This is a genomic window from Pseudolactococcus piscium (genome assembly GCF_002441695.1).
Lineage (GTDB): Bacteria > Bacillota > Bacilli > Lactobacillales > Streptococcaceae > Pseudolactococcus > Pseudolactococcus piscium.
In genome coordinates, this window is record NZ_JXJW01000014.1 from 1 (window position 1) to 57,671 (window position 57,671).

Below are 57,671 nucleotides of genomic sequence, written 5' to 3' on the forward strand. Positions count from 1 at the left end.
CTAATTTTTCAGGACTTGGTAGCTGAAAGGCAAGCACTTCCTTCTCCTGCTTGTAAGGTCTTGTGATTTCCCCGACAGCCGTAACGAGGTAGTGCAAATCATTTTCTTTTTCCTCAATAGCGCTTAGCTTATTTGCCTTCTTCTCAGTAAAAAATTGAGAGACGGTAAATGTCGTCGTAAGTAAACTCGCACCTCCCATGCCTAACATCATCAAGGCATCTCGACCACTTAAGAGTGTCGTGACCCCTGTCATCCCAATCATCATAAGCGGTGGCAGTATCATCTTTAAAAGACTATGCCCTTTATTTTCTTGATGTTTGCTTGACCCTTGTAATTTGAATTTATCTGTTGGGACTTCTAGATTCAGTCTAGGACTTCGCCGATAGTCTGGAAAGTCTTTTGGAAACTCACTTTTTCTTTTTTGTAGTAAAACATGACTCGGCTCAAAGGTAAAATCATCTGAGAAAACCGTTATTTTCCATTGACTTGGGCATTTTTCAAGTAGATAATGGGGTGTTAAAAAACTTGCCCCTTCAAAAACCGAGAAAACATGGTGTCCAACGATTTTTTGATTATTATAGTAGACATCTGGTTCTTTTACATCAACGATCAATCGATCTCGATCTAAGATGAGTCGCGTCTTACCTGGTGATTTTATACCCGCAAACGCATCTGAACTGATCACCAATTTTTTATAGGTATTGAAAATAAAAAAATAAGTCTGGGCATTGTCTCTTGATAGGATTAAAAAACGCGTCCCCTTTATTTCCTGATAGCCTAGCTCAGTTGACCACCCGTCAATATGTAATTTGTTATTCACAACACCAAAGAGTGACCCTAAACACTTAGCTGAAGGTGACGTCTGCGTTAAACTAATTTTCTTTAAACGATCTCCTAATAAATAGACGACAAAAATCAAATCACTCGGATTTAAGCGATTATCTATAAAAAAATGGTCCCTTGTCTCTATCTCATTTGCTTCAAAAATGCCCATGTTACTACTTTCCTAATTTTTTCGTCAGTTCATCTATTTGTTTTATGAAAAAAGCACCTTAAAAGGCGCTCATTTTTAAAAACCAAAACTTTGCGCATCTTGTGCATCGCGTTCAGCAATCGTATCAGCATATCTCGTCAACTGCTGGTTAATATCCGCAAGTAAGTCCTCAAATTTTTGAACGTTTACATACAATTGGTTGTATTGCTCAAGGTAGGCTTCAAACGCTGCACCTTTCCATTCTTGGGCTATCGTATCGTTCATACGGTTCACATTTTGAATCGCTACCTCAATCTCTTCCTTTGAACGCACATAGACTTGCGCTTGTTCTTTTAGTTCTTCTGGGGTTACACTGATTTGTGCCATGATGGTCTCCTTAACCTCTATACATCGAAAGCGTTATCTTATATATACTGACAGTTTAACAAAATAAAAAGAAATTGTCAAGTAATTTAATTAACTTTATCTGTTATTTTTATTTTGCTTCCAAAATAAAAATTTAAAAACAAAAAAGACCAAGTATACAATACCTGATCTTTAAAGATTTATAATAGCTTATTTTTGGACGTTTAATGACGGATAAAAGGATGGTCAACGCCCTGCTTTCAATAATCGTCACATCTATTTTCAAGTCTCTAAATACTTGTGTTACTTTTTTGATAAACAATACTTCAATATGATGACCAGGATCTATAGCCGTCAAGCCAGAGTATAGCATGTCATGTGCCGTATGATAATAGATATCTCTAGTGACATAGACATCAGCTTTTTTTGCCAAGGCATCTGGATAAAATTTACCACCGCTTCCCCCACAAATGGTGACACGCTTAGGGATTGATCATAATACACAATATTCAATATAATAATCACTTCTCTTTGCCCATTATGGGGGAAGTGATGTATTTTATTAAAAAAACTAAGGCACTTGTAATTGTAGTCGCATCAGTGAACAGCTGCCAGAAAAAACGAAAGATATCTCAGAAGAATCTTATCAAAACTAAGATTGAAAAGCAAATGCCACTTAATAAAAGTGTAACGCATACCTTTTTTAGAACATGTTCAATTTCGCTTAACACGCATACTATAATAAAGTACAAGACCACTGACTAAAATGAGCATCGACACGATGAGATAAATGATCCCATTTGATCCTGTTAGTCCACCGTATAAAATCAGCAGAGCACCTGCTAATGCTAATAACGGACAAACAAAACCGACAAGTTTGTTCTTAATCAAGCCTTTAGCAGCTCGAATCATGATGCCAATATATAAAAGCCCATAGAATAAATACATTATCACAATCGGAATACTAGAAATATCGATACCAAATCGGCGAACACTGGGAAATGATATTGACATAAAATGGATACCTAGCCAAACCAAGACCATGGCGAAACTGAGCATCACTGATAAAAGAGAGATATTAAATCTAGGGTGAAGATGGCTTATTTTTTTACTATAAGGCAACTCTTTTCTCAACGCTAAAAAATAAGGGGCACGGATATTGGCGACTACTAAGCCATTAAGGGTACCTAAGACAGAGATGATAACTGTAATCAGCATCAATTTTTGCCCTACAGGGCCAAATAATTTCTCTGCTGCAGCTGAGAAGGCCAAGTCCCCCATTTGCATAATTTCTTTTGGCCCAATCAGTAAAGAAATCCCAACAAAATAACTGACATACACAATCAAAATAATCAGTGGACTGATAATCAAGGCAATCGGTAAATTTCGTTTTGAATTTTTTATTTCATGACCAATAGCTGGTGCAATCGCCCAGCCATCATAGGAAAAGGCAACCGCAACAATGGCACCCGTCGATGACATCATAACCGGTAAGGTAATAGCATGTGACGATAACCCACCTGGATCACCAAAAATCAAGCCGAAAATTGCAATTAAAAATAAGGGGATTAACTTAATAAACATGGAGGATGTCTGAAAAAACTCAGATAGTTTACTAGACATGATATTCATGATATAAATCAAAAGCAAATAAATCAAGCTAACTAACCAGACGCCACTACCTGAAAAATTGAGTTGCGGAAAAAGTGCCACCGTATAATTTGACGCAACAAAAGCAACAATAGCAACCAAGGCTGGAAAATAAACTGTGCTTTGAAACCAACCTAATAAAAAGGCAAATACACGACCAAATGCTTTCTCAGCATAAACGATCAAGCCGCCCGCATCATCTGTCAATTTGGCCCACTCTGAAATGGTAATACCGCCAAAAATAATGCCTATTGCGCCAAATAATAGCACCAGACAGCCCATCAGGACATTGCCATTCGTTTGAATCAGAATGTCATCCGCTTTAAAAAATATACCTGACCCTATCACAATACCAACAATCATTGCAATTGACATTAATAAGCCAAATCTACGCGTTTTTTCTTGTTTCATCTCTCACCATTTTTTCTGAAATACGATATTTAAAAATTTGTGCTAATAAGCTATTATAAACGATTATTTGCATTTAAACAATTGTATAAAAATGCGAGAAATAAAAGCATAAAATTTGTTAAAAAAAATATAGTTTACTCTCTCACAAGACGTACAGCTTATCTAGCAAGAGGCGAGAGCAATTTAACTGTTTTATCATCTAAATCAAGGGTTACCGACTGGCCGATAGGTAAGATACACCTGGGATGAGCATGACCAAAATTCACATTATATAAAAGGGGTAACTGATATTTTTCTGCTAAGGCTTGATAGATGCTACGATAGTCGTCATAATAGGCCTCGTCCTGTGGTTTACCAACGATCAGCCCTTTAGCGTGCCTGAAAAAATCAACCTGTTCTAGTGCAGCCAATAATAGCTTAACACGCTCTGGTGTTGGTTTTTCTTCACTTGTCTCAAGAAATAGTAGCTTATCACGCGTATCACGACAAAGCAGTTGATAGGTCTCATTTACCATAACTTCATCGCCATAGCGACCACCTAGTAGCAACTCTCCTAAGCTTTCCAAACACCCACCATATAACTTGCCACTTATCTTGCCACTACCAAAAAGAACCTCATAGCCATGCCTTTCTGGAGATGACTTTCTGTCCGTACCAAAGGCTTCTGGACCAAAGGCAGTTCTTTCATGATACCAAGTTGGACTAGACACAATTTCTGGTGCATCTCTTGAAAATAAGTGGTGTATACATGCCTCAGTATAGGCCAACATATCCGGTGCAAACTCTCCAAAATCAACGATAGCAGCTGGACCATAGTAGGTTGCAAGCCCTAATTTTTGGAACATCAAATGATTAATGCTGGTATCCGAGTAGCCCATGAAAAGCTTGGGATTTTCAGATACCAGTTTTTTAAACTCGCCATCTTCAAGTAGATAGGAGACTGTTTGATAAGTATCATCTCCACCGATAGCACTTAAAATCAGCTGGACTTCCTGTTGGGCAAAGGCCCACTTTAGGTCTGCTGCACGCGCCTGAGGATTGGCTTTAATAAAATCAAGTCCTTTTAGTGCATGTGGTGTATAGATAACCTTTAGCCCAAACGCTTTTATTCTTTTTTCGATTAAGCTTTTTTGTTGTGCCATAAAGGACTCACCTAGTATGCCACTAGATAAGGAAATAATGGCAACTGTGTCACCTTTTTTTAATCTCTGTGCTATTTGCATATGCATCTCCTTTTTATAGTCATCGCGCTAGGCGATCGTCAGTTCTAGAAATCGGCTGGACTATCAGTTTGTCAGTATAAAGTATTAAAAAGACACTTCTTTCGAAGTGTACTTTTAGTCATAACATTATAGTTCTTGATAAAGTTTAACCGCATGATCAACTGTAAAGCCATATTCGCTAAAGACTTTATCACCTGGTGCTGAAGCGCCCCATGTGTCTATTGTCAATGTTTTACCAGTTAAGCCAACGTATTTACCCCAACCAAAGCTAGTACCTGCTTCAATTGCCAAACGTTTTGTAACAGTAAGTGGTAAGACTTCTGCTTGATACTCAGCTGATTGTTCATCAAAGATATTTTGGGCTGGCATCGATACAACGCGTACATTTGTACCAGATGCTGCAAGAGCTGCTTGTGTATCGATCGCAAGTTTCACTTCGCTACCAGTTGCGATGATAATACCTTCAAGTTCTGAGCCTGATGCTTCTGGTGAAATCACATAGGCACCATGATTAACACCAGCTTCTGCCAATTCAGCTGTGTTGTCTAAAACAGGTAAGTTTTGACGTGTCAAAATCAAAGCGGTTGGTCGTTTGGTTTCTGTTACAGCACGACGCCAAGCAGCGATCACTTCGTTACCATCTGCTGGACGAATGACATTTAAGTTAGGCATGGCACGAACACTTGCCAGTTGTTCTACTGGCTCATGCGTTGGGCCATCTTCCCCAACAGCGATAGAATCATGTGTGAACACATAGACTGTCGGTACTTCTTGGAGGGCTGCCATACGAACTGCAGGTAACATATAGTTTGAGAAGACAAAGAATGTCCCACCATATACACGTGTCCCACCATGTAGCGCAATCCCGTTCATTGCTGCTGCCATCGCAAATTCACGGACACCAAACCAGATGTTACGGCCTGCGTAGTTGCCAACTTCAAAGTCTGTTTCTACTTTAACCATGGTATTGTTCGAAGCAGAAAGGTCTGCTGAACCACCCCATAAATTAGGCATTTGTTGTGAGAGTTGTTGGATTGTTTCTTGTGATGTCACACGGCTAGCAGCTGACGTGCCAAGCTCATACTTAGCCAATTCAAGCTCTGGTGTCACATTGTTAAAAGCATCTGCGTATTGCTTAGCCAATTCAGGGTAGGCTTTTGCATAAGCATCAAATGTTTTACGCCAGTCAAGCTCTAAAGTTTCTCCGCGATCGCCAAGTGTTTCTTTGAAGCGAGTCGCCACTTCTTCAGGCACTGTAAATTCAGGATAGTCCCAGCCGTATGCTTTTTTAGCAAAGGCAACGCCTTCAGCACCTAATGGTGCACCGTGAACGCCAGATGTACCTTGTTTTTCAGCACCAAACCCAATGATTGTTTTCACTTCGATAATCGTTGGTTGGTCTAAGTTAGCTTTGGCAGCAGTAATCGCTGCTTCGATGGCTGCTAAATCGTTACCATCTGTCACTAGGATATGTTGCCAACCGTAAGACTCAAACCGCATTTTGATGTCATCTGGGAAAGATTTTGAGATTGGGCCATCTAAAGAGATATCATTACTATCATAAAAGAGAACAAGTTTACCAAGTTTAAGTTGTGATGCAAGTGATGCCGCTTCTTGAGAAACACCTTCCATCAAGTCACCATCACCATTTAAGGCATAAGTATAATGGTCAACAATCTCATAACCAGGACGGTTATATGTCGCAGCTAAATGCGCTTCAGCCATAGCAAGGCCGACTGCATTGGCAATCCCTTGTCCAAGCGGCCCTGTTGTCGCTTCAACACCATCAGTCCAATCAACTTCTGGATGACCTGGTGTTTTACTGTTCCATTGGCGGAAGTTTTTGAGATCATCGATCGATAGCTCATAACCAGCCAAATGAAGGAGCGAGTAAAGCATGGCAGACCCATGACCTGCTGATAAAACGAAACGGTCACGATTTGACCACTCGCGATGTGTTGCTGGGTTAACATTTAGGAAGTTGCGCCAAAGCACATAAGCCATAGGTGCAGCACCCATAGGAAGCCCCGGGTGACCAGAGTTTGCCTTTTGGATGGCGTCAATAGATAGCGTACGGATCGTATTGACCGCGAGTTGATCTGTGTTGTCAAATGTCATGTTTTGATAGCCTTTCAAATTTTTAATGCTAAGAAAATTATACCATATTTTTGGCTATAAATTTCACAAGAAAGCCTATATAAGCTAAAAATATGATATCGCTTACATTTTTATGAACAATTTCGTATAATTTACTATAAATAGGCATATATGGTAATAAGTATATGCCTATTGATAAGCTGTCATCCTATCTTAAGTACATCTACCATCTTACAAAATAAAAAAGTACTAGCCATGTAGGCCAGTACTTTTATAAGTCGTGTTTATAGGGTATCACGTAAGCCTTTATCAAATTGGGCTTTTTTCGCCTTTTCAGGTGTGATATCATTGCCGTCAGGATCGACGACCTTGATTGATTCTACATGATGGCGCAAACTTGATTTGACACCAGAGATGTAGGCTTGTCGTAGTTCAGCCTGTTCTACTTTTTCATCAGCTGTTAGACCGACCGTTTTTTTCTTTCGTGCCAATTCATTAATGCGTTCTATATCTTGAGGGGTTACCATCTTTTTCCTCCTATTTTCTTTACCTTATTTTGTAAGGATCCGTCTGAAATCTGCAAGTTGACCAGCCTTAGCGGCAATGTCAGCTAATAGACTCAAGCGATTATGTTTCAACGCTTCATCATCGATCATGACCATGGTATTATCAAAGAATGCTGTGATCAAATCGGATAGTGAGAACAAGGCTGTAAGCTTTTCTGCGCTAGTCCCAGTTAAGACTAGCTTCTGCTCAGCTGTAAATAGAGCCTTTTCAAACTCATTTTCAAGTGTCGCTTCAGTTACAGATGGTGCTGTTGTTAATTTACTTGCTAGGTTAACAACACGCGCCAAGTTCTCGACTGATGTTTTAAAATCAGCATCAGATACTTTATTGTATAAGGCTTTAGCAGTCTCAATCAAGTAAGTGACGTCTAGTGACCCTGTCGCAAGCACTGCTTCTATCAAGTCATAACGGGCAACACCCTCGAGCATTTTAGCCACACGACCATTAATAAACTGCATGACCTCATCTTGTTTCCCGTAAGTAAAGCCAGCTACATCAAGCGTATAAAGCTCACTAATCAGGCTAGCTAGGGCCATATCCCAATTTTGGCTCTCGATAATACGTAAGATACCAGCTGTGGCACGACGTAAGGCATAAGGATCGTTTGACCCACTCGGGATTAAGCCAACAGTAAAGAAGGAAAGGATAGTGTCCAACTTATCTGCCATGGCAAGCACAGCACCCATCTCAGTTTCTGGTAGGGCACCATCAGCTGATGTTGGGAGATAGTGTTCCCGAATACTAGTCGCTACTTTGGCATCTTCACCTGCTAATAAAGCATATTTTTCACCCATCACGCCTTGTAGCTCATCAAATTCACCGACCATGCCTGTTAAGAGGTCAAATTTATAAATGTCAGCAGCACGTTCTAGTTTTGCATCATAGTCGGCTGATAAGTTAGCAGCCTGACGAATTTTCTTAGCAATGGTCTTAACGCGATGCATATGTGCATGAACAGACCCAATTTTTTCATGGAAGGTTACTTTTTTCAGTTTTTCAACTAAATCAGCGATCTTAAGCTTTTGATCTTCTTTCCAGAAAAATTCTGCATCTTCAAGACGGGCAACTAATACTTTTTGATTCCCTTTAGCGACATTGTCGATATGAACTGCATTCCCATTTCTGACTGAAATGAAGTTTGGTTGTAATTGCCCTGCAAGATCACGCACTTCAAAGTAACGTTGGTGCTCACGCATCGAGGTAACTAGTACTTCTTCAGGGACATCCAGATATTTCGCATCAAACTCGCCAACAAATGCTGTCGGGTATTCCACAAGATTTGTCACTTCTTCAAGTAAACTAGGTAAGAGATAAATCGTCCAGTTATTATCTTTGGCGATTTTTGCAATTTGTGCTTCAATCTGCGCTTTTCTTGCTGCGGCATCTGCAACGACAAATGCCTCCTTAAGACGTGGTGCGTAGTCTAGGGCATCATCAAGCGTGATATGACCGTCAAATAAGAAACGATGGCCATAAGTGATTTTATCTGCTGTCACATCAAGTAAGTCAAAGGGGATAATTTGTGCATCAAGTAAACTAACGTTCCATTGGATTGGACGAACAAACAAGAAACTATTATTGGCCCATTTCATGTAAGTTGAAAACTGCATCTTGCTGATGACATCACGCCCAACTGTCGTTAAAATATCAGCAGTCGCAATACCTGCGATATGTTTATTGGCATAGTAATAGTCGCCTTGTAATACAAGGTCGTCTGGTGTGACACCTTGTCCACGGGAAAAGCCTTGAATCGCTTTTGACCAGTTCCCTTCGGCATCTTTGGCAATCTTAGCAGAAGGCCCCTTGACTTCTTCATCGATAGCTGCTGAAGCGTCTTCTAAGCCTTTGACCAAAACAGCTAAACGACGTGGTGTCGAAAACTGAGTCATCGTCTCAAATGCCACACGATTTTCTGATAAAAAGTCTGTCATACGGGTTTCAAGTTGCGTAGCTGCTGCACTGACAAGATGTGCTGGCATCTCTTCCAAACCAATTTCAAGTAGATAATTTGCCATTATTTGTCACCTCCAGCAACTTCAGTGTATTTACCGTTTTCTCCGAGATATTTATCGCGTAAGTCAGCATCTTTTAACAATGGGAAGCCAAATTTTGCACGTTCATTAATAAACGTCCGTGCGACTTTTCTAGCCATAGTCCGCACGCGATGTAAATAACCAGCACGTTCTGTTACAGAAACTGCACCACTCGCGTCAAGTAAGTTAAAAGTATGACTTGATTTCAAAATAAAGTCATAGGCTGGATGTACCAAACCTAAATCAAGTAACTTAATGGCCTGTGCTTCATAGGTATCAAAGAGATTTAGGAAGACATCTGTATCGATTTCCTCAAAGGCAAATTTAGAGTGTTCATACTCTGGCTCAGTAAAGATATCCCCATAGAGCACGCCATTTCCCCACTCAAGATCATAGACAGATTCCACTTCCTGGATATATGAAGCTAATCGTTCAAGACCATAGGTAATTTCTGATGTCACAGAATCAACTTCTATCCCACCAACTTGTTGGAAATAAGTAAACTGTGTCACTTCCATACCATCAAGCCAAACTTCCCAGCCGATACCAGCAGCACCCATAGACGGGTTTTCCCAGTTATCTTCAACAAAGCGAATATCATGTTCCAGTGCATTAATGCCTAAGGCAGCCAAACTATCTAAATAGAGTTGTTGGATGTTCTTAGGGCTCGGTTTCATGACAACTTGAAACTGGTGATGTTGAAACAGGCGGTTTGGATTTTCACCATAACGCCCATCTGCTGGACGACGTGATGGTTGCACATAAGCCGCATGCCATGGTTCTGGACCATTGGCACGTAAAAAAGTATAAGGTGACATCGTGCCAGCACCGACCTCATTATCGTAGGCTTGCATGAGGTTTGCCCCTTGCTCGCTCCAAAAGTTTTGAAGCGTTAGAATAATTTCTTGAAATGATAATTTTTTAGACATTATTTCCTCCATCGTATACGTCTCATAGCGAGTTAACGTTTTGGTGCTAATAGCATTCAGAATACAAAAAAAGTCCTGATGCTTCAACACAAAGTGTGATCACATCAGGACGCCTTATAGACGCGGTTCCACCTGAATTCTTGGTTAGACAACCAAGCGCTTATATTAACTTTAAGCTCCACCGCGCCACCGGATTCATTGCTTTTTTATAGTATACCTTATTTTGTAATGTTTGACAACTTTCTTTTATAAAAGTTGAGTTGCTATACATGCAAGTCATTCCCAAGTTTTTTTAACAGTGAAAAAGCATTTTCCACATAATAGGCAACTGCTATCGGTATCGTTTCATCTTTGATGACCATATCTGAAAAGTGAAGTCCCGGACTTCCTGGTCCGTTACTACCTATAAAAGCAAATACGCCTGGTATCTGTTCTTGGTAGCTAGCAAAATCTTCTCCCGCATTTGAGGGAACTGGCACGACAACATCCTCATGCCAGTTTTGCATATCATCAAACATGAATGCTGATAATTCTGGATCATTGTAGGTAACGTTTGAGCCAAAAATCCAGTCTATTGTCACACTAACACCGTGGGCTGCTGCTACATTTTCTACGACTTCATAAAATCTTTTTTTAGCAAGGATACGATCTTCTGGAGCAAAGGTTCGGATTGTCCCCTCAAATATGGCCTTATCTGGCAGGACATTCCAGGTATTTCCGGCATCTACATGCGTGACCGAAACGACGACAGCATGTTGGGGATCGATGTTCCGCGAGACAAGTTGCTGAAGACTTGTGATGATGCTTGATGTGGCAAGAATGCTGTCTACACCTTGATTAGGATAGCCCGCATGGGAGCCAGTTCCATTAACTGTCACATAAAACTGATCGACTGCTGCCATAATCCCTTTGCTACGAAGCCCTATTTGTCCTACAGGTAGATCAGGCATATTATGGAAACCAATAATTGCTTGTACATCAGATAACACCCCTGTTTCAAGCACTTCATTTGCGCCTATGTGTGTTTCTTCTGCTTGTTGGAAGATTAATTTGATCGTGCCTTGAATCTCAGCTTCCCGCTGTTTTAGGAGTTTTGCAGCACCAAGTAGACTCGTCTGATGTAAATCATGACCACAAGCATGCATGACACCCGCATTCTTGGACGCAAACGCTAGTCCTGTATTCTCTATAATGGGGAGCGCATCGATGTCAGCCCGTAAAGCAATGACTGGTTGTCCTGAACCAATTTGGGCAACTAATCCCGTCTTTAACCCCGTCGCTAATACGGTAATGTCTAGATCCTGTAAGTAATCTGTTAAAAACTGGGTTGTCTTGAATTCCTGCCCTGATAATTCTGGATGCTCATGGATATAGTGGCGTATCATCACTAACTCATCATAATGCTCTGGTAAAAGTCTCATGTTTTTCTCCTTTAGCGTTAATCACGTTTTAAAAATGCATGCTGTAGACAAGGGTTGATGACAAAAAAGATCGGCATGCCACTAGGTAAACACGATCTTATCGTCAACTGATGCCGGATAATCTAATTAAGACCATGTCCATTAAAAATTTTTTATCCGCCTGACCAGATTTGATTTTAAAATCTGTGTCTATCAGATAACGCATTGCTGCTGCTAAAAATCCCTTACTTCGACTACGTGCAGGCGCTACTAAGAATTTCAAGCGATAAGGATTAATTTTTAGGTAATCTATCAACTGACGTTCCGTATACTGCTTATCCAGTAACAGTTTGATTTGATAGTATAAGCGAAAATTACTCGTTAAGATGGCTAGTAACTTGATTTCGTCTTCTCCTTGCAAGACGAGATCTGTCACTAAGCTTCTTGCTTCTGCAATTTTACCTTTTAAAATCAGGTCGGTTAAATCAAAGATATTATCCGCTAATGATTTAGGCACAGCCTTTTCTACATCCTCAAGTGTCACCTGTCTACCATCAGCATAAGTCGTGACTAAGGCTATATTTTGGCCTACTGTCGCAAAATGACTATTTGATTTCTCGATGATGAGGTTAACAATATTCGCTTGTAAGCTGGACTTGTTAACAAAATACTGACTTAATTCATTTGGCTTTAAAGGCGTTGCTTCTAAATGAAGGGCAATCTGTTTTAACTTCTTGACAATACGCCGTTTGCCGTCTAGTTTGCCGTGACAAATGATGATCAGTCTCGTCGATGCTAAGGGATTGTCTAAAAACTGTTCAAGTCTCAGTAACTGATTTTCCGTCAATAATGATTTCTTGACTGTTGTTAACTCCCATACATTTTCAAATATAACCAGCATCTCATCACCAAAGAATGGTAAGCTCTCAAGCTCTTCTAAGGCCAAATCGGGATCAGCCTCAGACAAATCAAAATAGGCTTGTGACAGGTCAGATGGGTCAAAATTTACTTTTGCCATCAGTTGAAGCTTCAAGGCCGAAATAATATCGTCATCTTCACCTGATATCATGACAAATTGCGGTAGGGTAGCTGGGGATAACTGGGTAAGGGTATCAAATACTGTCATCTAGTTCACCACTTTCGCTTGCCGTTTCAGTTGCTGCATCATCTAAATGGGTAAGGAGTACCTTGCGAGGTTTTGTCCCTTCAGCAGGGCCAATAATTCCTGCGGCTTCCAACTCTTCCATAATCCGTGTTGCACGATTAAATCCTGTAGATAGGCGACGTTGGAGCATCGATGCTGATGCTTTTTGATATTCTACGACAAGTTGCTTGGCCTGTTCAAATAAGGGATCTCCTGAGTCAGTTACCGCAGCTGCACTATTACTATCAAATGAGCGGGCATCATCCTCAGCTACCTCACCTGGATCGAACGTCTCATCATAATCAGCGCTCGCTTGGTCTTTGATGAAGCTCACAACACTTGCCACATCTTCATCTGATAAAAAGGCGCCTTGCAAGCGTAGGGCATGATTTTCATCGATTGGTTTAAAGAGCATGTCACCACGACCTAGTAGTTTTTCAGCACCATTACTATCTAGGATGGTCCGGGAATCTGTCCCTGATGATACCGCAAAGGCAACACGACTTGGGACATTGGCTTTAATCAAACCACTGATGACATCGACAGATGGTCTTTGTGTCGCAAGGATCATATGAATCCCTGCCGCCCGTGCTTTTTGACCAATCCGGATAATGGCATCCTCTACTTCTTTTGATGCAACCATCATCAAGTCAGCAAGTTCATCAACAATGACAACGATCAATGGTAAAGTTTGCTGTTTCTCTTGACTTTCGGCATTGAACATTTCAACTTTTGCATTATAGCCTTCAATATTTCTTGAGCCAACTCGACGAAATAGTTCGTAGCGGCTTTCCATTTCATCGACTATTTTTTGTAACGCACGCGCCGCCTTACGTGGATTCGTGACAACTGGAATCAGTAGATGTGGAATATCATTATAGACATCTAGCTCGACCATTTTGGGGTCAATCATCAAAAACTTGACTTGACTCGGTAAGGCTTTCATCAAAATACTTGCGATAATCCCATTCACCGCAACAGATTTACCTGATCCTGTAGATCCTGCAACCAGTATATGCGGCATTTTTGCTAAGTTAAAGGTCTTGATAGAACCATCAACTGCTTTACCTAAGGGGACTTCTAATAGATTTTCAGGACTAGTCTGGGCACTTTCCCACATTTCACGGAAACCGACCATGGCCACCTCCGCATTTGGTATTTCGATACCAACTAAGGACTTGCCTGGAATAGGCGCCTCTATCCGCACATCTTTCGCTGCCAAGGCAAGGGCTAAATCATCCTGTAAGTTAAGGATACGGCTGACTTTGACGCCAGTTGCTAGCTTGATTTCATATTTTGAGACAGATGGTCCGACAACAGCGGACTCAACTGTTGCTTGGATACCAAAACTCTTAAAGGTCGTCTCTAATATTTTGATATTGTTTTGGACATTACTGCGTTCATTTGCCTGATTCTTAATGGGTGTTGGTGCAAGGAGTGATACTTCTGGTAACTGATAGTGAGACATCTCCTGATTTGGTTGGAAGTTAATCGGGGGTATGTCAGACGCGTCATCCTCAACTATCTCTGGTGTTAAGATTTCTCCTGTCTCGGCATCATAATCAGGCATGACAATCTCTGGTTCACTTTTTGTGATAAAGTCATAAGGCTGCGATACATCAAGAGGTGTAACAGGTAAACTAGGCTCAGCAGGTAAGTCAATCTGCGCTTGTTTGACATCTCGTAATTTTTGCTTATCCGCTTTTTTAACTTGACGAGTTGCTTGCCATTGGCTGAAACGTGTCTTTAAGTTTGCAAAAAAAGCATGCCATAATTTTGGTGTTAGGACATATAGTCCGATTAGCAATAGCAAAGCTGCAATGATATAGACACCAATCACTGAAAATAACAGTTTGAGTGGCGAATAAATGAAATGGCCAATCATTCCTGATCCTGCAAACTCTGTGACTTTTAGTTTGACTAATTGGCTTGAAACAACATCCCAAGTCTGCTGGGTACCTGTCACCTTATCAAAGTAGGCTTGAAAGCTTAAGAGTACGGATATACCGATTAAAGTCAACCCTAAAATTAATCGACCTTGCTGACTACCTTCTTTGTTCTTGAAAAAAGAACGGATAATCCAGAAAACGATGCCTACGATGACTAGATAAGCAAGACTACCAATCATAATCCGAATCAAATTATAAAGGGTTACACCAATAACCCCTAGTTGGGTAGCTGCAAATAGGAGTAAAAAGAGGGACACGAAAAGGGCAATCAGTTTTTTCTTTTCTGCTTGCTCAGCTTGTGCTTTTTTTGATATTTTTCTATTTTTAGTTGCTTTTTTCTGTGTTTTTTTAACCATAATTAGTCTAATTATACCATATTTTACAGCTAGATAATATGATGACTGAAACGCTTTGCACGTGTTATTTGATATTTTCTACATTTAAATAATACACTCCGCATTCAACGCAACATGATTAGCTAATTCCTGCAACAAATACACCCTATTTACTAATAATCTTTGGCTTTTTAACCTAAAATATTATACACTATCTTTATGGACAATATTAATAAACACTATCATGCACTCGCATTTTTTGATTTAGATGGCACACTCCTAAATAAGAACAGTGAGTTAGATGAATCAGTCAGCCAAGCACTCCACACCATACGAGATAATGGCATCCTGCCAATCATTGCAACTGGACGTGGTCATTTCGAATTAGAGGAGCTCATGGCACAATCTGGTATTACCAGTGCAATTGCCATGAACGGCCAATATATTATCGTAGATGGCGAGACGATTTATCATGAGCCAATTCCTTTGGATAAATTGCTCGAGCTTAAACTGTTAGCAGAGGCTAAAAATCAGGTCATGGCTTTCTATGATAAATCTGGAAACTGGGTTTCAGATGTCAACCAGCTGGTCATCGATGCTTATGCACACATCGATTCCCCACTACCTGTCGTTGATAATCGTCGCCATTTAACAGACGAAGTCAACATGTTATTAGTCTTTACCAATCAAGCTTCTGATGTTGCTTACTATCATAATCTAGTGCCAGCCTTTGATTACTTCAAGAACACACCATTTTCGATAGATATCGTGAATGCTGGCTCAAATAAAGGAACCGGCGTCAAAAAAGTTGTCGAGTTACTTGGCTTTACTGGCGAAACGTATGCCTTTGGTGATGGCCCAAATGACTTGCACTTGCTCGAAGCAGTTGACCATGCGACTGCTATGGGAAATGGGATAGATGAACTAAAAGCAATCGCTGATTTTGTCTCAACAGCAAATACGGATAATGGTATCGTCAATGCCTTTAAACATTGGGATCTACTTTAATGCAAAGTTGCCATTTACTTACAAATAGATAGCTAGGGCATTTGCCAAATAATTGATAAAAAAAGACCGACCAAGTCTAGCAATTGCTAAATCATTGGTCGGTTTTTTATGCTTAAATTTAAGCTAAAGCTTGCGCTGCTGTAATGATTGATAATTTATAGACATCTTCTTCATTTGAGCCACGTGACAAATCAGATACTGGTTTATTCAAGCCTTGCAAGATTGGACCAATCGCTTCAAAATTACCTAAACGTTGTGCGATTTTGTAGCCGATATTGCCTGATTGTAAATCTGGAAAGACAAAAACAGACGCATTCCCAGCTACATCAGAATCTGGGAATTTCAAACGACCAACCTCGGGTACAAAAGCAGCATCAAACTGCATTTCACCATCGATTTTAAGATCTGGACGTAGTGTTTTAGCAATCTTCGTCGCTTCTACAACTTTAGTTACATCTGGTGATGCACCTGACCCATTTGTAGAGAAGCTTAACATAGCAACGCGTGGTTCAATATCAAACAATTTCGCTGTTGCTGCTGAGTCAATGGCAATTTCTGCTAATTCTTGTGACCCTGGGTCAATATTAATGGCACAATCACTGAAAACATACTTTTCTTTGCCATAGGCACGTACCATCAAGAAGGCACCAGATGTTCTAGAGACACCAGGCTTAGTTTTGATAATTTGGAGGGCCGGACGTACAGTATCTGCTGTAGAATGTATGGCACCTGATACCAAACCATCGGCTAAGCCCATATAGACAAGCATCGTCCCAAAATAGTTGACATCCAACAAGATATCTCTTGCTTGTGCTTCTGTCACTTTTCCAGCACGACGTTCCACAAAGGCTGTAACCATCGTGTCAAATTTGTCATAGTTAGCTGGATCAATAATCGTAAAGTGAGATGACTGTAAGCCACGCGCACGTAAGGTTGCAGAAATTTCTTCAACATTTCCCAAAAGAATTGGTGTCAACAATTCCTCTGCTTGCAAGCGATAGGCAGCACCAATGATACGAGATTCTATACCTTCTGGAAAAACTATTTTCAAATTTTTTCCTGCAATTTTGGCTTTAAGACCATCAAACAAATCATTCTTCATTTATAATTTTCCTTAACTTAATATAATATAGTTGTTAGTTCAATGATAGTATAGCACAAATGGTAAGATAATGTAAACGGTTACCACTTGTCAATTTTCTTCTAAAATTGATGCAATTTTAGTATTAATAATATCTAGTCCAACCAAATTGCTGACACCTTCAGGAATAATCAAATCTGCGTAACGCTTTGTCGGTTCAATAAACTCATGATACATCGGTTTAACAGCACTTAGATACTGGGTAATAATACTATCCAAACTTCTACTACGTTCGGCCATATCTCGTTTGATCCGGCGAATAATCCTGACATCGTCATCCGTGTCCACGAATATTTTAATATCCATCATGTCACGTAATCGCTTGTCATCTAATACTAAAATCCCCTCGACAATGATCACATCAACAGGATTTTGTGAATACGTTTCTTGACTCCGAGTATGTAAGGCATAGTCATAAATAGGGATATCAACTTGCAAGCCATCTTGTAAGGCGCCAAGTTGTGTCAATAAATAGTCAGTATCAAAGGCAAATGGATGGTCGTAATTTGTCTTAAGTCGGTCTTCAAACTCAAGCGAGCCTTGATCTTTATAATAAGAATCATGTGCGATCAATGCAATATGCTCATGTGAGAAATTAGCTAATATGGCTTGGCTAACTGAACTTTTTCCAGAAGCTGACCCACCTGCTACTCCGATAATTAAAGGTTTTTTAGTCATGTAAATATTATACCACATCAGATAAGCTGTCCTGATTCGAATTTCAATTTTTTCTCATTTTTATTTCGTTAAGGCTTGTCGTGTATTAATTGATTAGACTCGAGTAAGATTTTATCTGACTGATTTATGCTATCTGCTTGTCTAGTCTGCATTTGTACCCTGTCATTTATAGGGTAACATCAAGAACCATCTTCTATTATCTATCAATTTAAGCTGATTTTTGGTAAAATAGTCAGTATATGGAAAAAATATTAGCACTAGAAGCCTATCATCTTGACTTACATTGTGGTGAAAAACTTCTAATTAAAGGCCCGATGGCGAGTGGGAAAACAAAGTTACTGACTGATATTGCGACGCAACTCCCCACCTATCAGTTTGATTTTCTATCTCAAACACTAGATGATAATTTTATACCTGGCACTGTAGCTGAAAATTTGGCTTTCAACCTAGAAAACGATGCGATCTCATCTGAGGAAATCGCAACAAAAATACATAAAATTAGCGAAAAATATGATGTGATTGAACACTTGACTACAGATATTTATGAGCTATCGACTGCTCAAAAACAGGTCATCTCACTCATCCAAATTTTAATCCATCCGATGACGACGCTACTGCTTGATGAACCCCTATTTCTGCCTACAGACTACACAGGTACTGTAATCGTTACAGGGGATTTTGATGAGACCTTTTTTGATCATGTCATTCATCTACCTGATCCTTTAAGTGATTCTCCCTCAAGTGATGCGCTAGTGGTTTTAAAGAGAGACATCAACCACGATAAAGCTATTTTATCCGTAACTGAAGTCGTTTCAGGTGTCAGTTTCACTGTTTACCAAGGGGAAAAAGTGAGTATATCAACCACAGCAAGCGCACCGATTGCTGATAAGCTTGCTGGTTTTGCCAAAGCATCTGGTGAAATTGATTTTTATTATGAAAACATTACCCATCAAGCACTTGACAAGCGTGGTCGGAAAATCGGCTATATCATGGCTAATCCCGATGATATGATTTTCGTGACATATGTTAAAGATGGTCATATTAGTCAAGACATATTAACCCTCTGTGGCTTAAGTGATCTGACAGATAGGGCAATCGACACGCTATCTTTTAGACAGAAAAAATTATTTGCAACTGCCTGTATTCTGATGAAGCAGACACCAATCGTCTTAGTTGATCAGCCCGAGTTTACCTATTTTCAAGATATCCTAGCCTACCTTGATGACAAAGGCATCACCGTAATTCTGACCTCAGCATCTGATCTCTTTACACCTTTGATGGACAGAAAGGAGGTTTTCTGATGTCTAGACAACTTGCACCTATCACTAAATTTCTAGTGTTTATTCTGACAAGCATGGCAGCGATTATTTCAAACGATACCCGGTTTCTAGCCTTGTTAGCCCTGCTATCTATGCTTACCTACCTACATCCTAAAGTTAAGCCTTATATCCCTTTTTTAGGCTTGATTGCATGCCATCTCATCCTCCTCTATCTCATCAATCCAAGCTACGCCGTGTCACTCTACAACTATGATATCAGCTGGATCTATGATTTTACCATACAGGATGTCCTCTACTTATTAACGATCATGCTGAAAGATATTATCATCCTTAATTTCCTCACTTATTTTATCATTAGCAGTCGGCCTTCAGAAATCAGTGCTAGTTTAGCTGAAATTGGACTGCCTTATCGTTTGGCTTATAAAATTGGCCAACTGTTTACAGTAGTTCCTACATATAAAAAGACTGTTTTAAAATTAAAGCAAGCTGCATCTGCACAAAATAAGACTGTTTCAAAAAGAACAAGACTTCATTTTTTTCTAAGCGCTAATCAGCATCATGCCTTAAGCAGCAGACACTTTGGAAAAAAAAGTCATCGCACTTGGTATGCCATCCCAGTTTTAAGTCGATTAGACTACCTCGTCTTACTACTTGCCCTGTTTTCTGTTATAATAAGTATTAGTTTAATCTATATCAATGGCTCTAGGCTATGGAATCCTTTTATATAGTCTGATAGCTCGTCGTATATCCTTTATATGAAAAAATAGAATGAGGCGTGACAAAATGAAATTAAAACTTGGCGTAATCGGTACTGGATGGATTTCCCGTTCTTTTATAGATGCAGCACTTGCCACTGGTAAGTATCACTTTTCTGCCGTTTTCACACGTAATCTTGAAACTGGTGTGACCTTTACTGAGGACTTCCACCATGTAGACGTCTTTGATGAATTATCAGAGTTGGTAACTGCGGATCTTGATGTGATCTATATCGCAAGCCCCAACTCTTTACATTTTGAACAAGCAAAAGCAGCTATCTCATCTGGTAAACATGTCATCGTTGAAAAACCCGCATTTTCTAATCCAACAGAGCTTGAAGCCATTATTAAACTGGCGACTAAAGAACAAGTCTTGTTTTTTGAAGCGGCTAGAAATCTACATGAAAAATCATTTGATCTGATTCGTGCCTTTTTAGAGGATAAAACAGTGATTGGTGCTGATTTCACCTATGCCAAATATTCCTCAAAAATGCCCGCATTATTAGATGGGCAACTGCCAAATAAATTCAATCCTGCCTTTTCTGGTGGCTTGTTAGCTGACTTAGGCGTTTACTTGTTGTATGCTGCCCATGCCTACTTTGGCAAACCCAAATATGCACGCTATGAGGCACAAGTACTGGATTCTGGCGTTGATATCTCTGGTGTTGGCATTTTGACCTATGATGGCTTTCATGTCTCTATCAAAACAGGCGGACATTATAATTCTTTTGTCCCTTGTGAGATTTTCACGACGACTGGGACATTAGTGCTTGATGCTGTCAACGCTGTCAAATATGCGCGTTTCATTTCTCTTGATGGCACGACACACGAACTCCCGATTAAGCCTACAAAAAATAATATGCAAGAAGAAGCCATGGATTTTGCTAAAATCATGCTAGAACCCGATACACAAGCTAACTTTGATCTATACGAAGACTGGTTAAACCTCGCCATCAATGTCTCTGAAACAAGTTATGCGATGCGAGAAAGTGCAGGAATTAAATTTAATGCTGACGAAAAATGACCTACCCCAAGTCTGGACTGATGTCTTAGCTGATGTTTCTGATTTTACAGATGTCCAAAAGGCATCCTTTGAGATCATTTCATCTGGTAAGAACAGTCTGGCAACTAGCCCCACTGGAACTGGTAAAACCTTGGCTTATTTATTGCCAAGCTTACTGAAAGTCGAAAAAAAGCAAGGCCAACAACTCCTTATACTAGCGCCAAATAGTGAATTAGCAGGTCAGATCTTTGAAGTGGTCAAATCCCTTGCGACTCCGCTTGGTCTTAATGCTAATCTAGTTATTTCAGGTGCTAGCATCAAACGCCAAATCGAGCGTATTAAAAAAGGACCTGAGATCATCGTGGCAACACCAGGACGTGCCTTGGACCTTGTTAAAGACAAAAAAATCAAAATGACGTCGATTAATACGATTATCTTGGATGAAGTCGATAATCTTTTAGAAACATCCCAGTGGCGATTCGTTAAACCAATCATCACACGGACACCCAAAACCTATCAGTTCATCGCTTCAAGTGCAACAGCTCATGAAGTATTCGATAAGATGTCGGCCTTTGCGCCTGACTTGGTCGAGATTAATGTCGAAAAAACTGAGCCAACTGTTGAACATTTCATGATCAAGGTTGAAAATCGTAAAAAAATAGACCTGCTACGTCAAATCGCGCATATGCCAAACATGCGGGGACTGGTCTTCTTTAACCGCTTGGAAGATCTTGGCAATGCTGAAGAAAAATTAACCTTCCAAAATATCGCTGCAGTATCGATTGCAAGTGATGTCAATGGCCGGTTTAGAAAAACGATTATCGAGAGATTTAAGACAGGCCAAATCACCCTGCTCCTTGCGACAGATATCGCCGCACGTGGCCTCGATATCAATGATCTTGACTATGTCATTAACTTTGATATCCCCGTAACGGCTGAAAGCTATACCCATCGGGCAGGTCGTACTGGCCGAATGGGTAAATCCGGTGTCGTGGTTAATGTCGTTGGTAACTCATTTGACGAAAAAAATGTCAAACACTATCAAAAACAACCTGAAAAAGTCCTCAAATCAGGTGAATTTATCAGCCTAAAATGATATAATATTTAGTGGTTAACAAACCACTACTGTCCCTCTAGTATAACGGATATTACGGGCCCCTCCTAAGGGTTTGATGCTGGTTCGATTCCGGCGGGGGACATTATAATACGTTAAAAACCCTTATTTTATAAGGGTTTTTAATTTGAATATGCCAAAAATGTGCCAAATTATTTTTTTCAGCTCATCTCGCTATTCCATTTCTTTATCTTTTCAGGTCTAAACCCTGACCAAAATTCCAACTCCTCCTCAGTCTCGTCATCTATGATTTTGATAAATGGCAGAGAGTTTTTTAGTTAATCTGAAAGTAGATAAATCAAATCAATTATAATTTGCATCTCGGTGATTGTTGAAAAAATAACAATTGATCCAATATCAGATATCGAGAAACTAACCTCTTCACCGTTAACAGAATATACTACTGCAATATTACTTAGCTCACCAGCCCCATCGAAATCTTTAAAGACATTTGTATCTGTCACTCTTGTGCCAGAAATACTGCTTCCATGTATTGTTTCAATCCTCACTTTACGAAATTGAGCTTTTTTAACATCTGTCGAGTCTTCAATAATTCTAGGTAAGTTATAGGCTATTTTTTGATAATTTACACCAAATTCTTCAGATATATATTCAGAAATTTTATCGCAACTTTTTTTATTCGCTAAAATAATTAGTTTACCGGTTTCATTAGCAATCAGAATATCGTACTCAACATTGACGATAACTTCGGTTGTATCTTGTCCAAATACTCTAGCTCTTAAAGAAAATACTTCATCCATAACTATGCGACATCTGGTGTATGTTCCTATCATTTCATTCTTAAATAACTGAAACGATAACTCTTCAGTGTGTCCACTAACAACTTTCTCTTCTTTTTTAGTAAAGTCATCAATTTTACTATTATCAAAAGCTAAACTTCCATTCACCCCATAAACTGATACCGACTGCATAATTTCCCCTTTTACATTGTTAAAATTAATTCAGCAATAACTTTTATATCGCTAAAATTTTTATCTACGTAGCTCATTGAATCCAATCCAACTCTTATGTCATTGTCATCAAAAGCAGTTTTTTCCAAGGATGTAGCTGAAATAATCATGATAAATGATTTTATTTTATCTACACCAATTTTTGTAACACCAGGATTTAAGAACGGATTCTTTTTTGAATAATCAGATTTAAATGTAAATTTTTTATCTTCAATCCTAAATCTATTATTTAAATCATCAAATATTCTATCAAGAATATTAATATTTTTCAGAGCAGATTTGTATGAAGAATTGGGAACACTTATGAAAATCTCATATTCATATTCATCAATTTCTTTAATATCATGATGAATTATACTCACAATCATTGAATCCATTTGAAAAACAATCTTATGTTTCGTCTGGCTGATTTTTTTTATACTATTTCTATAGTATTTTTTTGTTTCATCAAATAAAGTAGCGAGTTGTTCATCTTTATAAAAGTTAAAAAAACCTGATATTTCGAAATTAACATCTTTCTTAAATGAAAATATTTTATTCAGTGAAATATAGAATTTCACTTTATGAAAATATAGCCATTGGAGTATTGAATAGATTATCGATAATAATCCTATGACGTTGACGACATTACCTATTACATCAAACATAATCAAACCTCACTCTCTACTTACTTAGTATAACATTAAAACGATTGATGAATTAGATAATTTTACTACTATTAGTTGGAATTGTCAAACAAAAACTCCCACGATCACACTGACAAGACCACGGGAGTTTTAACTATATAGTCTAAAATTTCAATACTTGATCAGCATAAATATAATTAGGATTAGCAATTCCATTAGCTGACACAAGACGTTCCACTGTCGTACCAAATTGTGCAGCGATTGATGATAGAGTGTCACCATACTCAACGACAAATACCCCTGCTGTTGGCCATGATTGGCCACTAGTAACGTTTGTCCTGAGTAAATCACATCAGGATTACTTAAGCTGTTAACACGCGCAAGCTCTTGCCACGTCGCCCCATACTTAGTAGCGATACCACTCAAGTTCTCGCCGTACTGTACAACGTGAGTTTGGCCAGTATTCACAACTGGTGCACTAGTAGATGCATCTAGAGTTTCAACATCATATACGCTGATCCAGCTCATGATACCGTCAAGCAGCATTCTATCGCCTGACTTCTCAATAATCTTGTAAGAGGTACCCTTAATCCAGTCAGGAATGACCTCACCAGTCGCGTAGACACTAGAGCTAAAATTGACCTTGGCAGTCATGCCCACTTCTTTAGCGTTACCTTTTACCTGGTCGGCTTCTTTACCCGCTTCAATTGCGGGTATCTCTGTTTTAAGATTTTCAGGATTACCGTCTATATAGTCATTATCCGTCACACCCGACAAGTCGATATTCTCATCAAGTCCACCAGCTACATAGGTTGACGTGAACTGAAATACTTGAATATTGTCCCACGATGGAAAGTAATCATAATTTGGAACAGGGGTCACATTATAATCAGGATACTGGGCCATTCACAAGCCAAACTTGCTAGAGATGCGGCCGAAATCTAAATTATTAGTCAAGAAATGTTTATAGCCATATAACAAAGGCGTATATCCACGGTCTTTGATGTACTGCAGCGACCACAGAATTACATCAGTGTTGGCAAGGCCCTCTTCAACATCGAGTGCGACAATCGAACCCTTAGGCGTTTGCACTTGGGCAACCTTTGCTTGTTTACATACTGGCTGCCGACAGATTCTTTTCCTGAACCAACACCATTACCTGCTGGGTTCTCAGCAGATGATGCTAAACGTTTATTAACTGCATTTTCAAAAGCACTATGGAATTATTTCTCAATAGCTTCTACTGAATCTTAGGTGGAGGGCTAGCATTTGGATTACCTGAATTACCTTTGGCATTCTTATTGCCTTTCATTGAATCGTAACGCTCTGTTTCAATCGGAGCGCTCCGTTTCATTTAATTGCTCCACTTGTCCTCAGATTTCCATTTTCTAATAGTTGAAGGACGTACACCGAGTTCATCAGCAATATCTTTTAAAGGCTTTTTCTTATTAGATTCTATCCAAATTCGATACGCCTCATCACGTAACGGATTCCTCTTCCTTACCACATCTACATCACCTCCTTATCTGTGTTTTGTTTTGTAAAATAAAAAAGGCTATGTCAGAGACACTACCTTTATCCTTTTACAGTAATTTTCTTAATTTTTTTATCTCTTCAAGCATAGATTCAGAAAACTCTTTTGAGCTTTTTATTTGAGAGAAATTTTTAGTTTGCTCGGCACGTTCTTGAATATAATCTTCATGTCTCATTAACCTTGACAGATTTTCAATTCTGCTTAGTATTTCATCTTTTTCCATGCTATGTTATCTACCAAGAATATACTTTATATCTTCTAAACTCCACTCGTTTTTATGACCATCTATTTTTTTCTTAAAGAGATCTTCTTTTCTTTCAATCATTTCATGATAACCATCTATACCAGGTCCCATTCCGTGACTATTTAGAGTTATTTCCCCAGATTTAAATAGTTTTCTTGTATCATGGAATTTACCTTGATCTTTTATAAGAAATTTAGCATAAGAATATAATTTATATCCAATATCATCATTTGCATCAAACCCAGAAAAAGTTATTTGATAGCTGTCAATACCATTCTTAATTTCATCATTTTGATTCCATTCATAGTATAAATCATCATAAAGATTTATAATTCTGTATACAAATTTACAGTCTTCTTTAGATAATGAATCAGTATAAGGAACATGTTCAAAATATTCTCCTTCAAATCCCAGTTCATAGATCTCTTTTCTTTGACTATAATATTCTTTATCATTTTCGTCGTCAGATAACTTTTCAAGTAAATCGTATTGATTGGCCAATACTTGTCTTTCAAATAAAGATAATTCCATGAAGTTTCTCTCCTTTTTTGAGAATCAAAATACTCTTACAAAACAATGCAAATAGACAACCCATAAACAATTAAAAAAAAATTATTTACTATCTTTATTATACCACACAAAAAAGCAATACCTGATAACTCAAAAAATGTCCATTCTGTTTTTCATTCATTTTTTTGTTTCTATTTCTAACATTTGTATATATTTTATACCTCGATCGTTCAACTCGTATCGCTCATATGATGGGATGTAATGATTATAATTTTGCAAACTGATATTTTCGCCTGGAACTTCTTCCTTGTTAATTAATGACATTTCATACCATTTAGAAATATAAAGTTCATTCATTACTTTGCCATATAAATCATGACTTATTGTGCTTGAATGTTCTAATAATCTATCTTTGGAAAGGATCAACATTTGAGATGCAGTTAGTTTTTCTTCTGTTATAGCAGTAACTTTTTCTACTATTTGTTTATCAGAATCAAAACTTATATTATCGGGGCTACTTGGATCTTGCTCTTTCAAAGATTCTTTTATTTTTTCAACTTCTAAATATATATCTGGTATAATCAAAGGATTGTCTGAAAGTTTGCTTTTCACATATTCAAAGCTGTATTGTCCTATAAATGCATCCTTTACTTCATTGATTTCTTTTTGCATTTTAATTACTTCATCTTGTCTTAATACTAATTGTGAAGACAGTTGTTTATTTTCTTCATTCAAAATATCTAATTTATTTAAGTTGCTACCCTTAATCCACCCCTCCAAAGTCTTTTCATTTCTTTTTATGACTCTATTAATAGATTTCAACACTTCTGCTTCTATTTGATCTATATTATCAATTTGAGAAACTATTTTGCCCATTATCTCTTTTTTAAATTCAATAAATTTTGGGTTGCTAGTTTCCAAGTCAGTAGCTTTTATTTCACCAGACAACTATATAATAACATATTGATAGTAGTCAACACTTTTATCATTTTTTAATTATCTGCAATTTAAATACATAATAATAGACTATCAGCATCTTTGACATGTGACGCTGTTTGAATCACGTGCCAAGAACTCTTATCAAATAATTTAATTTGTTTAATCGTTGCTCCAGAAGTCCGACACCCTGTTACCAATATATCGCATTTGTATCTATTTGCAAGAACTCCAGCGCTAATAATATTCCACATATGATCACCATAAGATGAAATTAGAACTAATTCTCCTGTACTGATTTTTTTAAAAATCGAAAAAAAAGAGCGACCTCTCGGTTTTATAATTTTCATGGATTTACTCATAGTAAATACATCTTTTACTAATTTATAGTCGCTATGTGTTTTTATTTCATAATACAATAGTTGGATCGTACTAATTCTGTCACTTAAGTTTTTGCCTTCCAGAGCAATAATACGCATATAGAGTCTCCTATTTATGTTTGTATAAAAAGTTACTACATAAAATATATAGTAACACAAAAAATTCCTCACATCACTTTATCAGAAAAGTCTTTTATTGAATATATGATTCACTTTTGATTTTTTGAATATTTGTGGATTTTGATTCAAAAGCTGTTTAATAATTTTTGCTGAAATTTCACTTTCATTAAACAGTTCACTGCTATTTACTTTTTGCTTTCCCCAATCTGTTTGATTATAAAAATCGTTTATAACATTAAAATGTTCTATTATATTTCTGCAAGGATCCAAACGTTGATCAATCACAGTAGAATACTTTAGTATATTTTCAAATTTATTATTTTCTTTTGTAAAGACCTCACTCATTTCAAATATGGCATCACCATAGCCACCAATCCATTTATGTTTTTTTACATACGTTATATTATTTTCATCTTTTGAAATAATATAAATATTTTTTAGTTCTAAATTTTCTTTTTTGGGCAAACAAAATTCAAATAATTTATCTGATTTCAAATATGAAACTATTTCACTTCTAAAATATTGCTCTACCCCATTTATGTTTGTTTCCAATAAAATACAGGTATACGGTGAAAATTCTCCACTAATGTACTCAATACTAAAGTTGAAATAATACACTTCTACATCTCTAATTTTTATTAGTTTGGCATCCTCTTTTCTATATTTGGCCATATTTGAACTTCTTAATGATTCTCTTCTGTGTTTTTTATCAAAAAACATTTGAACTACAACAAATAATACGGCTAGTAGCGTACCTATTCCACTAACCCAATCTGCTATGCTCCCTAACTCTAGTGTAACCATTAATGTAATTTCCTATCTTATAAACTGATATCGAAACGGGATTTTTTTAATCTGTCCCATGCCAATTTATTAGCGTCCTCTGTTTTTTCAAAGACATATTGTTCGATATTTCCGTTGGGCCATTTTACAAAATGCGCCCCATCAACACCTTCTCCGTTTGTATAAAAAACTTCAAGTCCATTTAACAGCCTGCATGCTATATCTACATGTAGAATATTGGCGTAATATTTTTGCAATCCATGCATTTCATTAGGAAATAAAATTGCTTTTTCAACACTTTGTTCACCTGACTCTTTATAGTATAATATTCCGTCTAAATCTCGAATTGGTAAACTTTCTTTCAACGAATTGAAAAAAAGTGACTCTACTTTGATACTGAAATACGGTAAATATTCCCTATCTTGTTCTTCTTTAGCATTTTTATGCTCTCTATCAATCTGATACTTAGCTACAAAATAGGCAATCAATCCAGATGGAATTATACCAAGATAACTACCCCAAAAACTAAGCCAATCTCCCTTGCCACTTGGGACAGGTAACCAATATTCAACTAATAAAGGTGCGACAATGCATGCAAATAACAATAATATGTACAATTTTTTCATATAGATATTATACCATATAGCAAAAAGCAACCACTGATTTAACAGTTAGCTGCCTTTGTCTTTATTTCCATAATACTGAGCGTTTATCTTGTTAAGAAATTAACCACGATAATCTAATTTGGATCCGTTAATCAAATTAGTGATAACTACATTGTTCATAATTGTTTTGGTGAGTGCAATTCCATTAGACATTTGATGTCCTTCCGTTACCGCATCTACTTGACCTTGTCCATTAAGAACGCTATAGATGCCGCGACTCAAATTAAACAAAACAAAAGTTCCATTTTTTATATATTGATTAACATCTCCACCACTACATTGTGCAATAAACATTTTTAAATCTCCTTTTTCCTTTTTGTCTTCATTTGAATTTCCGTCTTGCGGGTTACCAGAACTATTAGTTCTGCCTTTGCCATCAAAATTAATGACACTCCTTGGATTTACACGTTGCCACTGTGCGCCTTGCCACACTTCAAAATGTAAGTGTACGCCAGTTGCTAATCCGGTTTTACCCATGATGCCCAAAATGCTATTAGCATTCACTTTTTCACCAACAGCAACGTTAACTGAACTAAAATGACCGTAGTAAGTCCAATATCCATCATCATGTTGTACTATGACATAATTGCCACCCTGCGAGTGGTATGTAACAGTCGTTACTGTCCCTGCACGTGCTGCGTAAATGGGCGGGTTGCCTCCTGCAGTTGGAGCCACATCAATACCGCCATGTATCTGACCTGGCGTCCCCCACCCTTCTTGGTCCCATTCTTGTGTTACTTGATAAGAAATATCAAGCGGGCACAACCAACTATCTACCATATTAATTCCTCCTTATTTTTTTAATCAGCTCTAGCAAATCCGTCAATCTGCCAACTGACCCACCTAATATACAGCTGTATTTTTTAGGAACGACTTCATGCTGGAATCGAACCAACAATAATTTCACCAACCACTTTGAAGCCTATAATTGCGTGCAGATGTCATTTCAACAACCGCTATGAATCATGTGTTAAATATTTTTGTAGTAGTTAAAGTTGGATACTTATCCACCAGTTTCATAATCCTATTTTATCAACTATTTCCATTTACTTATCCGACGTTTATCCGATAGTCATATCAGACCATATGCGGATGCAAATTGCAAGAGAGCACTGTTTAAATAATCATTATATCTGATTTAGGGAAATTCATTTCTGATGGATACCTATAGTGATCATCAAAAGAATTGACTCCCATTATGCTTTAATTACATCTATTTAAGTAGTAACCAGTTTGCTACTAAACATAAATTAACATTTTTTATTTAATATTCGTCAATATGTACTCCTTGATCCTGAATGAAGGATGCGCAGCCACGTATCTTGTTATTCTTTCATTCTCATACACTACTACCACTTTAAAGATACTGCCAAACAAATTGATATCTTTTTTAACTTGATATATAGTAATATGTTTATTGCTCATGATGTAAGAACGCCATATACAGTTTAAGTTAGGCTTATAAAATTATTGTATCATTTTTATATTTAAAGCAACCGTGATATACTTATCCTAACTAATAGGAGGATTTCAATGACTCGTAAAGAATTAATCCAATTGCTACTTCACGAAACAGACTCATATGAAGATTATCCGTTTAATAAAAATAAACGTGAAAAAACTTTATGGACTGTAATCAAACAGAAAAGCACGCATAAAATGATTGCGCTAATCTTCGAAAAAAATGGTCAGCTGATGATAGATTTGAAGCTTAAACCAGAACACGGTGATGAAGTTAGAATTTATGATGGTGTCTTCCCAGGTTACCACATGAACAAAACACATTGGAATACAGTCGTTGTAAACAATACAAATCTTCCTTATGACGGACTCATCAAGATGATTGAAGAAAGTAATATGTTAACTACAAAATAATGACACATCCAATCAATAAGATCTATTTAAGTTAAAGTAAAGGAACTTATCCTAAAATAAACAAATAGAAAGCGAGATGAAATTATGATTGAAGAACCAAAAAATGAAGAATCGAATGGCACATTAATAAGTAACATTGAAGGTAGGAAAGATGACAAAAAAATAACGACGTGGTCAAAAACAAAAACATGGTACAAAAAAGTTAATAAAAAAATAGTTTTATTTTCTGCTGGCTTTTTCGTACTAGGTAGCTTTTCAACATTTTTAATTAGCCATACTATAAATCACTCTCAAAGATTCGAAAGAGCTAGTCTGTACAGACATGGTATAGACAGGTATGGTATAGACAGGCATGGTATGGACAGACATAGTATGGACAGACCGAAAAGAAATCACAAATTTCATAAGGAAAATAGCAATAAAGAGCGTAATAATTTTGATTAAACATCTATAAAAAAAAGCACACAGTTAATAAACCGTGTGCTCAGACCGCAGACAGTGAAACATGACCCTTATTTTATAAGGGTTTTGTTTTTTACTGCCAATAGAAAACAATACTTTCTAAAGAAATTGGGCACAAGCAAAGCATAAAATGAAAAATTTTGCTTTATTATCTGGTATCTTTTTTCTGATTTTTACCATATTGTTGTTCATAGCTACTCAGCCATAATTAAATGATGTCAAGCGCTCACGCGCTTTTTTCATCTATTTTTTTCAATATAACCTACTAATGATGCGAAATAAGCTAACAAAAAATAACCTGACTATGATTGACACTTTGACATCTTTTAAAAATCATGTTATCATGGATTAAATTGATATAAACAAAGGTTGGGCTGTGGCTTCAAGGTTTATTCTTCTTAGGGCAGGAAGAATACTTGAAGTCACGCCCTTTTTTTATGAAAGGTATTCCTACTTATGACACAACTTTTTAACCACTCACCCATTATTATCATCATTTTTGTTTTTGTGGCGGCACTAGTCACACTTTCCAAGTCAACTGACTACTTGACAGATGCTGCTATCGTCATCTCAAAATCTTTTGGTATCTCGGACATCATCATTGGCGCGACCATCGTCTCATTAGGGACTAGCTTACCAGAGTTTGCAACCACCATAAGCGCTTTAGCAAGTGGCTCAACTGATTTAGCATTAGGTAATGTATTAGGTTCTATTATTACAAACACTAGTTTCATTTTAGGACTGGGGATCTTATATGGCAGTATACCCGTCTCAAAAAAATCTACCTTTAATGTAGGGGTTACGTTTTTAGGAATCGTCAGTATTTATCTTATATCCCTGTTCAATCATGCATCGGTACCCAGATTTTTAGGGTATGTCCTATTAATTGCCCTACCGATATACCTGTTCCAATCCTTCAAAACGAATCAAGTTGATGAGGCAATTGTGCATCCAAATGCTAACAAAGAAAAAATGTCGCTGGCCAAACTGACCCTATTAATCCTTAAAGTCATTATTTCCGGTTTAGTCGTCGCATTAAGTTCAAGCTTTTTAGTGGCAACAGTACAAGTTTCAGCAAGTAGAATTGGTATTTCTGAAGCCATCATTTCAGCCACAATCGTCGCACTTGGCACCAGTTTACCTGAGCTATCTACTGTTATCTCCTCTGCTAAAAAAGGATATGGCGGACTGGCATTTGGTAATTTAATAGGCGCTAGCCTAATGAATCTGCTATTTGTGCTGAGTACTGCTGTTGCTTTTTCTAAAACGCCTATTATCGTGCCCAAGTCATTTCTAATCTTTCATTTTCCAATGGCAATAACCATTTTTCTTTATCTACTTTACTGTATATACAACTCAAAAAAACATGTCCTAACAAAAAAAGAGGGAGTATTTTTTATCATCCTGTACATCGTTTATATCCTATATAACTTATTTGCAAATTAGCTAATCAAAACACCCTACTGACTTAGTGTCTGTAGGGTGTTAAGCTATTATTGATTGTTTCAGCAATTGGGTAGTCTTCATAAACTAACGACTAGCTATCCAATTGACTGATAGCTGATTTTTTGACTGTTGATCAAACTAATTAGCAATGACTGATAGTGTATTATCAGATCAATAATACAAGCACCTGTTGTTACGCATCATTGGTCACATATTTAACTCTCACTAGTTAAACTTTTATAAATATTTTCTATTTTTTCAACTACTATATTGACATAATACATGACATCAATGTTGTATTTATAAATAAACAAAACTAAAGCAATTATTGCTAGAAAAAACACAAATGATATTGCTCTTTGTAGTCTAGCCGATTCATAGGCACCTCGCCACTTTGGATCGTTTTTTCTTCTTCTCAAAAACTCATACGTATGATATGCCATAGATACCCTTACTATTATTGCTATTTTTATAACAAGTGTATCATAAAAAAACGTCATAAACAACATGTTTAAAGGCTTTACTCTATTTCAAGTTTTTAACTTTTACAGTTTGGTTAGATTGGATAAATTCAGGATGACTTACGGCCATGCATACGGTCTTCACTTTAATCAGCAACATCTTGTTCCAGCAACTTCTCAAGTAACTGATCCAATGTCATCAGTTCATGCTTGGTATCTGCTAGACTTGCTAGATTATCGTCATAGTCTTTGATGAGTTCCTTAAATTCTTTTTTGGTTTCTGCTTCATCCTCAGTTGGTCTTTCAGCATCCACGTAACCACTGATATACTCAAACGGTTGACCTGATACTACTTCGCTGTCATATACAGCGTAGACAGTAAAGTCCCCACCAAATTGCTCTATATCCGCCTTAACTTCATATATGACTAGCTCACTATCGATATGCTGTTTCATCTATCATTTACTCTTTTCTTTTTTTATTTTCGTTTGACACGGTCTACGATGGTTTAATAAGTGGTGCTCGGTCAATCGCTGTTTTTGACAAATGCTAATAATTCATCGTAGACGACTGGTAAGTCAAGTATACCATCTCTATCGATAAAGTGCTTTCCTTCAGGCATGACTATCAGTTTACATTTCAGATGTCGAGCTAATGTCTCAGAATAAACGTAAGGGATAATGTCATCATCTAAAGCTGAAATAACGACTGCTTGATTTATTTTAGGTAAAACAGTTCTATAATCAATCGGTTGATCTGTGAACCCTGCTAATTGCGGTAAGGTATGTGTTTTTTCATCAAACCCAGAAACCAATATCAAATTAACCTGTTTAATATCATGTCTTTCTATAAAACGTAGTGCTTGAATACAACCAAGACTATGGCCAATGATCGTAATTCCATCAGTTTGGCTGATATGCGCATCACAATAAGCATCCCATGCAAGAGGATCTGGATCTTGAGAATTTGGCATATCTAGTAATGAGATGGCTAGATTATCTTTTTTAATTTCATTTTTTAACCATGGAAACCAGTTATCACTTGGTTGCGCAGTATAACCGTGAACTAAAAATAATTTGTTTTCCATTTTTCTCCTCTATAATTATGAGTTCTAGCTTAATGATGGTTATGACATATGCCAATCAAAGTCTTTTTGTTTCCGAGTAAAAAAAATTACTCATCCAGTGATCGACAGTTATTTACGTGATGACTTATTGAATTTCATCCTCTGTAATAAATAATATATACTCCCGAAAATCAAACTTGACACCACCCAAATAACCAAAAAAGTTGCGATAATCATAGCGATCATCCAAACTTTATCATCCGACTTAAGTAACTGATCTTTCAATGCCAAAAAATCCGATTTTCCCCAGAAAATTTTTCGAATCACTCTTACAGCCATAAAAGATAAGATGACCAAGGCTGTTGTTTTGATTGACCTTGACAATTTAGGTGGCGTAATGTCTGATTTATCTATTTCCATATATCATATTATACCATGTCTTAATCCGTGTTATACAGTTTATTTTCTCTTAAATTTATCGAGTATCTTTTTTATAAATGGTGCAACTTCAACTGTTTTATGAGTCAAGACTGGTCTGCCGTTTTTATGCTATTTGTTGTCTTATCATAAATCTTAACGCTTTTTATACTTTATCTTTTACTATTCATCATTAAAAAATGCATGATACATCCTATTTGTCAGCAATGATCTCTCAGATAAAAAATTTTAAAGCTAATATTTTTCAACCTGCTTTTAAATTTTGGTATAATTGAATTAGAAAGAGGTCTTATTATGTTTAATACTGAAAATATTTTATCAAATGAACAACGTGCCCATGATCTTGCTTTACTCATCGCACAAGCTGAAATCAATAAAACACTGGTTGCTCAAGTTAAGTCAGAAAATGAAGCAACTGAGTTAGACATCTACCCTCTTTATTTGACTGCTTATCATGAAGCACTCGAATCATTCTCTAAAGACTTTCCAGACTAATCAAACACATGTGCCTACCAATCTAGTTTGGTAGGTTTTTACATTGTCAAAATAAACCGGCTGATTATTTTTAGTTCTAGTCTAGCGGATCAGCTAGTTTTCCTAAATCGATTAAAAAATTTCTGAAGCTGACTTTTTTGATGTAAATACCAAATTAATTGTTGCCGCGATTTTTTTATCTTGCTATATCTTTTCTTTTGTTTTTGATAAAACTGCTGATGATAGTCTTCTGCTGGCCAAAATGTCGTCGCATCTCTAATCTCTGTTACGATTGGCTGCTCATATCTGCCAGAGTCGCTTAAGTCTTGTTTTGATTGCTGGGCAAGTGCTTTTTGACTTGCGTCTGCAACAAAAATAACGGACTTGTATTGCTCTCCCCTATCTTGAAATTGGCCAAAGGCATCCGTAGGATCTGTTATCAGCCAAAATAAATCGAGCAAGGCGTCATAAGTGATCAACCGTGTATCAAATATGATTTCTACTGCTTCAACATGGCCCGTATAGCCACCTAAAATTTGGTCATAGGTTGGGTGATCGACATGCCCACCAGTATAGCCTGACAAAACTGAGATGATACCAGTTTTTGTTTCAAAAGGTTCCACCATGCACCAAAAACAGCCACCAGCAAATACTGCACGCGCCTCATAAGGTAAATCCTGATGGGCATGCTTTGCCAGATCAATGGTTGTTTTAATGATTGGTTGATCCGTTATCTTTAAATAGAAATCTGCAAGGTCAGGTGTTAAATTGCTTCTAAGTGCTAATGGGCGTAAGGCCAGTTCAAGTTTTTTTAGAGGTGCTTTGACCTTACTTGTCACTGCTAATTCATCCTTGGCGATGATCAAGACAGACCGCTCCCAGTCACGTGTCCCTGGATTTAAGATAAGATTATAAATATCGTTTAATACTGCTTCTTTTGTCAGCGTCATCTCGTTCATCCTTTTTAGACGATTTTTTATAACTAGATTAGGAAAAAATAATCCCCTCTATGCCTACTTAAGTGATTCGTCTAAAGCATTACTTGCTCTCAGTAGTTGGGTCAATCATTTGCACAAGCTCAAACCTGCCATCTTCATAGGTCAGTTCAAATATGGCGCAATTGCCAAAAGGGAGTAAGCGTCTGACCGCTTCTTGTTCAAAATGGCGTTGTAACCACAGGTATATACTACCACCATGGGACACAACTAGACTCGTTTGCGCAGATGATGACACGATGTCAGTCATTGCTTTGTCCATCCGATCACTGACTGCCGTATCTGATTCTCCGCCATACCCAACATAGGCTTTGCCAAAGCTGATCGTCCCTTCATCTGGTTGCAATGGGGGTGGATTTAAGGTTGCATTTTGTCCCTCAAATAACCCAAAATCCCATTCAGAAAGCCTTCTATCTCTGGCATAGTCACCATCTTTTAAACCAGCCACAATCTCTAGTGTATCTGATGCGCGTTCTTTAGTAGATGAAACTGCCGCATCAAAGCTAATGCCTTGCTCCTTAAACCATTGGCCTGCTAATCTTGCTTGTGAGATGCCTAATGGGGTCAATGGTGCATCCCAAGCGCCTTGATTTAGTCCTGCAGCATTTAGTCTCGTTTGTCCATGTCTCATCAAATATAGGTGCTGCATCATTGGTCATACTCCACACGTTTTTCTACAAAATATACTGCCTCATTAGTTTCATTATATCATGTTTACCTGCTATTATTTATAACCCGCTACATGGGGGGCTATCTGAAAATAGATAGGCTATAAGGTGTAAGCAATTGACTTTAATCTTCATCTGCAATGACAGGGGTCCCCTGATGAAAAATCAGCTGCCAGTTTTCATCTGATTTAAGCCAAATATTACTTCTGAACGATAAGGTATTACTATTTTTTTCTTTTAGCTTGTAGAAAGATAATACACTACTATCACTCAAGACTTTGATATCGTATGATAAAATTTCATAGGCTTTAGGAGATACATCTAGTGTTGCTAACTTGGCATAATCTTGATAGTGATTTAAGTTACCAGAAGCTGTAATCTCGCTATATCTTTCATCTAATACCCCTAAGATTGTCTTGATATTACGCCGATTGTCAGCAGACAAATGTTGTTGGTCTAACTGTTTAAAAAATGCCTTATCCATCACTTACCACCGTGCTTTCTAATGATCATATTGCCTAATTGATATACCTGTTATACCAGTAGTATAGCATTTATCATGACACTAACTCAAGATGCTTGTAGCTATCTTATTTTCTATCATATGACCTATACTGTGCTATAATCTTACATACTGGAGGATTAAAATATGCAACCTATCAAACAAATTGAACATGACATCAAAGTAATCATAGACACCTGCGATCAGCTCATTCACGCAGAAAAATTTGATGACTTAATTAACTTTTATACGGAAGATGCGATTTTGGTCATTAAACCAGAGATGATTGCTAGGGGCAGGGAACAAATCAAGTCAGCATTCATCAAAATAGCTGCATATTTTGATAACTCTATCAAGCCGCTTGAAGGTCAGATGCTTTATCTGGTAACTGGCGATACCGTCTTAGTATTGGCACAGACCTTTTTAGAAGCTAATCAGACTGCTACGGATAAATCAGACTATGCTATGGAGAGACGTGCAACCTACATTTTTCGAAAAATCGACGGCAAGTGGTTATGTGCAATAGATAATTCTTATGGTACATCTCTTCTTGATTCACTTTAAACACTAACACTCAAGTCTATCAAGTTAAACAAAAAACGCCCCATCAGCTGACATATGCAGTCAGACTATGGGGCGTTTTATGATGTTGAACTGTGCAATCCTACTAAGCCTAAATATGTGCAATCGCGCGCAGTCTCTTATAGTCTGCAACCCAGTTAGTCCCATCCCAAAGCTCAGCTCGTACTGCATTTTCTAGTTCAGCTAGTAGGCTATCTTTATCGGCTTGACTAAAGTCTACCAAGTCAGTGGCAAAAAATTGACTCGCCCAATTTGCTAGCCCTTTTTCACCATCTTTAAGCACCGTAGGACGATCATAGATATAAAGGTCATCGATTATAAACCCGTTTTTTTCGAGTAATGTGCCAAATGCGTCGACAGTTGGAAAATTAAATCTTGATTTGTAGGTGTAGCCTTTGGCTGCTAGCAATTTTTTAAAGGCTTGTTCTATCGTTCCAATATTACCATAGCCACCAAACTCACAAATCAGTTTTCCAGACGATTTGAGTGATTGCTTAATATTTTTTAACAACTTGTCATGATCAGGAATCCAATGAAATACAGCATTTGAAAAAACAACATCCCATTCCTGCTCAAAGTTCATGTTCAGCGCATCCACTACCTCAAAAGGGACATTTGGATAAGTTTCTTTTGCTTTTTGAATCATGTCTGGAGAGCCATCTACTCCCAAAACGTCATGGTATTTATCTGAAATCTCAGAGGTTAAGGTACCAGTCCCACACCCTAAATCCAAGATTTTTTGGTCACTAGCTTCTGGTATATAGCTGAGTAATCCCTTGCCATATTCAGATACAAAATCATGTTTACCATCGTATAACGTCGAATCCCATTTCATAAGCTACCTCTTTTCTTATTCGTATTATAGCATAATGGCTAGTATCATTGGGATATAGCACAACAAAACGATGCTAAACTTAGGTTCTATCATTAATTATAAGGACATAGGGTCAATTTTTACCTGATTTATGACAATTGGACAAGATGGTTTTTAGCATCAAGTGAACACCCTTTGGTATAAATTGGGACAATATCAGGACTAAAACAAATACGATTGCCCATATTTTCAGCCATGTCTCCCAAATTAATTTGCCATTTGTTAAATAATTCAATAATAGACTTAAACTGCCAGTCGTAAGTAAGTTAGTGATTAACAAGTGAATCCTAACATAGGTCTTGTTTGATTCATCCATGCTATAGGGATACCTTTTCTGAACTTTCGAATAATACGATTGTATCTAGCTGCTCACTAAAGAAAGCTTTGGTATAGTATTTTTGGTGGTGTGCATAAAAAGCCTCTTTATTTTCCCATATCTCCCATAGCGCAAACCGCTCCTCATCTCTATCAAGGGGAACGATTTTAAATAAGATACACCCCGCCTCAATACTTGTCACTTCTTGCAATGCTGATAATTTCTCAATTAAATCATTGTACCCTATCTTTTTTGTAGATTGTACAATCGCAGTACAATACAAGAAAGGGTCTTTTAAATCATGCGTCATATCTTCCTCCTCTATTCTAATATTAGTGTATACTATAGAGTATGCTCCATAGCAAGGAAAAATTAGCATGTTTATAAAAGAATTTTCTGAGAAGACAGGTTTATCGATTGATACATTAAGATATTATGAAAACGAAAACCTCTTAACCCCTAAAAGAAATCAACACAATTATAGGGACTATACTGAATCTGATGTCTGTTGGGTTGAGTTACTATTAAAAATGAAGCAAACAGGGATGTCTATCAATGAAATAAAAGGGTATGCGGCGTTACAAGAGCAGGGAGATGTTTCGTTAGCTAATAGAATTGACATTTTAGATAAGCATTTGACTAGCCTTAAACAGGCTAAGGTAACTTTAGAGCAGACGATGTCTTTTGTTGAGCGAAAAATCAGTGGTTATAAACAAAGACTTCATTAAATGATTAACTTGTGAAGTTTTGCTTATTTCTGTTTTTTTGAGGACTACCGTCCTCTCTCCATTTTTCAGCTATAATCCGACAATCCTGAGGCAAATGCTATAGAAAAAACGATGGTGAACTTGGGTTCTACCATCGTTTTTTGTTATGTCATACCTAGTTAGAGACACTTATGACTCGATTCAACTAGTTCATCACTACTTTGCCCTTTTTCAAGTGCTTGCAATTTTTGCTCAACTTGAGAAATATGATCATCATAATGATCAATTTTGTAGGTCAGGTAATCAATCGCATACTGAATATCTACCTTTTTATCAGCCATAATGGCACGTTGCTCCTTGAGCAAGGCTAATTGGGCATCATGATGGTTTGCTTCATCATCAATCAAGCCCATATAGGTTTTAAGGGTTGCTATTGGCATCCCTGCCTGTCTCATTGACCTGACAAAAGAGATCCTACTTAGGGTTCTCTCCCCAAAGGTTCTAATACCAGAGGGCGTCCGATCAATCGTGGTCAGTAAGCCTACTTTTTCATAATAGCGAATGGTATTTGCTGAAACCCCACATTTTTCCGCTGCTTCTTTGATATTCATCTTAGCCTGCTATTATCCTTGAGAAACACGCAAGAGTGATTTGATTGTTTTACGTTCATCCATGTCCTGGTAAGCTGCTTGTATCTCATCGAGTTGATACGTTGCTGTGAACACTTTTCCTGGGTTGATTTCGCCATCTAGAACAGCCTGTAATAGCAACTCTTTATCCCAAAGTGAGACTGATGCAACACCACCAGTTAAGCCGATATTCTTAGCAAACAACCGTGTCATATACGGATTGTAGTCGACATCATGTGGAATCCCAACACGACCAATATTACCACCCGCACGCGCCACTTTAAAAGCTGTTTCGACAGAACTCTTAGTCCCAGCACACTCTAAAACAGCATCCGCACCAAGGCCGTCTGTCATCGCTAATATTTGATCAACGGCTGCTTGGTCACGTTCTTTAATGATTGCAGTCGCACCAAATTCTGTAGCCAAAGCACCACGATCAGCATGGCGACTCATCATAATAATTTGGTCTGCACCAAGTAATTTTGCACCAATAACAGCACAGAGACCAACTGCACCATCACCAAAGATGACAACTGTATCCCCTTTTTTAACTTGGGCAGCCTTAGCGGCATGGAACCCTGTAGGCATAACATCAGCAAGCGTTGTCAAACTAGCCAACTGTTCATCTGAGTAATCACTAGGTTGCCCTGGTACCTTAACAAGCGCACCATCTGCATTGATTGCTCGGTAGTATTCTGCTTGATGGGCACTCGTCGCACCAGCATCATTGATACAGTTTCCCTCAAAGCCAGCCTTACAAATTTTACAGTGGCCACACCCATGCGTAAACGGTACGATAACAAAATCACCTTTACGAAACTGCGTAACATCCTGGCCAACAGATTCGATGACGCCTATTGCTTCATGACCGACAACGCCTGGTTCCTTTTTAGAGATACCTCTGTACCACCAAAGGTCTGAGCCACAAACACAGGCTCTAACAATTTTAATCACGGCATCCGTCGAATTCTCTAGTTCTGGTTTTGGTAACTCCCGAACTTCCATTACGCCTGGTGCTACAAAATATGCAGATTTCATCTTTTTTCCTCTTTTCATTTATCGTTCATCTTATTTTATACCTTAGCCTTAAGGCTAAGTCAAGTAAAAGTGTTTAGTATTTGTCACAGGCCCATTTTATTTAGAAACTTGAACAGTATATCCTACAATTTTAGCACATTACTTAACCTAATCAGGCATATCTGCTTGTATTTAAAATTTTCTCCTACACAAAAAATGGTAGCTTAAACACCACCACTTTAGGATACACGACTCGTTGCAATTTAATTTTTCTTTACTAAGACTTGATCAACATCTAGACCAATTAAAATAAGCAGTCTAGCTAAGCACTTTGCATTAAAGTTTCTTTTCAACACCTTCCATAGGTGCCAACTCATTGGTATAGCTTTTTACTACTGCCTCATCTGTCGTAAAATGCATGACATCAAAGAAAGCACCTGTCAGAAAACTTTGCATTGCAGCCGGAATGGCGAGGTCATCCATTTCTTTAGGATCTAGCGTCTGACGAATACTTGCTTCATTACCAGATGCTACTTTTTGCACCCACTCTGGTTCCCTTATCAATTCACGACCGATTGCAATTAAACTAGCGCCCTTAGATAAGGCTTCTTCTGCATCTTGAGGTGTTTCGATTGAGCCAATACCGATAAGTGGGATTTGTTGTGACAGGATATTAGAGAAATGATGCAGCAACAAGGTCTTATCATCACGATCATTAAGAGAAGTCCGTTTATAGCTACCCATTGACAAGTGAATATAGTCGACATTATCCTTGATAGCTGAAACAAAATATAGTGAATCTGCCAAACGGATACCTGGTGTTTCAATCTCCTCAGGAGAGAGACGATAGCCTAATAAAAAACTATCTTTTCCATATTTTGTGATGACACGATTTACTTCAGCAAGTACTTTTTTTGCAAAAGATAATCGACCATCTCTATCTCCCCCCCATGCATCGGTTCTGAGATTAGCATTTGGTGAATAAAACTGTTGTAACAAGTAAGTATTGGCACCATGGAGTTCAACGCCATCAAATCCTGCTACAATAGCACGTCTTGTTGCTTGTCCAAAGTCGACTATAATTTGCTCAATCTCTGCTTCTGTTAATTCTCTTGCTACTTCTGAATTTGCCGGAAAGATTGCCTTAGTGGCGCTTGGGCCAACTGGTGTCTCACCAGCTAAAATCTTTTTAAATGATTTTCTGCCAGCATGAAAAATTTGTAAGATAGCTTTTGCACCATCTTTTTGGATAGTCGTAGCCAGTTTTGTTAAGCCAGGAATCATGTCATCACTAGCTACTGAGAGCTCTCCTTCAAATCCTTTGCCATTTGTACTGACATTAGCGACCTCAGTCACAATCATACCTGGTCCATCTGCACGTTTTGCATAGTAGGCTAACTCATCGTTAGTAACCATGCCATTATAAAAACTAGACATAGTCGTCGTGGGTGCCATGACCACTTTATTTTTTAGCTCAAGGCCATTATTAAATCGGTAGGGTGTTAAAAATTGATAGTTTGTCATATATATTCTCCTTTTATTAAGCTGTAATCTTCTTGATTAATACTTACATATGCTATTATAGATGCTATAGATGTTTGATTCAAGTAGGCACTATTTTGTAACATACGTACTAAATAGTACCTAAAATATAGGAGATAGGGTTATGGAAACAGTTTACAAGATGAGTATGGAAGCAACTTTAAGCGTAATAGGCGGTAAATGGAAACCGCTTATTCTATGCAATTTAGGACTTAATCCCATGCGATCTGGCGAATTAAAAAGAAGGATACCCAATGTTAGTCAAAAAGTTTTAACACAACAATTACGTGAGTTAGAAACAGATCATATTATCAATCGTATCGTCTTCAATGAAATGCCACCAAAAGTTATTTATGCACTAACAGATGAAGGCAAGACACTTAAAGATGTCCTAATCGCCATGTCTACTTGGGGAGAAAAAAGAATAAAATTAGAGCAAGAAAGAGGCAAGAATGTCAGTTTACTAACAGATGAGTATAGTGGCTTTTTAAATCTATAAAGCAATTGACTCTAGATTTGACATCCTTACTTTTTAGGTTCTTCATCAGCTAACACATTCAGTTATAACGTTAAAAAAAACTTACAGATCAACCTGTAAGTTTTTTTAACAATAAATGACTCACTTAACAACCATCACATTACACGGTGCATGATTCACAACGTATTGTGTTGTTGACCCAATGAATAATTTATCAATGACACCTGTACCAGTCGCACCAATGACAATCAGATCAATCTCATTGTCTTTAGCATACTGTACAATTTTTCGTTTTGCATTGCCATCGTAGAGGTCTTTATCGATTAAGTCAACCTCTCCGTTTACCAACTCAGTTACTTTACTGAGGATATCGCTGGCCATTTTATCCAGTGCTGTCGTCCCAGTGACAGACATATCCAAGGTATCATAGTAACGATTAGTTTCTTTAACGGTTAAGACCCATAACTTACCATCATTTCTTTTGGTAATTTCAATCGCTTCTCGAACTGCATTATAAGCTTGTTCTGATCCATCGACTGCAACCAGAATATTTTTGTATTGATCTTTCATAATGACACCTCACCTTCTAATTCTATTATAAAACTATGTGGATAAAAAAGACACTGATAACTAATGAATCGCCAAATTTTAGTGATGTTGCTACGCTTTCCTTATTTATCGTATCTGAGCTAAACAAGTTATGCGATACTGACTAAGTTTTTGCTTGCCTATTGACACTTTCACATATTTTTACATCAGTCTTTTCCCTTCAAATCCAGTTGATCCCTTTTTTGATAACTTATGCTATACTACAAATAAGTATGATTTTCTTTAATTTTTCAAATATTTTATTTTAGGAGGTCAATAATGCATAATCGAAAACTAACCCACATAACGTGGTTCATGGTTCTGATCTTTATATTTAATTATCTTGCTGCAAGCTGTCTTCATTATTTCTTATCCTATGCGCCACAAGCCTACCAAATCAATACATCAAGCTTCAAGCACTTAGTGGATGATTTGCTGGCTGACGCACCTATTTATGCCGTCACGATCACGACATACTTCCTTATTTTTGGCTTATTTGTCAGCCTACTTATTTTAACTGAATTATCAATACATCATCAACTCTGCTGGCACAAATTTTTAAGCGCAGTAAAACGACCTAAATTATATGGGTTTGTACTTGTTTTGATTATCATCTTACTACCACTTAATGAACTGGGTCTAAAAATACCAGTTGCCAACTATATGACCATTCCGCAAACATTCATGTCAATGATTGCTAACCCGTTTATCTTAACTGGCCTATCACTCCTATATATACTGATACTCTTTCTCGCCCTACGATTAAAACATATACCTTACTATCTGATTATAGATGGTATTAAACAGGAAAGTTTAATCAAGAAAAGTTGGCAAGCAACTCAAAAATCAGCTTGGCATAACTTTAGGCAACTCGGCTTTATTTTTGTCAAGATTGTATTTGCTTTTGCTATCCTTTCCGGCATACAATTTTTCATAGATATAGCGAATCATAGAAACTGGAGTGTCTTCACTGCCAATCTATTTACCTCACTGCTAGCAGGGGTACTCTATTTTTATACGGCTACCATCCTATACCTATTTCTCTCGAATCCAGATCAAAAAAGACAGGTACTACCACATCAGAAATATGTGCATATCAGAGCTGTTCTATTTTTTGTCATCATTGGCTTTTCTACTATTTTTTTATCAGGAAAACAATTAAAAGTAGCTCATCAAAATTATCTTGTCATTGCACATATGGGCATCACTTCCAAGTCAGATATCCCTAATACGATTAAGAATTTGAAAAAAGTACACGCGACGCATCCAGACTATGTAGAAATAGACATTCAAAAAACAAAAGACGGTCAGTATGTTTTAAGTCACGACCCTGCTATAAAAAATCAAGAGGATAAGTCATATCAAATTAGTGACTATAGCTGGGATCAATTAAAAGATATCACATTTTTACACGAGAATCAAAAAACAACATTATCAAATTTTAAGGATTATTTGATTCTTGCAAATGAGCTAAAACAAAAATTACTCGTCGAAGTAAAATTTAGTCAAACAGTTAGTAACCAGGAATTAAAAGCCTTTTCAGAAGACTTCGGCCAACTACTAGCTGAAAATAAAGCACAATTACAGTCCTTAAACCAAAACTCACTCATTAGAATTGATCAATTTTTGGATAATGATCTAGGTCTACTATCCCCTATTCAAAATGGAGTCAATCAATCAAAATTGAGTCAATTTTACGCCATTGAATCCTCTAGTTTAACTCAAAAAACGATTACGCAAGCGACTAGCGTCAACAAAACGATTTACGCATGGACGATTAACTCTCATAAAGAGATCCAAACAACTTATGCTGTAGGTGTGATAGGATTTATTACCGATTATCCTGCTAAAACACGACAATATTTGGAAAAAATATCAGATCGACCACACTATGCATTAGTTCCCACTGGTACACTACTACTAAAACGCTCTGATTTCTAGAGTGTTCATATTATGATTAGCTTTATCAGTTTAGTCGTATGCTATCATACTTATAGAAATAAAAAAAGTAGATGACAATTAGACCTAAACCTTCTTGCACACCTACCTATTTTAAATTTTTTGATGACAGTTATTCATAGCTATAGTAAGTAATCGGTCTACTCGTTTCTTCCCACTTTTGTAACTTTTTCGTTTCGGTTAAATAGCCAGGCAACAAGGCTATCCCTTGTCCAGCTTCAATACAAGTGATGATGTTTTCAAAAGAGTCAAGTTCAATCACGACCTTATCCTTAGCGAATTCAGCAAGTGTCTGTTGTCTAAAGGGGCAAGTCTCATCACGATTCACGAAGAAATAAGCACATTGTACATCATCAATCAATGGTGATGCTAAATAATACGCATCGATTGTTTTTCTAGTTTCCGCCATATCTGACACATGCTTTAACTTTAAAAAACTGACGATCCTATCAAAGCTATTTTTAAGTGATGCTGATGCGATATCTCTTGTTTTTTTGATGGTGATGGTGTCTTTAGCGATATCAATGGTTTGTAAATTGTTGATATCATCATTTAGGAGTAACTCGGATATCAGTATTATTTTCGTATCAGAGTGAAATGTCTGTTTTATAGTCGCTAAGTTTTGAATCGCTTCTTTTGCAAATAGATAAAACTTATCCCCATTTTTAGTCGGTGTTAAGCCATTATACCTCTGATAAAAAGTCTTGTAGCCATATCAAGCTCTAATTTCTTCAAACGTGCAGTCAGATTTGACTGAGCATAGCCTAAATGTATCGCACTTTGATTTAAGGATCCTGTCTCATAAATATCGACAAATATAGCTAAGTCATTAAAATTCATATCTGCTCATTTCACCTATCACTTTTTGTTATAAGTATATCATTTTCTGGTATTATGCAACACCCTCCTATTCTTTTATAATTAAGCTATCAAAGAAAAAGGAGTACTACCATGCAAGCAATGCGATATGATATTAGTTTACCTACTGATTATGATATGACAATCATCAGGGATCGGGTGAAAAATACAGGACACTTGATGTCTGGATTTCAAGATTTGTACGTCAAAATTTTCATGATTTCTGAAAAAAGTCAAGGTGCGCTTTCTAATAGCTACAGTCCACTTTATGTCTGGAAAAATACAGATGGCATGTCGAAATTCATCTTCGATGGTTATTTTGACAATATTTTAACGTCATTTGGTTGGCAACATATCGAAATTGGAATCACAACGACAGTCACTTTGGCAGATGACTTTATGTCAAGCCACTATGTTACTGAAGAAGTACAAGATATTCAAGAAACTAACGCGCTAAAGCAGGTTGACTGCCAAGACAAGCTAAGTGATGGGGAAACTGGAAAACTCGTGATCTATAATCCAGATAAATGGAAAAAAGTGATTTATCGGTTTTATAAGGAGAAACCTCAAACACAATATCGCTGTTTTGAAATCCTCTATATAGCCAGATAATATGGCCTCCTCTCTTAATTAACTCATACAATAGAAAACAGTTTTCTAATTTCCATCGTCTACTATGACGAAAGATACTGGAAGCAAAAATAGAATCATATTAAAATACAGTATCTGTAGCTAGCTATCATTTACCTACAAATTTCATCCAAATACTTGAATTAGCGTATATTATTAAGCGCTTTTTTGTTATAATAATTTTAACATTATTTTTAATAAGTCTGTTATTAAGGCTTTTTAGAGAACTCATCAATAACATAATCGATGAAAAAATAAAGGTATAACGACTACTGTAATACTAAATTATCCCATTTCGTGCAAATTTGATCCACGTTAAACCCAATTAGGAGGCTATATTATGAGTTTAAATGATGGCATAGAAACACCTGGAAAATCCAAAAAAACATCACTAAGAATCATCATTTTCTTAATAAGTGTCGTACTTATGATATGTGGTGCAATAACTAGTCTCGTAACTTACAGACCAAAATCCATTTCTACTTCACTAAATGCTAAGGTGGAAAAAAAGACTGGAAAAGTTGGGCAAGACATTATCATTAATGATGTCTACTATAAGGTAAATTCAGTTACTTACAATCCTGGTACAAAATATGCAATACCTAGAGCGGGCAATCAATTCGTCATTGTAAATATCACGGTGACGAATAAAGGGAAAAAGACGATTGACTATAATCTATTTGATTTCAAACTAGATGATAAAGGTAATCAAACAGCATTAACTGAATCGATCATTGGTGATGATGGCAAAAATATCGTGAATGATCGATTTCCAAGTGGCAGCCTTGCCCAAGGCGGTAGCGTAACAGGTACAATGGTAGGACAGGCAAAAATAGCAGATAAAGATAGCTATAACTTACTCTATCAATCAAATAGGCTGGCTAATAAAAAACAAATTACATTTAATTTAAACTAAATGTAAAATAGTACTGATACGTTTATCGCGCATCTTAAGCAGGACAAATACAGAGATTATTTATCTGTGTGTTTGTACTGCTTTTCGTTTTAAATCAGATGCATCTGTATCCATGAAAAGCGGTTGCTTCTTTTCCAATGTCAAATTTTGATATGTAACCTCCTAACATAAATAGTTTTTTACTATAAGTAAAGAAAACTATATAATTGCTTGATAAAAACTACTATAATTAGTACAATGAAGGCATCTGCAGACAACCTATAAAACACCTTACTAACTTTGCTTGGAGGCTATTCATTCATTACTAGTTTAGGTTTTCTTTTAAATTCTTATATAGATAAACATAGCGTGCAAACTTGATCCACGTTAAAAGCTACTAGGAGAGAATTATGAAAAAGGCGATTATTTTAGGGTTATTATTATGTTCAACCTTACTCGTAGGCTGTTCGAATAATAAGAAAACAACTGAAGCATCAAAAGAAAACAAAATCGAAAAAAGTACATCAAAAAATTCAGTCACAGAAAAAACGAGTTCAAAATCAGAAGTAACAAAGTCAACTGAGCAGACAGTGTCTGAGAGTGCTTCTCAGAACCCACCCCAATCCCAATCCGCTGCAGAACCAGCAGTAACTGAGCAGGATATTAACCCTGGTGCTATTTTTAACGGTGACATTAGTTCTATAGTAGGTAAATGGGAAGATACAAAAGGTGATTATATCATTATCAATAGCGACTATACTGTGACTCACTCATCAACACAAAGTTCTCCACACCCTTTTAAACTATATGAAGCTGACTACAACCAATTCATAGCAAATCCCGGACTTGTTGTTAGAGCCGAAGTTGGCGGGTATGCTATTATGTTATTCCCAATTGGTTATCATAATATGATAGGTGATCAATCTAACATAGATAGACCTAGACTTACATGGGGGAACTCGCCTTCTGAAGATTATTATTATAGAAAATAAAAAACGCTACTCACTCTGACATCTTCAGACATACCCACGTTTCTAAACTGCAGAGTTAGGTGTACCACTCCACATGATTCAGAAACGAGTATGTCATGCAAAGGAAGGCATTACCATAGACATTTATTTACACATCACAGAAAAATTAAGAAGGCTTAAAGGAATTCTAAAAGGTCCTTTAAGCCTTCTTTTTTTAATTGATAAAAAACTGCCCACTTTTCGCCCACCAAAATTGGCACATTGATACAACTTTATCCTGCTCATACTTTTTAAATTAAACTTATATACTTATTATAAATGTTGTAAGTATTTTATAATTGATTTTCCAGCTATTTTTTAAAAATCATCTTTTTTTATTCTTTGATTGAGTTCCCAGAGTGCTGTCTTGTCCAAATCAAAATGCAATAATTCAGTAGCTTCCTCATAACTTAACCACATATATTTTACATGTTCTTTAGATAAATTTATTTTAAGATTTTCAACACAATAAGAAAAAGAATATACCGGGATTACATATTGAGGTAAATTCGCCAATTCTGGGAAATGAGCAATTATAACAGACGCCATAGATTCAAGTTTAAATAAACTTTTATAATTAGACTTTATTCCAGTTTCTTCTTCAAGTTCTCTTAAAGCTGAATCAAAAATACTTTCCTGCCCTTCTCCTCCACCAGCAACAAATTGCCAAATCTTTAAATCACTTCTCTTAAAAATGCAAAACTTAATTTCATCATTTGTTTTAAAAAAGGGAATAACTAAAACATTATAATTTTGCCTCATAATTTTGATTACCAATCTTTTTAGTATACTTGAATCAGTCCAACACCATCTGATTGATTCAAGTATACTTTTCTGTTTATCTTTTGTCAAAAGAGAAGAGTTTATCCTGTATTGACATTGCATACTTATACGAAGATGTTCTGTCTGACTAACATTGCAGATACTTGGTCTACAGGGTGTTAGTGATAACTAAAAATATATAATTTGATATAAGTCTACCTGTTACTTTATATTCATAATAAACCTTATCCGCTTTATCTTCTTTCATCGCCGTGGTGTGTTCTGACAAGAAGAACCCTTGCCATTTCATCATGCTACGATCGTGATAGTTTCTGATTTCTTCAAATTGACTATAGCTTCTGTCTACTCTCGGCATGTATTTCTCCTTAAACAAAAAAGTGTTAGTATTTTAATGTGACACCCAAAATATAGACTTTCCAAAAGGAAGGTCTTTTCTAATGGCAAAATATTCATTTGATTTGAAACTAAAAGCAGTTATAGACTATGAACAAGGATTAGGTATTTATCAATTTATAGCTGATAAATACCATGTTAAGACGTCAGGTCGAATCAAAGACTGGGTTCAGATCAATTCCTTTAAGGGTTCTTTTTTTAATCGATAAAAACTCGCCCACTTTTCGCCCACCAAACAATATTTAGCCTAAAAACCTCCCACGATACCAAAACCAAGACATAAGAAAAACCCTTATAAAATAAGGGTTTAACACCGATATATTAACGACGGATTTCTTTGATACGCGCTGCTTTACCTTGAAGTGCACGGAGGTAATAAAGTTTAGCACGACGTACTTTACCGTAGCGGATTACTTCGATTTTTTCTACACGTGGTGTGTGGATTGGGAAGATACGTTCAACACCAACACCGTTTGAAATTTTACGAACTGTATAAGTTTCTGAGATGCCTTGACCTTTACGGGCAATAACAACACCTTCAAAAAGCTGGATACGTTCGCGCGTTCCTTCGACAACTTTAGCGTGAACACGCACAGAGTCACCAGGACGGAAAGCAGGGATGTCGCTGCGAAGTTGACCTTCGTTGATAGCTTCGATTAATGGATTCATTTTTTATTCTCCTCTTCTACCCATCTTAAAACTTACCGTAGTATTCGTGACATAGCACACGTTCCAGCGGATGAGCGGTTTATATGCGTCCATTACGCACCTAACTATTATATCAAGAATGATACTTATTTACAAGCTAATTATTGAAAAAACACCCAAAAATGACAGCTTCGTCTCTATATTGTCATCATAAATCAAAAATTTTGCCTGGATTTAGCATATTTTCAGGATCCAGTGCCACTTTCATCACTTTCATCGTCGTTAAGGCAATCGGATCGCTATATTTTTCAAAATAATATTTTTTGAGCATGCCAATCCCATGTTCAGCAGATGGTTTCCCACCTACTTGGGCGATATAGGCATAGAGCTGATCCAGATAGCGACTTAATTTATCTTCCCACACTGCATCTGATAAGTCATTTTTTATAATATTGGCATGGATATTCCCATCACCTGCATGACCAAAAAAGATAGCTGATAGGCCTTCTGCTTGCGCCAAGTTCTTTAATGCGACGATTGTTGATGCGATTTTGTTGACTGGCACGACAACATCTAGTGGCTCTTGTAAGCTCTCTAGTTCAACTGAGGAAACGATGGCGCCTCTAAGTTGCCAAACAGTTTGAAGGATTGCATCGTCTGTCAGCACTAGCGTATGCGCACTTAAGCTACTTAAGTAACGCAACTCTTGGGCTAATTGCCCCTCATCATTGCCATTCAAAGTAATGAGGAGGAAAGCCTCTCCAAAGATAGCAGGAAAGCTTAGACCCAATCCTTTTTCAGAATAGGCGATACTATCACGTTCAAAAAACTCAAGCGTCGCAGGCATAAGCCCACTAGACAGGATAGCAAATACCTTGGGTGAGAGTTGACTCAAACTATCAAATCCTAGTAGGATATCACGCCTAAATTTTGGTTTGGGCTGAATCTTTAAGTCAAGCTCGGTTATGACACCGAGTGTGCCCTCACTGCCGATAAAGACATCTTTTAGATCATAGCCTGAACTATCTTTGCGATTGATCGAGCCGACCTGCATGACTTGTCCACTTGCCAATACCACACGCATGCTCCGGATATTATCACGTGTCACGCCATACTTAATGGCACGCATACCACCAGCATTTGTCGCAGCATTCCCACCAATTGTTGCTAGTTTGCTACCAGGGTCAGGTGCATAAAAATAGGGTGTGTCTGCTAAATAATCTGAAATTTGGGCAATCGTCACACCTGCTTGGACTGTTAGCGTCAGGGTTTCACTGTCAAGGTTAATGATTTTGTTTAGCTTTTCTAAACTCATTAAGACTTGATGATTATCTGGAAACGTTGCACCTGAAAGTCCTGTATGTCCCCCGATGGTAATCAATTTTTGCTTTTTTATTCTGACAGTTTGCACCATATCGATAATATCATCTTCATGCATAGGGAAGAATATTACCTCTGCTTGTCCCTTTTCTCCAGTGACCCGATTAATTAAATACTTATCTGAAATATTCATCGCTTATTTTCATCCTCAACTATTGCTAAAACATCTGTCAGGCTATGGACGATAAAATCCGGATTAATGCCTGCCACTAGCGTTTCATTTCTTCTATTTAGCCAAACTGATCTGATACCAGTTGCATTTGCCCCTAAAATATCCGTAAGCAGATTATCGCCAACCATCAGAGTTGTCTGCTTGTCTGCTTGTAACCGAGAGAGAGCAAATTCAAAAAACGCAGGCGCAGGTTTACCTTGACCAAAGTCTCCAGAACTAATGATCCGTTTAAAGTACTTTCGAAGTTTAGGGACTTTCCTTAGCTTCAACTGCTGTAAAGCAGGCGCATCATTCGTCAAAAGGAGTAATGGATAGGCTTCGTAAAGCTGATCTAAAACCTCAAACGTATCCTCATATACCAGCACAGTCTCTATTCTGATTGCAATATACATCAGCTCTAACACTTTAGCCATTCGTCTATCAAAAATCCCTAGGGCTGCTAAGGTACGTAGCCAAACTTTTTCACGGTATAGCCTAATATGTTGAGCCAACTCCGGGAACCTTAATGTCTCATCATTGAACTTTCCCCATAATCCTTCGATAGGACTGATACCGATCATGACTGTAAAGTCATAAAAATCATAACTTTCAAAAAGTGCCAGTGCTTCTGCTTTCAGACAGGTTTCAAATTCATCGACAGAAAGATGAGGGTGCTTAGTTTGTAAAAATGATGTCAGTCTCTCCAATGCCATACGATCAGCATGGTCTGATGATAACAGTGTGTTATCAAGGTCAAATATAAGGGCTGTTACTGTCATCTACTACCTCATTTTCTTTCCTAAAATTTAAAACTTTTCATTTCCAGACAAGTTGCCTGTCTTACAAGACATCCCCATGCTATAGACATATAGTAGAGACAAGCTGATGTATTAAGATACACCATTTTTTAATGTTTGATCTTGTGCTTATTATATCATAAATGACTACTTTTATCCTGACTAACCAAGCTAGGTCGTATTGGCTACTAAGGTTATATCAGATGGTTTTCATTAGTCAAACCTTTTCTCTTTTCGCTTTATGTCTAATCGCCACTGTTAACTAATGATAGATCTGTAAAATAGAAAATGCGCTAACATCTTATGACATTAGCAGCATTTATCGTGTTAGTATAATGAGCTAAAGCTCATATCAAAGGGTTAATTCTGTAAGAAATAAATGAGGAGTGCTAGGATGGATCCGATTAAGGAGATACTCCAAAAGAAACTATCTACTCGCCATTCAGACCAAGGCTTACCTTTTCCTGAAAACCCACCTAGTTCAAAGTGATGATGTACAGGTGTCATCCGAAAAATGCGTTTGCCATGTGTCAGTTTAAAATACGAGACTTGCAACATGACACTAACAGTTTCAAATACATAAACAATCCCAATCAGTAGCAAGGTCCATTCCACATTTAAAAGAATTGAAATCGTACCTAAAACACCACCAAGTGCCAAGCTACCAACATCTCCCATAAAAATCTTTGCAGGTTTATGATTGAATAAAAAGAAAGCAAGTAAACTGCCAATAATGGCAAGTATGACAAGTAAGATATCAAACTGCTGTTGATGAATGGCTATGATCGCATAGGCAATCAAAGAAATAACGACAGACATGGTAGCTAAGCCATCAATACCATCTGTTAAATTTACTGCATTTGAAAAACCAACCAACCAAAAGACTAAGAAGACCATAAAGAACACGCCTAGTTCAATCTGATAGCCAAAGACATTCAATAAATTATCGCCAGCTTCATGCACATAGATAAGATAGGCAATGATACCAGTGATGATTTGTGCGACTAGTTTTTGTAAACTGGTCAGCCCTTGATTTATCTGCTTGAAAATCTTTAAAAAATCATCTAAGAAACCAACAATCGCAAACATGGCAAAGACAAACCAGAGGATCATAAAATCGGCCGTTAATAAGCCAGAAACAAGCGCAAAAAGCAAAGCAATCACTAAACTAACTGTGACAAAAACGACGCCTCCCATGGTTGGGGTACCAGCTTTTGCAGCATGTTGCTTAACATCTTCATGCATCTGTTGACCACCAATTTTTGCTTTGTGGTAAAAACGGATAAAAGATGGAATAGTGAACAAGGTGACAATAAATGCCACAACTCCTGCAATAAGTGAGTAAAATATCATAGTTAATTTCCGTTAATTGTATCTGCCAACCTCAATAAAGCGATATTAAATGACTTGATTCAGCATAAATTGAATAACTGTCCAACCTATCGAGTCAATTTAATACATCATTTATTTGAGTGTGACCGTCAATTTTTTCCCTTTCTTGATTGCCTCATTCATTTCGATGCTTTGCTTAGTAGCTTTACCATCCTCAGCACCATCATAAGTAACCGTCAATCCAGCCCATTTGGCCAGTATGTCAATATCTTGTTTAGACCAGTCATAAATATCAGGCATGGTTAATTTGCCATTAGTCAGTAGCAAAATTCGCTTGTTTGCACCGAGTTTTGTTCCCGGTTCAATAGACTGTTTGGTAATCACTGAACCGCTACCAATGACGACTGGCTGTAAAAGCTGTTGTCTAAGTAAATCGAGGGTATTACCTGGATTTTTACCTTCATAATTTGCTAAAGTAACCTTCGTTTCATTGCTAGTCTTGCTGATCGATTTATTCGATGTTGCATCGATCGTAGCTTTTGAATCATAGGCACGTTCTAATAAAGGATTAGCTACATTAGAAATAAAATTTAAACTCCAATGATCCGGTAAGGTAACCGTCATATAAAAAATATAATCCGGATTTACAGATGGCACCATGGCAACAGCAGAATAGAGATAAGCTGTGGTTCCTACATGGTAACCACCTTTTGGATCCGGTACTTGGGCAGTCCCTGTTTTAACTGAGACATCTTTACCAGCAACACGGAAATATGGTTGATTGGTACCCCAATCATATGCCGTACCATTGATATTATCTGTCCCAACATTAACCATATATTTTAAAACAGAGTCAGCTGTTGTCTTACTAACAGGCTTACCAATAATTTCTGGTGCTGAAATACGCTGTGTACTATCATCAGTATTGACTATTTTTGAAATGAAATGAGGTTCCAACATGGTACCGCCATTTGCTATAGCAGAATATCCACGTAACATCTGAGTCCCTGTCACAGAAATACCTTGACCAAAAGATGAGTTGACTTGAGATACGATATTATCGTCGGGTAATTTACCAAAGCCTTCACCACCAACACCCATTCGTGTCGGGATACCAAATCTAAAGCGATTAAGGTAGTTGTCCCAAGTTTTATCGCCCATTGCTATCTGTAGTTTTGACATCCCTACATTTGACGAATGAGCGAACCCTTGTGCATAGGTCAAACTCAATCCACCAGGATGTGTTTCTTTATCCCAGTCAGCAATCGGTGTATCACCAACTGATATCGGTGCTGAAGAATAAGTCGCATTTGCATTAAAAGTACCATTTTCGATGGCAGCAGCCATGGTAAAGAGTTTAAAGGTTGAGCCTGGTTCAAAACTAGATTGATACAGCAGATTACTTTGATTGTTTAGATTTTGTTTATCTGAAATAGTCGTATCTTTGGGCCCAATCACTTTTTGTGTAGATGGATCAAAAGTCGGTCTTTGTGTGGTCGCAAGTATCTCACCTGTATCTGCTTTAACTAAGGTCGCAACAACTTCTGTAGCAGTAAAGTTTTGAAGTGAGGTATCGACTAAAGTTTCCAAATAAGATTGTAAGCTTGAATCCAGTGTCGTATAGACATCTTGACCATCTTTTGCGGGTGTTACGGATTTTGCAATCCCTTTTAAAGTTTGGCCATCCTTATTTTTTTCTAAAGTTTCAACACCATTTTTTCCGGATAAGGTACTATCTAATGATGCCTCAATCCCAAATTGTCCGATCAGGCCTTTGGTATCATCATCACCATCTTTAAGGCCAGCAAGTCCTATAAAATTAGAGGCGAAGTTACCAGTGTAGGAGCGGGCAAGGTGTGAGGTAAAGCCAATCCCTGCTATCCCTTTGTCTTTGGCCTCTTTCTCGATTTGTTCTTTTAGTGTAAATGAAATATGCTTACCTTTTGTGCCAAATTCAACCTGACTTGCTTTAGGTATATTTAATTGACCTCTTGTATAACTCTCATCTATACCGAGCTTTTCTTTAAATATAGCAGCAACTTTACCAAAATCTTCACTACTCGCATATAATTTCTTACCTGCTGCCGAAACATATGTTTTATCTAAGATAACATAGATAGAGTAATCACTAGAGTCGGTCGCTATAGCGGCGCCTTCTCTATCAAAAATAGTGCCACGCTTTGCATAAATCGTTGTCGTTTCAGAATAATTTGATTTAGCAAGGGGAGATAATTTCACCCCATTACTGGAATCTGTTACAATGATCCATGAAAATCTAACGATAAAAACCGTAAACACAAGGAGAGCGAGAAAAAGAATATCCTGTGCAATCCGTTTACGGTTCTCTTGTGGGCTTAAACGCGTCTTACCCGCATTTATTGCAACTTTTCTAAAGGGAAAGGTTGCAATGTTTTTTAATATTTTTATCATTTATTTTATTGCCTTCATTACATTTTCCGGAATTGATTTAATTCCATTATCATTTGCTTGTTTGATGACACGTTCTTTACCCATCAACTCATCTATTTTTTGATCATAAGTTTTAAGCTGTGTTTCCTTGGTTGTCACTTCTGTTTGCGTATCTAGCGTATTTTGCTCAACTTCGATAATTTTTGTTCGAACATAAACCATCCCAATTGATAGCACAATGACTGAAAAAATAATAGAAAGGTAGAAACATTTTTCAACAATGGTCAAGTTTCGAAACTTACTTTTAAAAATATCTGGTGCAATAGAATCTGCCGAAATATTGTAACTACCATTTTGATTAGCTGTTTTAATATCGAAATACTCTTTTGGTTTTGCTGCCATGTTTTCTTACCTTTCTATTTTGATGCTACCTAACTGGGTTGCTAAGGCTATCTAGGCCTTAACTTTCGTCAAGTACCTC

63 protein-coding genes, 1 tRNA gene and 1 pseudogene are annotated in these 57,671 nt (G+C 37.3%); 18 read left to right on the forward strand and 47 right to left on the reverse strand.

All coding sequences use genetic code 11. From position 1 onward, the window contains the following. The 12 genes and pseudogenes from RU86_RS07410 to RU86_RS07465 form a co-directional block, all read right to left on the reverse strand. Positions 1–994 (reverse strand): hypothetical protein (locus tag RU86_RS07410; protein WP_218839036.1); only part of this gene is annotated, 994 nt, incomplete at its 3' end. A gap of 75 nt (positions 995–1,069) precedes the next feature. Next, complete coding sequence (locus RU86_RS07415) at positions 1,070–1,360, reverse strand: WXG100 family type VII secretion target (RefSeq protein WP_096814762.1); 291 nt, start codon at positions 1,358–1,360, stop codon at positions 1,070–1,072. 250 nt (positions 1,361–1,610) lie between these two features. After that, positions 1,611–1,820: pseudogene (locus RU86_RS12340) on the reverse strand (Nif3-like dinuclear metal center hexameric protein); the annotation flags it as partial. Between the two features lie 233 nt (positions 1,821–2,053). Next, on the reverse strand, positions 2,054–3,400 hold the full coding sequence (locus tag RU86_RS07425) for an APC family permease (RefSeq protein ID WP_096814764.1): 1,347 nt from the start codon (positions 3,398–3,400) through the stop codon (positions 2,054–2,056). A gap of 158 nt (positions 3,401–3,558) precedes the next feature. Beyond that, on the reverse strand, positions 3,559–4,623 hold the full coding sequence (locus RU86_RS07430) for a S66 family peptidase (RefSeq protein ID WP_096814765.1): 1,065 nt from the start codon (positions 4,621–4,623) through the stop codon (positions 3,559–3,561). 126 nt (positions 4,624–4,749) lie between these two features. Continuing rightward, positions 4,750–6,741 (reverse strand): transketolase, encoded by a 1,992-nt coding sequence (gene tkt, locus RU86_RS07435; protein WP_096814766.1) that lies wholly within the window; start codon positions 6,739–6,741, stop codon positions 4,750–4,752. Between the two features lie 263 nt (positions 6,742–7,004). Beyond that, positions 7,005–7,247, reverse strand: coding sequence for a DUF896 domain-containing protein (locus RU86_RS07440; RefSeq protein ID WP_047915379.1), 243 nt, complete (start codon positions 7,245–7,247; stop codon positions 7,005–7,007). A 24-nt stretch (positions 7,248–7,271) separates the two neighbouring features. Then, a complete protein-coding gene (glyS, locus tag RU86_RS07445; RefSeq protein WP_179296249.1) occupies positions 7,272–9,305 on the reverse strand; it encodes a glycine--tRNA ligase subunit beta in 2,034 nt (677 codons plus the stop codon). Further along, on the reverse strand, positions 9,302–10,252 hold the full coding sequence (gene glyQ / locus RU86_RS07450; RefSeq protein ID WP_096814834.1) for a glycine--tRNA ligase subunit alpha: 951 nt from the start codon (positions 10,250–10,252) through the stop codon (positions 9,302–9,304). The genes glyS and glyQ overlap by 4 nt, the downstream gene beginning before the upstream one ends. A 260-nt stretch (positions 10,253–10,512) precedes the next feature. Next, positions 10,513–11,670, reverse strand: coding sequence for an amidohydrolase (locus RU86_RS07455; protein ID WP_096814768.1), 1,158 nt, complete (start codon positions 11,668–11,670; stop codon positions 10,513–10,515). A 103-nt stretch (positions 11,671–11,773) separates the two neighbouring features. Continuing rightward, on the reverse strand, positions 11,774–12,775 hold the full coding sequence (gene holA / locus RU86_RS07460; protein ID WP_096814769.1) for a DNA polymerase III subunit delta: 1,002 nt from the start codon (positions 12,773–12,775) through the stop codon (positions 11,774–11,776). Then, positions 12,762–15,098, reverse strand: a complete 2,337-nt coding sequence (locus RU86_RS07465; protein WP_096814770.1) for a DNA translocase FtsK — start codon at positions 15,096–15,098, stop codon at positions 12,762–12,764. The genes holA and RU86_RS07465 overlap by 14 nt, the downstream gene beginning before the upstream one ends. Positions 15,099–15,296: 198 nt before the next feature. Here RU86_RS07465 and RU86_RS07470 point away from each other — a divergent pair, with 198 nt between their 5' ends. Continuing rightward, positions 15,297–16,085: a Cof-type HAD-IIB family hydrolase gene (locus RU86_RS07470; RefSeq protein WP_096814771.1), complete on the forward strand. Its 789-nt coding sequence runs from the start codon at positions 15,297–15,299 to the stop codon at positions 16,083–16,085. A gap of 118 nt (positions 16,086–16,203) precedes the next feature. Here RU86_RS07470 and pta read toward each other — a convergent pair whose 3' ends face one another. Together pta and udk are read right to left on the reverse strand one after the other, a co-directional pair. After that, the gene (gene pta, locus RU86_RS07475; protein ID WP_096814772.1) at positions 16,204–17,187 is read right to left on the reverse strand and encodes a phosphate acetyltransferase; all 984 of its coding nucleotides are present in this window, start codon (positions 17,185–17,187) and stop codon (positions 16,204–16,206) included. A 90-nt stretch (positions 17,188–17,277) separates the two neighbouring features. After that, positions 17,278–17,904: a uridine kinase gene (gene udk / locus RU86_RS07480; RefSeq protein ID WP_096814835.1), complete on the reverse strand. Its 627-nt coding sequence runs from the start codon at positions 17,902–17,904 to the stop codon at positions 17,278–17,280. Positions 17,905–18,143: 239 nt separating this feature from the next. Between udk and RU86_RS07485 the strand changes: the two genes are divergently transcribed. The 5 genes from RU86_RS07485 to RU86_RS07505 all read left to right on the forward strand — a co-directional run bounded on the left by RU86_RS07485 (position 18,144) and on the right by RU86_RS07505 (position 22,141). Further along, complete coding sequence (locus tag RU86_RS07485) at positions 18,144–19,205, forward strand: ATP-binding cassette domain-containing protein (protein ID WP_096814773.1); 1,062 nt, start codon at positions 18,144–18,146, stop codon at positions 19,203–19,205. Then, the gene (locus RU86_RS07490; protein ID WP_096814774.1) at positions 19,205–19,912 is read left to right on the forward strand and encodes an energy-coupling factor transporter transmembrane component T family protein; all 708 of its coding nucleotides are present in this window, start codon (positions 19,205–19,207) and stop codon (positions 19,910–19,912) included. The genes RU86_RS07485 and RU86_RS07490 overlap by 1 nt, the downstream gene beginning before the upstream one ends. A 55-nt stretch (positions 19,913–19,967) precedes the next feature. Beyond that, positions 19,968–20,963 carry a Gfo/Idh/MocA family protein gene (locus RU86_RS07495; protein ID WP_096814775.1) on the forward strand — a complete coding sequence of 332 codons (996 nt, stop codon included), beginning with the start codon at positions 19,968–19,970 and terminating at the stop codon, positions 20,961–20,963. Beyond that, positions 20,947–22,038 (forward strand): DEAD/DEAH box helicase, encoded by a 1,092-nt coding sequence (locus RU86_RS07500; protein ID WP_245810500.1) that lies wholly within the window; start codon positions 20,947–20,949, stop codon positions 22,036–22,038. Before RU86_RS07495 ends, RU86_RS07500 begins: the two co-directional genes overlap by 17 nt. Positions 22,039–22,069: 31 nt before the next feature. Then, positions 22,070–22,141 (forward strand) — tRNA-Arg (locus RU86_RS07505). 193 nt (positions 22,142–22,334) lie between these two features. Here RU86_RS07505 and RU86_RS07510 read toward each other — a convergent pair. The 11 genes from RU86_RS07510 to RU86_RS07560 all read right to left on the reverse strand — a co-directional run bounded on the left by RU86_RS07510 (position 22,335) and on the right by RU86_RS07560 (position 29,605). Next, positions 22,335–22,988: a hypothetical protein gene (locus RU86_RS07510; protein ID WP_096814777.1), complete on the reverse strand. Its 654-nt coding sequence runs from the start codon at positions 22,986–22,988 to the stop codon at positions 22,335–22,337. Positions 22,989–22,999: 11 nt separating this feature from the next. After that, positions 23,000–23,674 (reverse strand): hypothetical protein, encoded by a 675-nt coding sequence (locus RU86_RS07515; RefSeq protein ID WP_096814778.1) that lies wholly within the window; start codon positions 23,672–23,674, stop codon positions 23,000–23,002. Between the two features lie 150 nt (positions 23,675–23,824). Continuing rightward, positions 23,825–24,559 carry a LysM peptidoglycan-binding domain-containing protein gene (locus RU86_RS07520; protein ID WP_245810501.1) on the reverse strand — a complete coding sequence of 245 codons (735 nt, stop codon included), beginning with the start codon at positions 24,557–24,559 and terminating at the stop codon, positions 23,825–23,827. Positions 24,560–25,007: 448 nt separating this feature from the next. Further along, entirely contained in the window at positions 25,008–25,160 is a 153-nt protein-coding gene (locus RU86_RS12245; RefSeq protein WP_096814779.1) for a phage terminase small subunit-related protein, read from the reverse strand. 76 nt (positions 25,161–25,236) lie between these two features. Next, positions 25,237–25,410, reverse strand: a complete 174-nt coding sequence (locus RU86_RS12090; RefSeq protein WP_179296244.1) for a hypothetical protein — start codon at positions 25,408–25,410, stop codon at positions 25,237–25,239. Between the two features lie 6 nt (positions 25,411–25,416). Continuing rightward, positions 25,417–25,962, reverse strand: coding sequence for a YfbU family protein (locus tag RU86_RS07535; RefSeq protein ID WP_096814780.1), 546 nt, complete (start codon positions 25,960–25,962; stop codon positions 25,417–25,419). A 156-nt stretch (positions 25,963–26,118) separates the two neighbouring features. Then, on the reverse strand, positions 26,119–26,889 hold the full coding sequence (locus RU86_RS07540) for a hypothetical protein (RefSeq protein WP_096814781.1): 771 nt from the start codon (positions 26,887–26,889) through the stop codon (positions 26,119–26,121). Positions 26,890–26,948: 59 nt separating this feature from the next. Beyond that, positions 26,949–27,356 carry a hypothetical protein gene (locus RU86_RS07545; protein WP_096814782.1) on the reverse strand — a complete coding sequence of 136 codons (408 nt, stop codon included), beginning with the start codon at positions 27,354–27,356 and terminating at the stop codon, positions 26,949–26,951. 81 nt (positions 27,357–27,437) lie between these two features. Continuing rightward, positions 27,438–28,181: a hypothetical protein gene (locus RU86_RS07550; protein WP_096814783.1), complete on the reverse strand. Its 744-nt coding sequence runs from the start codon at positions 28,179–28,181 to the stop codon at positions 27,438–27,440. Between the two features lie 17 nt (positions 28,182–28,198). After that, positions 28,199–28,786 carry a hypothetical protein gene (locus tag RU86_RS07555; RefSeq protein ID WP_096814784.1) on the reverse strand — a complete coding sequence of 196 codons (588 nt, stop codon included), beginning with the start codon at positions 28,784–28,786 and terminating at the stop codon, positions 28,199–28,201. Positions 28,787–28,885: 99 nt separating this feature from the next. Next, on the reverse strand, positions 28,886–29,605 hold the full coding sequence (locus tag RU86_RS07560) for a M23 family metallopeptidase (protein WP_096814785.1): 720 nt from the start codon (positions 29,603–29,605) through the stop codon (positions 28,886–28,888). Between the two features lie 753 nt (positions 29,606–30,358). Here RU86_RS07560 and RU86_RS07565 point away from each other — a divergent pair. The 3 genes from RU86_RS07565 (at position 30,359) to RU86_RS07575 (ending at position 32,608) form a co-directional block, all read left to right on the forward strand. After that, the gene (locus tag RU86_RS07565; RefSeq protein WP_096814786.1) at positions 30,359–30,700 is read left to right on the forward strand and encodes an MmcQ/YjbR family DNA-binding protein; all 342 of its coding nucleotides are present in this window, start codon (positions 30,359–30,361) and stop codon (positions 30,698–30,700) included. A gap of 84 nt (positions 30,701–30,784) precedes the next feature. Beyond that, entirely contained in the window at positions 30,785–31,144 is a 360-nt protein-coding gene (locus RU86_RS07570; RefSeq protein WP_096814787.1) for a hypothetical protein, read from the forward strand. 474 nt (positions 31,145–31,618) lie between these two features. Then, positions 31,619–32,608, forward strand: coding sequence for a sodium:calcium antiporter (locus tag RU86_RS07575; RefSeq protein ID WP_096814788.1), 990 nt, complete (start codon positions 31,619–31,621; stop codon positions 32,606–32,608). Positions 32,609–33,215: 607 nt separating this feature from the next. Here the strand turns inward: RU86_RS07575 and RU86_RS07585 are convergent. The 3 genes from RU86_RS07585 to RU86_RS07595 form a co-directional block, all read right to left on the reverse strand. Beyond that, entirely contained in the window at positions 33,216–33,524 is a 309-nt protein-coding gene (locus RU86_RS07585) for a hypothetical protein (RefSeq protein WP_096814789.1), read from the reverse strand. Between the two features lie 71 nt (positions 33,525–33,595). Beyond that, positions 33,596–34,156 carry an RBBP9/YdeN family alpha/beta hydrolase gene (locus RU86_RS07590; RefSeq protein WP_096814790.1) on the reverse strand — a complete coding sequence of 187 codons (561 nt, stop codon included), beginning with the start codon at positions 34,154–34,156 and terminating at the stop codon, positions 33,596–33,598. Between the two features lie 108 nt (positions 34,157–34,264). Next, positions 34,265–34,555 carry a hypothetical protein gene (locus RU86_RS07595; RefSeq protein WP_096814791.1) on the reverse strand — a complete coding sequence of 97 codons (291 nt, stop codon included), beginning with the start codon at positions 34,553–34,555 and terminating at the stop codon, positions 34,265–34,267. A 312-nt stretch (positions 34,556–34,867) separates the two neighbouring features. Between RU86_RS07595 and RU86_RS07600 the strand changes: the two genes are divergently transcribed. Then, entirely contained in the window at positions 34,868–35,068 is a 201-nt protein-coding gene (locus tag RU86_RS07600; protein ID WP_047915347.1) for a hypothetical protein, read from the forward strand. An 89-nt stretch (positions 35,069–35,157) separates the two neighbouring features. On the opposite strand, the gene msrA is transcribed toward RU86_RS07600, so the two are convergent. The 3 genes from msrA to RU86_RS07615 all read right to left on the reverse strand — a co-directional run bounded on the left by msrA (position 35,158) and on the right by RU86_RS07615 (position 37,194). Then, the gene (gene msrA, locus RU86_RS07605) at positions 35,158–35,997 is read right to left on the reverse strand and encodes a peptide-methionine (S)-S-oxide reductase MsrA (RefSeq protein ID WP_096814792.1); all 840 of its coding nucleotides are present in this window, start codon (positions 35,995–35,997) and stop codon (positions 35,158–35,160) included. Between the two features lie 88 nt (positions 35,998–36,085). Then, a complete protein-coding gene (locus RU86_RS07610) occupies positions 36,086–36,694 on the reverse strand; it encodes a histidine phosphatase family protein (RefSeq protein ID WP_245810502.1) in 609 nt (202 codons plus the stop codon). A gap of 140 nt (positions 36,695–36,834) precedes the next feature. After that, entirely contained in the window at positions 36,835–37,194 is a 360-nt protein-coding gene (locus RU86_RS07615; RefSeq protein WP_096814793.1) for a DUF4440 domain-containing protein, read from the reverse strand. Positions 37,195–37,359: 165 nt separating this feature from the next. Between RU86_RS07615 and RU86_RS07620 the strand changes: the two genes are divergently transcribed. Then, entirely contained in the window at positions 37,360–37,776 is a 417-nt protein-coding gene (locus tag RU86_RS07620) for a YybH family protein (protein WP_096814794.1), read from the forward strand. Between the two features lie 109 nt (positions 37,777–37,885). Here RU86_RS07620 and RU86_RS07625 read toward each other — a convergent pair whose 3' ends face one another. Together RU86_RS07625 and RU86_RS07635 are read right to left on the reverse strand one after the other, a co-directional pair. After that, positions 37,886–38,629, reverse strand: a complete 744-nt coding sequence (locus RU86_RS07625; protein WP_096814795.1) for a class I SAM-dependent methyltransferase — start codon at positions 38,627–38,629, stop codon at positions 37,886–37,888. A 356-nt stretch (positions 38,630–38,985) separates the two neighbouring features. Further along, positions 38,986–39,294 (reverse strand): putative quinol monooxygenase, encoded by a 309-nt coding sequence (locus RU86_RS07635; RefSeq protein ID WP_096814797.1) that lies wholly within the window; start codon positions 39,292–39,294, stop codon positions 38,986–38,988. 67 nt (positions 39,295–39,361) lie between these two features. Between RU86_RS07635 and RU86_RS07640 the strand changes: the two genes are divergently transcribed. Then, positions 39,362–39,712: a MerR family transcriptional regulator gene (locus RU86_RS07640; protein WP_096814798.1), complete on the forward strand. Its 351-nt coding sequence runs from the start codon at positions 39,362–39,364 to the stop codon at positions 39,710–39,712. Positions 39,713–39,870: 158 nt separating this feature from the next. Here the strand turns inward: RU86_RS07640 and RU86_RS07645 are convergent, their stop codons facing one another. The 3 genes from RU86_RS07645 to RU86_RS07655 form a co-directional block, all read right to left on the reverse strand. Further along, complete coding sequence (locus RU86_RS07645; RefSeq protein ID WP_096814799.1) at positions 39,871–40,302, reverse strand: MerR family transcriptional regulator; 432 nt, start codon at positions 40,300–40,302, stop codon at positions 39,871–39,873. A gap of 12 nt (positions 40,303–40,314) precedes the next feature. Beyond that, entirely contained in the window at positions 40,315–41,358 is a 1,044-nt protein-coding gene (locus tag RU86_RS07650; RefSeq protein ID WP_096814800.1) for a zinc-binding dehydrogenase, read from the reverse strand. Positions 41,359–41,673: 315 nt separating this feature from the next. Continuing rightward, entirely contained in the window at positions 41,674–42,861 is a 1,188-nt protein-coding gene (locus tag RU86_RS07655; RefSeq protein ID WP_096814801.1) for an NADH-dependent flavin oxidoreductase, read from the reverse strand. Positions 42,862–43,003: 142 nt separating this feature from the next. Between RU86_RS07655 and RU86_RS07660 the strand changes: the two genes are divergently transcribed. Further along, positions 43,004–43,378 carry a winged helix-turn-helix transcriptional regulator gene (locus tag RU86_RS07660; RefSeq protein ID WP_096814802.1) on the forward strand — a complete coding sequence of 125 codons (375 nt, stop codon included), beginning with the start codon at positions 43,004–43,006 and terminating at the stop codon, positions 43,376–43,378. Positions 43,379–43,498: 120 nt separating this feature from the next. Here RU86_RS07660 and RU86_RS07665 read toward each other — a convergent pair whose 3' ends face one another. Continuing rightward, a complete protein-coding gene (locus RU86_RS07665; protein ID WP_047915337.1) occupies positions 43,499–43,927 on the reverse strand; it encodes a universal stress protein in 429 nt (142 codons plus the stop codon). 297 nt (positions 43,928–44,224) lie between these two features. On the opposite strand from RU86_RS07665, the gene RU86_RS07670 reads away from it, so the two are divergent. Beyond that, positions 44,225–45,886, forward strand: a complete 1,662-nt coding sequence (locus tag RU86_RS07670; RefSeq protein WP_096814803.1) for a glycerophosphodiester phosphodiesterase family protein — start codon at positions 44,225–44,227, stop codon at positions 45,884–45,886. Between the two features lie 130 nt (positions 45,887–46,016). Here the strand turns inward: RU86_RS07670 and RU86_RS07675 are convergent, their stop codons facing one another. Together RU86_RS07675 and RU86_RS07680 are read right to left on the reverse strand one after the other, a co-directional pair. Beyond that, entirely contained in the window at positions 46,017–46,313 is a 297-nt protein-coding gene (locus tag RU86_RS07675) for a type 2 periplasmic-binding domain-containing protein (protein WP_096814804.1), read from the reverse strand. Between the two features lie 266 nt (positions 46,314–46,579). Further along, positions 46,580–46,744 (reverse strand): helix-turn-helix domain-containing protein, encoded by a 165-nt coding sequence (locus tag RU86_RS07680; protein ID WP_096814805.1) that lies wholly within the window; start codon positions 46,742–46,744, stop codon positions 46,580–46,582. A gap of 111 nt (positions 46,745–46,855) precedes the next feature. Here RU86_RS07680 and RU86_RS07685 point away from each other — a divergent pair, with 111 nt between their 5' ends. The 3 genes from RU86_RS07685 to RU86_RS07695 all read left to right on the forward strand — a co-directional run bounded on the left by RU86_RS07685 (position 46,856) and on the right by RU86_RS07695 (position 49,279). Next, positions 46,856–47,374 carry a DUF4865 family protein gene (locus tag RU86_RS07685; RefSeq protein ID WP_096814806.1) on the forward strand — a complete coding sequence of 173 codons (519 nt, stop codon included), beginning with the start codon at positions 46,856–46,858 and terminating at the stop codon, positions 47,372–47,374. Positions 47,375–47,732: 358 nt separating this feature from the next. Beyond that, on the forward strand, positions 47,733–48,308 hold the full coding sequence (locus RU86_RS07690; protein WP_096814807.1) for a DUF4352 domain-containing protein: 576 nt from the start codon (positions 47,733–47,735) through the stop codon (positions 48,306–48,308). Positions 48,309–48,697: 389 nt separating this feature from the next. Continuing rightward, positions 48,698–49,279, forward strand: coding sequence for a DUF6287 domain-containing protein (locus RU86_RS07695; RefSeq protein WP_096814808.1), 582 nt, complete (start codon positions 48,698–48,700; stop codon positions 49,277–49,279). Positions 49,280–49,615: 336 nt separating this feature from the next. Here RU86_RS07695 and RU86_RS07700 read toward each other — a convergent pair whose 3' ends face one another. Next, positions 49,616–50,149: an NUDIX hydrolase gene (locus RU86_RS07700; protein WP_179296247.1), complete on the reverse strand. Its 534-nt coding sequence runs from the start codon at positions 50,147–50,149 to the stop codon at positions 49,616–49,618. Between the two features lie 79 nt (positions 50,150–50,228). Further along, positions 50,229–50,435, reverse strand: a complete 207-nt coding sequence (locus RU86_RS07705) for a hypothetical protein (protein ID WP_096814810.1) — start codon at positions 50,433–50,435, stop codon at positions 50,229–50,231. Positions 50,436–50,517: 82 nt separating this feature from the next. On the opposite strand from RU86_RS07705, the gene RU86_RS12100 reads away from it, so the two are divergent. Further along, positions 50,518–50,682, forward strand: coding sequence for a hypothetical protein (locus RU86_RS12100; RefSeq protein WP_179296248.1), 165 nt, complete (start codon positions 50,518–50,520; stop codon positions 50,680–50,682). A gap of 112 nt (positions 50,683–50,794) precedes the next feature. Here the strand turns inward: RU86_RS12100 and rplS are convergent, their stop codons facing one another. The 6 genes from rplS to RU86_RS07735 form a co-directional block, all read right to left on the reverse strand. Next, positions 50,795–51,142, reverse strand: a complete 348-nt coding sequence (rplS, locus tag RU86_RS07710) for a 50S ribosomal protein L19 (RefSeq protein ID WP_047915332.1) — start codon at positions 51,140–51,142, stop codon at positions 50,795–50,797. A 187-nt stretch (positions 51,143–51,329) separates the two neighbouring features. Continuing rightward, positions 51,330–52,634, reverse strand: coding sequence for an FAD-binding oxidoreductase (locus RU86_RS07715; protein ID WP_096814811.1), 1,305 nt, complete (start codon positions 52,632–52,634; stop codon positions 51,330–51,332). Further along, positions 52,631–53,431, reverse strand: a complete 801-nt coding sequence (locus RU86_RS07720) for an HAD family hydrolase (protein WP_096814812.1) — start codon at positions 53,429–53,431, stop codon at positions 52,631–52,633. Before RU86_RS07720 ends, RU86_RS07715 begins: the two co-directional genes overlap by 4 nt. Positions 53,432–53,809: 378 nt before the next feature. Next, complete coding sequence (mraY, locus tag RU86_RS07725) at positions 53,810–54,799, reverse strand: phospho-N-acetylmuramoyl-pentapeptide-transferase (protein WP_096814838.1); 990 nt, start codon at positions 54,797–54,799, stop codon at positions 53,810–53,812. 114 nt (positions 54,800–54,913) lie between these two features. Then, positions 54,914–57,211 carry a penicillin-binding transpeptidase domain-containing protein gene (locus RU86_RS07730; protein WP_096814813.1) on the reverse strand — a complete coding sequence of 766 codons (2,298 nt, stop codon included), beginning with the start codon at positions 57,209–57,211 and terminating at the stop codon, positions 54,914–54,916. Next, complete coding sequence (locus RU86_RS07735) at positions 57,212–57,592, reverse strand: cell division protein FtsL (RefSeq protein ID WP_096814814.1); 381 nt, start codon at positions 57,590–57,592, stop codon at positions 57,212–57,214. Positions 57,593–57,671 lie beyond the last annotated feature (79 nt).

Coding starts and splice junctions, on each gene's coding strand:
- RU86_RS07510 (WP_096814777.1), bottom strand. CDS start 22,988: ATGCAGTCGGTATCAGTTTATGGGGTGAATGGAAGTTTAGCTTTTGAT.
- RU86_RS07465 (WP_096814770.1), bottom strand. CDS start 15,098: ATGGTTAAAAAAACACAGAAAAAAGCAACTAAAAATAGAAAAATATCA.
- RU86_RS07620 (WP_096814794.1), top strand. CDS start 37,360: ATGCAACCTATCAAACAAATTGAACATGACATCAAAGTAATCATAGAC.
- RU86_RS07640 (WP_096814798.1), top strand. CDS start 39,362: ATGTTTATAAAAGAATTTTCTGAGAAGACAGGTTTATCGATTGATACA.
- RU86_RS07490 (WP_096814774.1), top strand. CDS start 19,205: ATGTCTAGACAACTTGCACCTATCACTAAATTTCTAGTGTTTATTCTG.
- RU86_RS07570 (WP_096814787.1), top strand. CDS start 30,785: ATGATTGAAGAACCAAAAAATGAAGAATCGAATGGCACATTAATAAGT.
- RU86_RS07415 (WP_096814762.1), bottom strand. CDS start 1,360: ATGGCACAAATCAGTGTAACCCCAGAAGAACTAAAAGAACAAGCGCAA.
- RU86_RS07735 (WP_096814814.1), bottom strand. CDS start 57,592: ATGGCAGCAAAACCAAAAGAGTATTTCGATATTAAAACAGCTAATCAA.
- RU86_RS07545 (WP_096814782.1), bottom strand. CDS start 27,356: ATGCGTATTATTGCTCTGGAAGGCAAAAACTTAAGTGACAGAATTAGT.
- RU86_RS07440 (WP_047915379.1), bottom strand. CDS start 7,247: ATGGTAACCCCTCAAGATATAGAACGCATTAATGAATTGGCACGAAAG.
- RU86_RS07690 (WP_096814807.1), top strand. CDS start 47,733: ATGAGTTTAAATGATGGCATAGAAACACCTGGAAAATCCAAAAAAACA.
- RU86_RS07670 (WP_096814803.1), top strand. CDS start 44,225: ATGCATAATCGAAAACTAACCCACATAACGTGGTTCATGGTTCTGATC.
- RU86_RS07495 (WP_096814775.1), top strand. CDS start 19,968: ATGAAATTAAAACTTGGCGTAATCGGTACTGGATGGATTTCCCGTTCT.
- tkt (WP_096814766.1), bottom strand. CDS start 6,741: ATGACATTTGACAACACAGATCAACTCGCGGTCAATACGATCCGTACG.
- RU86_RS07595 (WP_096814791.1), bottom strand. CDS start 34,555: ATGGAAATAGATAAATCAGACATTACGCCACCTAAATTGTCAAGGTCA.
- RU86_RS07560 (WP_096814785.1), bottom strand. CDS start 29,605: ATGGTAGATAGTTGGTTGTGCCCGCTTGATATTTCTTATCAAGTAACA.
- RU86_RS07665 (WP_047915337.1), bottom strand. CDS start 43,927: ATGAAAGATCAATACAAAAATATTCTGGTTGCAGTCGATGGATCAGAA.
- RU86_RS07715 (WP_096814811.1), bottom strand. CDS start 52,634: ATGAATATTTCAGATAAGTATTTAATTAATCGGGTCACTGGAGAAAAG.
- udk (WP_096814835.1), bottom strand. CDS start 17,904: ATGACTAAAAAACCTTTAATTATCGGAGTAGCAGGTGGGTCAGCTTCT.
- RU86_RS07610 (WP_245810502.1), bottom strand. CDS start 36,694: ATGATGCAGCACCTATATTTGATGAGACATGGACAAACGAGACTAAAT.
- RU86_RS07635 (WP_096814797.1), bottom strand. CDS start 39,294: ATGACGCATGATTTAAAAGACCCTTTCTTGTATTGTACTGCGATTGTA.
- RU86_RS07485 (WP_096814773.1), top strand. CDS start 18,144: ATGGAAAAAATATTAGCACTAGAAGCCTATCATCTTGACTTACATTGT.
- msrA (WP_096814792.1), bottom strand. CDS start 35,997: ATGACGCTGACAAAAGAAGCAGTATTAAACGATATTTATAATCTTATC.
- rplS (WP_047915332.1), bottom strand. CDS start 51,142: ATGAATCCATTAATCGAAGCTATCAACGAAGGTCAACTTCGCAGCGAC.
- RU86_RS07600 (WP_047915347.1), top strand. CDS start 34,868: ATGTTTAATACTGAAAATATTTTATCAAATGAACAACGTGCCCATGAT.
- RU86_RS07550 (WP_096814783.1), bottom strand. CDS start 28,181: ATGGTTACACTAGAGTTAGGGAGCATAGCAGATTGGGTTAGTGGAATA.
- RU86_RS07500 (WP_245810500.1), top strand. CDS start 20,947: ATGCTGACGAAAAATGACCTACCCCAAGTCTGGACTGATGTCTTAGCT.
- RU86_RS07685 (WP_096814806.1), top strand. CDS start 46,856: ATGCAAGCAATGCGATATGATATTAGTTTACCTACTGATTATGATATG.
- RU86_RS07565 (WP_096814786.1), top strand. CDS start 30,359: ATGACTCGTAAAGAATTAATCCAATTGCTACTTCACGAAACAGACTCA.
- RU86_RS07650 (WP_096814800.1), bottom strand. CDS start 41,358: ATGAAATCTGCATATTTTGTAGCACCAGGCGTAATGGAAGTTCGGGAG.
- holA (WP_096814769.1), bottom strand. CDS start 12,775: ATGACAGTATTTGATACCCTTACCCAGTTATCCCCAGCTACCCTACCG.
- RU86_RS07675 (WP_096814804.1), bottom strand. CDS start 46,313: ATGGCGGAAACTAGAAAAACAATCGATGCGTATTATTTAGCATCACCA.
- RU86_RS07645 (WP_096814799.1), bottom strand. CDS start 40,302: ATGAATATCAAAGAAGCAGCGGAAAAATGTGGGGTTTCAGCAAATACC.
- RU86_RS07680 (WP_096814805.1), bottom strand. CDS start 46,744: ATGAATTTTAATGACTTAGCTATATTTGTCGATATTTATGAGACAGGA.
- RU86_RS07720 (WP_096814812.1), bottom strand. CDS start 53,431: ATGACAGTAACAGCCCTTATATTTGACCTTGATAACACACTGTTATCA.
- RU86_RS07660 (WP_096814802.1), top strand. CDS start 43,004: ATGGAAACAGTTTACAAGATGAGTATGGAAGCAACTTTAAGCGTAATA.
- RU86_RS07535 (WP_096814780.1), bottom strand. CDS start 25,962: ATGGAATTATCTTTATTTGAAAGACAAGTATTGGCCAATCAATACGAT.
- RU86_RS07585 (WP_096814789.1), bottom strand. CDS start 33,524: ATGAAACAGCATATCGATAGTGAGCTAGTCATATATGAAGTTAAGGCG.
- RU86_RS07655 (WP_096814801.1), bottom strand. CDS start 42,861: ATGACAAACTATCAATTTTTAACACCCTACCGATTTAATAATGGCCTT.
- RU86_RS07515 (WP_096814778.1), bottom strand. CDS start 23,674: ATGTTTGATGTAATAGGTAATGTCGTCAACGTCATAGGATTATTATCG.
- RU86_RS07575 (WP_096814788.1), top strand. CDS start 31,619: ATGACACAACTTTTTAACCACTCACCCATTATTATCATCATTTTTGTT.
- RU86_RS07555 (WP_096814784.1), bottom strand. CDS start 28,786: ATGAAAAAATTGTACATATTATTGTTATTTGCATGCATTGTCGCACCT.
- RU86_RS12090 (WP_179296244.1), bottom strand. CDS start 25,410: ATGGAAAAAGATGAAATACTAAGCAGAATTGAAAATCTGTCAAGGTTA.
- RU86_RS07695 (WP_096814808.1), top strand. CDS start 48,698: ATGAAAAAGGCGATTATTTTAGGGTTATTATTATGTTCAACCTTACTC.
- pta (WP_096814772.1), bottom strand. CDS start 17,187: ATGAAGAATGATTTGTTTGATGGTCTTAAAGCCAAAATTGCAGGAAAA.
- RU86_RS07625 (WP_096814795.1), bottom strand. CDS start 38,629: ATGAAATGGGATTCGACGTTATACGATGGTAAACATGATTTTGTATCT.
- RU86_RS07705 (WP_096814810.1), bottom strand. CDS start 50,435: ATGCCGAGAGTAGACAGAAGCTATAGTCAATTTGAAGAAATCAGAAAC.
- RU86_RS12100 (WP_179296248.1), top strand. CDS start 50,518: ATGGCAAAATATTCATTTGATTTGAAACTAAAAGCAGTTATAGACTAT.
- RU86_RS07470 (WP_096814771.1), top strand. CDS start 15,297: ATGGACAATATTAATAAACACTATCATGCACTCGCATTTTTTGATTTA.
- RU86_RS07590 (WP_096814790.1), bottom strand. CDS start 34,156: ATGGAAAACAAATTATTTTTAGTTCACGGTTATACTGCGCAACCAAGT.
- RU86_RS07455 (WP_096814768.1), bottom strand. CDS start 11,670: ATGAGACTTTTACCAGAGCATTATGATGAGTTAGTGATGATACGCCAC.
- RU86_RS07425 (WP_096814764.1), bottom strand. CDS start 3,400: ATGAAACAAGAAAAAACGCGTAGATTTGGCTTATTAATGTCAATTGCA.
- RU86_RS07615 (WP_096814793.1), bottom strand. CDS start 37,194: ATGGATAAGGCATTTTTTAAACAGTTAGACCAACAACATTTGTCTGCT.
- RU86_RS07730 (WP_096814813.1), bottom strand. CDS start 57,211: ATGATAAAAATATTAAAAAACATTGCAACCTTTCCCTTTAGAAAAGTT.
- RU86_RS07520 (WP_245810501.1), bottom strand. CDS start 24,559: ATGGCCCAGTATCCTGATTATAATGTGACCCCTGTTCCAAATTATGAT.
- RU86_RS07430 (WP_096814765.1), bottom strand. CDS start 4,623: ATGCAAATAGCACAGAGATTAAAAAAAGGTGACACAGTTGCCATTATT.